This window comes from Bacillus cereus ATCC 14579, assembly GCF_000007825.1.
Taxonomy (GTDB): domain Bacteria; phylum Bacillota; class Bacilli; order Bacillales; family Bacillaceae_G; genus Bacillus_A; species Bacillus_A cereus.
The window spans coordinates 2,047,133-2,104,803 of the sequence record NC_004722.1; the positions used below are offsets into that span (position 1 = coordinate 2,047,133).

The window sequence follows — 57,671 nt, forward strand, 5'->3', positions numbered from 1 at the left end:
TCAGTTTAAATATATTACTGACAGAGGTTTGGGGCTTGGGGCAAAGATCATAACAGCTCATATTGGAAAAGTTCCAGATGATGAAAAAAGTGCCTACTATGATAAAATGCTACGTGTTTGTAATGAAATAGGGGACTTAGCGTTCAGATTTGGAGGATTCTTCGCCATTGAGACGGGATCTGAAAAAGCAATAGTATTAAAACGATTTTTAGAAACTGCAAACTCGAAAGGACTAGCTGTTAACTTTGACCCAGCAAATATAATAAGTGATGTAAATGAAAATCCGGGAGAAGGTTTATTACTATTAAAAGATTATATAGTACAAACTCATATTAAAGATTGTAAAGAAGTGAAAAATGATCGTTCAACTAAGTATATAGAAGTCGCAGCAGGGAATGGTGAAGTAGATTTCGATATATTCTTCAAAGTATTAGATAAAATTGGATTCGACGGATATAACATGATTGAAAGAAATGATTATTTTGATGAACTGGATGGGATGAGTCAGTCGATAAATTTTGCAAAGAAGTACATACCAACTCAAAAGGAATAACGATAGTATTTGTAGAAAGCTACATAGAATATAAAAACCATTAGGGGGAAATGTAATGATCCATAAAGTAGGACAAATTATGTTATATGTAAATAATCAAGATGAGGCAGTAAATTTTTGGACGGAAAAGGTAGGGTTTCATGTAGTAGCAGAGGAAGATAACAAGCAAGGAATGAGATGGATTGAAATTGCTCCGACTAACGGTGCAGAAACGAGCATTATATTACATAATAAAGAAGTTATTTCTAAAATGAGCCCAGAATTGAATCTTGGTACACCGTCCTTAATGTTCTTCTCAGAAAATCTTGATCAATTATATACAGATTTAACAAACAAAAATGTTACTGTTGGAGAAATGGTAACTATGCCTTCTGGTAAAGTGTTTAACTTTGCTGATAGCGAAGGGAATTATTTTGCGGTTATGGAGAAGAACCAATAATAATATTGCTATGTGAAAATCCCCCTCAAATATATTTGAGGGGGATTAAATTTTTGAAGTGGATTTTTCATTAGAGAGTTGTTTAATAAAAAATACTCCTTTTTCAATCGCTGTCTCAATATAGCCAACGATTTGGTCAAACGTAAATACTTGTAAGTCTTCATGCAAATATTGCTTTGGATACAACATATCTTCAAAAAGATACTTTCGAAAAGCTAAAACGTTTTCTTTAGAAACCTCTTCAATATCCACAATGTGAGCCTCTTGATTGAGAAGAGAGAAAAGCTGTTGTTCTTGATCGTAATGATGAAGCAACTTTGCATTTAACAATTTAAAATCGTTATAGTACAGGGGTGCGATAGTTTCGTCATTCTCTATTCTATTTTTTAGCCAAGGTAGAAAAAATCCACTTAGCCAATTATCATCGGCGATGAGATGGGTATAATAGCCTAAAATAAATGGGGAATTTATATGTGATTCATATTTATGAAAAAATGAATCATAATCTATTCTTCTCGTATAGTTCTTCGTTGTACCGGCATAAAAATGTGAGGTTCCTTTTTCTTTTTTTGAATGAACAGCATCAGGGGCTACAGCTCCAAGTAAGAAAGAAGTCTTATCGTGAATAGATAGTTTCTCAGCAATACCGTTAGCGATAATAACATGCATAATTCGTGATCCCATGAATGCCACCTCTGTTTCCAGTATTCATTTCAGGAAGAGGACTGAACAGTTAGTATTACTTTCCCTGTACTTTTTCTACTTTCGACCCATTCATGTGCTTTCCCTGCATCTTGAAGTGGAAAAGATTTCGTAGCCTTAATTTGTAAACGTCCGTCACGCAAATAACGGAAAACTTCATTTGCAGTTTCTTGGAGCAGTTCAGGACGCTTTTTTCGTGTGGTTCCAAAGCTAAAACCGAGTATAGAGCGGCAACTTGCATGTAAATCTTTCGTTTGAAAGTTACCAATTTCACCGCTAGCATTACCGAAATGAACGAGGCGACCGTAATAAGCAAGGCAGTTTAAACTTCTTTCAGAAACCGTTCCAGAAATAGAGTCTAAAATTACATCAACCCCTTCACCATTTGTCAGTTCATTGACTTTCTCTACAAAATCTTCATCTTGATGACAAATAACATAATCAGCTCCAGCATCTAAAGCAATTTCTTTTTTTGCTTCACTTCCGACAGTGCCTATAACTGTTCCAGCCTCTAATAGTTTAGCAAGTTGAATAGCAGTAGTGCCAATTCCGCCAGCAGCCGCATGAATGAGTACAGATTCACCTTGTTGAAGCCTTGCAACATTTGCGAGTAAATTATAGCTTGTAAAAGATACGATTGGACAAGCGGCTGCAGTTTGAAAGTCAACTTCATGGGGTAATACGAAAGTAAGATTTTCATTTGCAACAACGTATTCTGCGTAAGATCCATTTTGAGGAAAAGCAATGACACGTTGTCCAGGGTGAATATTTTTCACATGAGAACCGACACGTTCTACAATACCAGTGGCATCTATACCTAGAATAAAAGGTAGTGCTTTATTTCCTTTTTTACCATAACGTGATTTAATATCAGCGAAATTTACACTAGTAGCAACTACGCGAATTAAAACTTGATCTTCTGAAATAGCCGGTATATCAAAATCTGTATATTTCATCACTTCAGGACCACCGAACGACGTTACAACGATAGCTTTCATTATATGTCCTCCTAAATTTGACTATATAAATTATTTTAAATCTTTATCAGAAATTGGAAAATTATATAATAGTTATGTGTGGTTATAAGTGAAGCTTATGAACTCAGTGGATCATTATATTAATTTATATAAAAAACTTTTTCGGAAAAATCGAACGAAATATGAATTACCTGCCAATATATAGTGTAAGACAAAGGAGGGCTGGAATATGAAGGGTGAAATAGATTACGCACATTTAATTCAATTAACTTTATCAGGCAATAAAGAAGCGTATAGCGAATTGTATGATGTAACGATTCAAGAAGTATATAAAACAGCACATTTTTTAATTGAAGATAAAACGGATGTAGATGATGTCGTTCAAGAAGTATACATACAGCTATATGAATCGCTTCGTAAATATGATAGCGAGAAGCCATTTCGCCCTTGGCTAATTGGGCTTGCGATTAAACAAATTCATTCTTATAGAAGAAAGAGGTGGATGCGACTACGAATTATAAAAAAAGCAGAAGAGCAAAGAAAGCCAGTGCAAATTGATTTTTCTAACGATGTTGTAAGTAAAATATCAAACCAAAAACTAATCGAACTCATTCATAAATTACCGTATAAATTGAAACAAGTTATTATCTTAAGATACTTACACGATTATTCACAAGAAGAAGTAGCACAAATATTACATATTCCAATCGGTACAGTGAAATCTAGAATTCATGCGGCATTAAAGAAACTACGTCAAAAAGAGCAAGTAGAAGAAATTTTTTTAGGAGAGGTAGGGAATGTGAAATGAGTTTAGATTGTAGAGTTAGGGAATCTATACAAGAAGAAGCAAAGGGTATTGTTGCCCCGCCGGATTTAAAAGAAAAAGTAATCGTGCAAATAAAAATGAAGCACGGCGGGAGTAAGAGGAAGAAACGCCTTATCGCAGGAGTACTTGCAGCAGCTCTTTTAATCCCGACGACAGGTTTTGCGTACCAATCTATTATGGCGGATGGTATATATGGATCTTTTGAGAATTTAAAAAAACATGCCGGAGCAATGACATTAGAAACGTATATGCGTTTTAATGCAAAATTATCAGAAGCGAAAGATGAAATGGGTGCGAAGGAATATGAAGAGTTTACAAAAGAACTGAAAAAATTAACTAATGCAAAGCTTGCGTACGGAGATTCGAACGGTAATATAGATTATGATGGATTATCACCAGCAAAAAGAGAAGAAATGAAAAAGGTAAGTATGGGCCTTCAACCATACTTTGATAAATTAAATGGTCATAAATCTAGTAAAGAAGTATTAACGCAAGAAGAGTTTGATCGCTATATGGAAGCTTTAATGACACATGAAATAGTACGAGTGAAGACAAAATCAACTGGTGCAATAAAAATAGAAGAAGTACCTGAGGCGTACAAAGAAAGATTTATTAAAGCGGAGCAGTTTATGGAGTATGTAGATGAAAAGGTGCGATAAGTAGAAAAGCTCAAAGCTTTCTTTCGTTTAACTATTACATATTGATTATGTAAACAATAAAAAATGAGTATACAATCTACGTGATTGTATACTCATTTTATTATTACTTAAATTTTCTTACCGCATGAATAGCGACTCTTACAAGTAATATCGCACTTATAAATAAACCACCGTAACCAACGACACTTAAAAATTGATCATTTGGCTCTGTCGCACTGTTTGCTAAATGCAATACGCCTACCGAAATCCCACCAAATGCAGTTCCAATAAACGCAATGAGGAATTGTGAGATAAATGTAGTAATAAACGATGCATTTGTTTCGTCAGAGAAAAAGCCAACCTTAACGGATAGTTCTCCGTTTTCTAGTTTTGAACTTAAATCATCTAGTTTTCTAGGAATGCGTCGCATGGCAGGTAACATAGCGAGTAATTCGTTTGTTGCAGCTTCTTTTAAACTAGAATAATTGTTAACTGGCATGAAACTAGCTGCATGATCTTTCGCAAAGCGCTTCGCTTCGTCCATTAAATTGAATTCGGGATTTAGTTGCAGCATCGTTCCTTCTAGCGTAATTAGAGAGCGGAAAGCCCCTGCAACCATTGGATAAAACGCTAATTCAAACTCAGCGATTATTTGAAACAACCCTTGAATAAATTCTTCAGAACCGTTTGTAGAGCCGTACGTACTTTGGATTAATAATTGGCTGATAGATTGTTCTAATCCTTCTTTATCAACATTTGGTTTCTTTTCAACTAATTGAAGCAGTCCATCAAGCAAGACATATGAATTTTTGCGCTCAAAGCCAATAAGTAGCCGCTTGAATGCATCTTGTTGTAGGGTTCCTAATCTTCCGACAGAACCGAAATCAAGTAATGCAGGAGTGCCATCACGAAGAATATACACATTACCTGGATGAGGGTCTGCATGGAAAATACCTTTAAAGAAAATTTGCTCTAAAATACAATCAAAGAGTTGCCGTTGTACTTTTTTCGTATCAATTTGTAATTCATTTAATAATGCTGACCCACTTTTAACACTTACTCCATCTAAAAATTCAAGCACAAGTATTTTTGAATTACTGTATTTTTTATATACTTTCGGTATTTTTACTTTCGTTTCACTATTTTTTAGTGAATCAGACACTTGTTCGAAGTTACGAGCCTCAATTTTGAAATCAATTTCTTCTTTCATTGCGATAGAGAAGCCATGTGCTAAATCAAGAAAGCCGATATTTTTAGCCCAAGTTGATTTGTTGGAAATCCATAAAGAAAAGTGAATTAAAATATCTAAGTCACGTTTAATTGTCTCAGAAATATTAGGACGTAGTAGTTTAACGACGACATCCTGGTCGTTTTCTTTCAACTTTGCTTTATGTACTTGGCCAATAGAGGCGGCAGCTAACGGTTCCATTTCAAAGGAGCTGAAGATTTCATCTTTTGGTGTATGTAGTTCCTTTTTCAATATTTCTTCAACTTGTTTTTGTGATAAACGTGTTACATTTTCCTGAAGGTTTGATAACTCGTGAATAAAAACAGGTGGTAATAAATCAGAGCGAGTTGATAAAACTTGTCCGAATTTAATAAATACACCACCGCATTCTTCTAGTGTATTTCGAAGTGAAGTGGCGAGCTTACGATCTGCTTCTGGTGAGCGCTTTAAAGCTAAATATTTTCCCATTCCGTGTTTTATTGCAATAGAAGAGACGCGCATATATCTTTTTTGTCTACCAATCTTAGCGAAGAATTTTGAAATAGGATTTCGGCTTTCCGTTACTACGTCATCCATTTCGCCACGCCTAATAGGATCAAATAATTCAAAAACTAGGTAACAAAGCATCGATACAATTAATGAGCTTCCTAGCCAAAAATATCTATCAACACCGACAACCGATTCATCTTGATAACGTAAATATAAAAACCAATACAGAGCAGACGTAAGTGAAACACCTACAGTGGCTGCACTTGCTTGTTTGAAAAGATTTAGTTTTGTACCAATGAGTCTACCACTAATAAAAGACATAATGACTGCTAGTAGAAAAAATTGAAAAAACATTGTATCATTCCTCCGAAATTTATTCGATAACTGTATTATACAGGAATATAAGTATTCTAAAAACAAGCCAAGGCAGTACAATCCTTGACTTGCACGATTAAATAAAGCATTCAATTATATTTTTTCATCGTTGCATTGTCCTTTTGTATAAAACAATCTAAAAGGGAATAACCAGCTATTAAACTAATAATCGTAACAAAAGTTGTATTTATTAGAATAATATTAACTAAATAAGGTAGGTATTCGGCAAGTGGTGAAAAGAGTAGTGCTGGGGAAAAGGAAATGAATAGTGTAGGCACTGTAATAGCAATAAATTTATCCGGTTGAAAGCTCCAGTTTTGTTTACTCGTTTCGCGATTAATAGATTGAAGGAATCGTAATAAAATGCCAACTATAAGAGGGAAGAGTGTAAAGTAGAATAATCTTGGATAAACGTTAAAGTTCACTTGTGCATCTGTATCTAAATAAAATTGAATTTTTACTCCTACAAATAATAATAAGACGATAAATAATGTGAAGCAGAGGTATAGCATCAATTTTTGCATTATATTCCACCATCCTTTACTCAAAATATATTCAAAAAAAGAAGAGATATACAATAACTACTGTTGTATATCTCTTCTTTTACTGTTAGTTAATAGTGGAGTTTGCTTTTTCTTGCTTCGTGAAATAATCAATAATGCCCATTGCGCTAATTTCTATATCTAAATGTAAAATATTATAAACGGAATGATCTGATGGAACGTTTAACTTTGTAAGATGAGAAGAGATTTTATCCATTAACAAAGTTTGTAAAGCTTTAGTCGCTTCATTCGAAATCATTATACTTGTCAAAGACTTCCTTACCAGTCTGAACGAAAATAGGTAGCCAATGTTCCAATTGATTGTATACTTCTGTAACATGAGAGGATGCGCCGTAATGACCGAAATAAATAGTATCTACATTCATGCTTTGAATGTGATTTTTAGAAGCAATCATCGCATCTGGTTGGAATTGTGAAGGGGGACGTTGATGGTAGATATAACTCTACATCAACGTCTGCGAGTTCTCTATAATAAATTCCAATTGTATCGCCAGTAAAAATCCCGTTTGTTAATGAATCGTGAATGCTAATATGGTGCTTCGCATGTCCTGGTGTATCATAAAATGTAAGGGTGGCGGTCTTTTGCAATTTTTAACATATCACCATGTTGTACAATATGAACACGTTCTTCTTCAATTGGAAGAATTGGGTCAAAGAGTTTATCGAAATCTTCTTTGTAGACAGCTTTTGCACCTAAAATAAGTTTTGTTGGATCAATCATATGACGAGCACCACGAGAATGCACATATAACGTAGCATTTGGGCACTTTTCCATCATTAAACCAGCTGCGCCAGCGTGATCTAAATGCACATGTGTAACGATAATGTTTTTAACATCGTTTAAATCAATATGTAATTGTTGTAAGCCGTCTAAAATATACGGAAGAGAAGGGGCTGCACAAGTTTCAATTAAAGTAATATCGTCACCTAATAAAACGTACGTACCTGTTCGTTCATTATGCTGTAAATCGAAATCATCAATAAGATATAGGTGAGAAGATAATTGCTCTACTTTTTTCATAGTTACCACTCCTTATATACTGCATGTTTTTATTATACGCTAAAATAGAAAAAAGGCAGAAAACGAAGCTCGTCTTCTGCCTTTTTGTAATATTATTATTTCGTTTGTTGTTTATTAACAGACATAATGAACAGTCCAACAATCCCGCCTACTAATGGAAGCATAATCTCTCCTGCTAAATTAAAGTAGGAGCTTAAGAATAAACCATTTACATCGATTACCCAGCCAGTAACATACAATAACATCATATATAGTACGAAATAAAACTCGCGATTTGAAATCGTTTCATGTTGTGCAGTTTTCATAATGAACACCATCCTTTTCTTTTATAATGGAATATAAACTGTCACATTTTGTTCACAATTCAATTGTAAAACTTTCCATCATAAAAGTCTAGTAGTTTGTGTCGAATTTTCGAACAGAAATAAAGCGCTATCATTACAACTTATAAGTACGTAATAAGAGCTGTATATTCACGAATGTAGTATAGTATAAACATAGAATGATAGTGAAGAGAGGGGCAAAGACAATGACAGTTTATGATTTTTCAGCTAAAACAATTACAGGTGAAGAAAAATCGTTAAAAGATTACAAAGGAAAAGCACTTCTTATTGTCAATGTAGCTAGCAAATGTGGTTTCACACCACAATATAAAGGATTACAAGAGGTATATGATAAATATAAAGACCAAGGACTCGAAATACTCGGATTTCCTTGTAACCAATTCGGGGGACAAGAACCAGGTACAGAAGCGGACATTACTAGTTTTTGTGAATTAAACTACGGTGTAAACTTCCCGATGTTTGCAAAGGTTGATGTGAAAGGTGATAAGGCTCACCCTCTATATACATACATGACAGAACAAGCACCAGGTTTACTTGGTATGAAAGCAGTGAAATGGAATTTTACGAAGTTTTTAATCGGAAAAGACGGGAAAGTAGTAGGGCGTTTTGCTCCGCAGACGAAGCCGGTAGATTTAGAGGTTGAGATTGAGAAGGTGCTTGGAGAATAATTAGGAGTTTCACTTTATTAAAAAACGTCTCAAAGAACAATGTAGTTCTTTGAGACGTTTTCTTTAAACTCACATTTTCAAGATTAAATAACTGTATCAAAGCCATCTGATTTAGGTAGAGAAGCTGCTTTTTTCATAAGCACTTCCCATAAGTGTACAGATTTCTTCCATTCTTCTGCAGCCTGCTCCTGTTTATACATAGCGTTCTCATAACTGGCAGTAAGTTGTTGCATATCGGCCGAGTTGTAAAGTGTATCGATATGGAGAGCGTATTCTCGGAATGTTTGACTTTCACTCCGTGGTATGCCAATTCTCGCAAATTGTTTTAAAAGTGCACCGTAAGCTTTTTGATAAACAGCATCATTTTTTCGGTATTTATAGAAATGAATAATAAGAAATGTCATCCAGTTCATTCTAGTGGTGAAGAGAATGTATCCTATAATACTAATTAGTATCGTAGAGAGGAATACGTACCACCAAGAAAAACTAGTTTTAGAATTTGTGACCTTTTTAGTAGAAGCTTCTTCTGTATTTTCTATTAAACTTTTAAGTTTTGCTTCATTATTTCGTTGTTGTATTTGCTCGTTATTAGAATTATTTGCTTCGCTATTTTGTGAAATAGGAGCAGGCGTATTATTTATAAAATTATAGGGATTGGTAAATCCTTTTGTTGGTTCGAATGGAATCCATCCGTATCCTGGGAAATATACTTCGACCCAAGAGTGTGCGTTATCGTTCTTGATTGTATAAACATCCGCACCTTCTGCAGAGGCAAGTGTATTGTCAAGAGTTCCTTCTGTATAGCCTTTTACCCAGCGAGCAGGAATCCCTGCAGAACGAAGTAGTACAATCATAGACGTCGAAAAATTATTACAGTAGCCGCTTTTTGTATCGAAAAGGAATTGATCTACATAATCTTGGCTTTTGGCAGGGAATAAGACATTCGTTGATTCGTATGTAAAAGAGTTGTCTGTGAAGTAATTTTCAATAGCTAATACTTTATCATATCGGTTGTCTTTATCATTTGTAAGATTGACAGCCAAGTCTTTTACGCGCTGTGGTAATGACTCGGGAAGTTGTGTGTACTTTGTCATAAAATAAGGGTTTGTTTCTTGACCTTCATTTGTTTTTACAGCTTTCAAGTTTTCTATGGAAAACTCAGGGATCTCATATGTTACTTTATACGAATGTAAAGTAGTAGAAGAGTCTTCATTCATTGTATAAATTTTTTCTGAAAACGGGTCAACACTGTATGATACATCAGAAGAAGCCTCAACTGATACTAATCCTGCTGGATAGGTAAGGTGAGGGTAACTTTTTTGCATGGTAATTGTTGCCTCAGTCGTTTCCGTTTTTGTATTTTGTTCGTACCAGCTTACGACGTCGTTTTTATTTTTAAAAGAAATCTTTTTCGGATTTTCAGAAATTTCCCAGCCTTTTCCTGTATAGAAATCTTTTGTTTCTACTCTCCAATAGTGTTTGTTTTGCGTTCGTGCTGTGAAAACAATTGTAGGATCCGCCTTAAAAGGACCACCTAATCGCGAGTCATCTAAACCATACCCAATTGTAGAAACTTTTTGTTCTTTACTTGCTTCAGATGTGTTGAATTTTAAAAAATCCATTGGGTTTGGCCATTGAGGGCCAAATTTTGGAGCAAAGTATGCGATGGTTGCTAATAATACAATAAATATTGTAAGTGGTCTAAGTAATTTTGAGATTTCCCTAGCATAATTTTGTAAGTGTTCACGCTCTTTTATTCGTTCTACTTGAAGAAGACTAAGCATAAAAAATCCGATGACAACAGTTCGAATAATAGCGTAGTTTGCATTGTATAAATGTAAGTTATGAAAAGTTGCGATATAAATAATAGTCAATACAAGAAATAGAAACCCACGTTTTTTATGAATAATCCAAAATGAAGTGAAAGAACTCAAAAACCAAAATGAGAGAAAAAATAAAACGGTCGGAAAAACTGGAGAAATATCTAGTAAATTCCCTTGGAAAAATAGGGAGGAATTTCGAGACATATCAGAAAAGAATGTTGTTAGCCAAGATAGATTTATAAAAGCATTTTTATAATATAGGGAATGAATGATAAATAGGACTGTGATAATTTTTATTGGAATCTGCCACCTCGTCTGAAAAAAAGAGAGAGCGAAGCAAATTCCTATAAATGTTACGAAAATATCTAATCTACCTACATTTGTAATGCCTATAAGAGGTCTTAGCCATTCTAGTAAAAGAAGAAATACACATGCATGCATAAAGAATCTGTTCGTATCCCACTTGTATTTTGTTTGTAATGTTATCATTTGCTCACCTCAAAAAACACGTTTGTATACCGGTTTTCATAAACCGTGTTTACAAATATTTGTCGTTTTTTTAGAGTTTCTATTATACTGATTTCTCGGTGTGAAAGTTGATTCGCTTTTTCTTTCACGACAAAAACCATACATTTTCTATTTTTTATAGCAGCACAATCAGCCGCCTTTTGAATATCGGGAGAAAGATTACTGGTCACGAGTATACCCGTGACGGGCTCATAAATTTTTTTTAGTTCCATGTCTACACTCTGGGAGAGCGGGAATACACTGTCTGCTTGCACTTTTGCTAAATGACAAAGGATTTGTTGTAACTGCGTATCTCCATTGTCTAAAGGGAAGATACTTTTTTTCTTCTCCGATAGACACGAATGATGCTGGTGAATTTTGTTTCAAGACAGCCCTTACGATAGAGGCAGTAAATGTGACGACTGATTCGAATAGAGGAGACTCGGTTCTGTCTATGAATATCATGACATTATGGCTGCGCTGCTGTTCAAACTCTTTTGTCATAATATTGTTTGTTCGTGCAGTTGCTTTCCAATCAATCCATGAAAAGCGATCACCAGGTTTATAGTCTCTGACACCGACAGAGATTGTAGAGTCTTTTGCTGAATTTATATTTGCTGAAAGCGCTCCTTGTTCGAAATGATTTTCCAATTGTCGATATGCTATATCTACATACTGGGGATAGACTAAAAATGTATCTGGAACTGAAAAAGTTACTTCTTTCTCTATCATGCCGAATAAATCGCCGGTTTTGACACGAACGCTTGAAAAAGTGTGCTCGCCTCTAGGGATTGTGTCAATAACATATTGAAACGAAATATTTCGTTTCAATCCTGGGAAGAGTACTACCTTATTCATCTTTGTTTGTTTACAACTTATAAATTGTGGTGGCAGTTCATCTTCTATAACTAAATAAAGTAAGGGAAAAGGAAATTTTCTTTTTATTGTAATCGTGCTTACAAATTGTTCTCCTACTACATATCCATTTTGGTTTGTTATTCGCTTTACTTCAGCGTCCCGTAAAGCGTAGAAGGGGAGTAGTAGCGAATAAAGAGCAATGGGAATTATGCTGTAAAACAAAAACCAACTGACAAACCCGCCTTGAAACATAGCGTACATAAATGTTAAGACTAGGCATAAAGGGAGTAGCAATAACTTTATAACGTGATATAGCGCTCGCAGCATTCGTTTCATCAAGGGTTCATCGTCCTTTGAGTAGGCACGGTAGTTCGTGCAACGATTTTTGCGATAACTTGTTCGCCAGTTATTCCTTCAAATTTTGCTTCCATTTTTAGAATGAGTCTATGTGCTAAAACGTAAGGAGCTAAAAATTTAACATCGTCTGGAATAACATAATTCCTGCCATGGATAAATGCATAAGCTTGTGAAGCTTTCATTAAAGCAATCGAGCCACGTGGACTTGCACCTAACTGTATAGAACTGTACGTACGAGTCTGATTAACAAGCTTTACAATGTAATGCTTAATTGCTTTGTCCATACTTACTACCCGTACGCTTTGTTGTAAATAAAGTAATTCTTGTATTGTAGTAATGGTTTGTAATTGAGAGAGTGGATTTGTTTTTTCCATCCGGTTTAAAATTTCAAATTCTTCCTCTGGTGTAGGATATCCCATTTTTAGTTTCAATAAGAAACGATCGAGCTGAGCTTCTGGTAGAGAATATGTTCCTTCATATTCGACCGGATTTTGTGTAGCCATGACAAAGAACGGTTTTGGTAAAGGTCTTGTAATGCCATCTATTGTAATATTGCCTTCTTCCATACATTCAAGTAAAGCAGATTGTGTCTTTGGAGATGTACGATTAATTTCATCAGCAAGTACAAAATTCCCCATAATTGGTCCAGGCTTGAACTCAAATTGGAGCTCTTTCGGATTATAAATAGAAACTCCTGTTACATCTGACGGCAATAAATCAGGTGTAAATTGAATTCGCTTATAATCAGCATCAATGGATTTAGAAAGAGCACGTACTAGCATTGTTTTCCCGACACCAGGAACATCTTCTAATAGCACATGACCTTCAGCTAAGAGAGCTGTCAAAGCTAAGATTGTTTCTTTTCGTTTTCCGACCATTATTTTTTCAATATTATTGATTATTTTTTCTACAGTGGGATGTAATGAATCAAGCTGGGGCATCGTAATCCTCCTAATGTTATTATCGTTTTCTAATCAATTTAGTGGACATATTTCTAATTCTATATGTAGATAGTAAAGGTCTAACTTAAATTATGAGAATATTCAGATTATTTATTTCAATTACATCTAGTATAATTGTTTCCGTAACTAAGGGCAATACAGTAAATAATGATTTGTAGTTTTATGTAAAATAAGACTCGATATAAAATAATAACATTGGGAAAAATATTTTTACATACAATTTATACTCTTTTCCTTATGGCAGTTTTGAAATAATATCAAAACTCTTTTTCTTTTGCAAAATAGTCGATACCTCAAAATACCATTCTCCTAATAATTAAGATTAACCATAATCTTCACAACGGAACACAAGATTTTCTCACAAACTTATTTTCTACTGAATTTTTGACAATCTCTTGAACTGTGCGAAATGTCACATCTGTATTTTACAACCTCTCTTATAGTAAGGGTATGTAAGAGAGACGTATTAAAGGAGTGAACAGTATGAAGAAAAAACCTTCAGCACTAATGAGACGTTTAAAATATTTTTCACCAATAGATCGTTATAACGATAATCATACACAAGAAACATATGAAGATCGCGAATGGGAAAATGTGTACAGAAAGCGTTGGCAGCATGATAAAGTAATTCGTTCTACACATGGCGTAAACTGTACTGGCTCATGTAGTTGGAATATATATGTGAAAGATGGAATTGTGACTTGGGAAGGACAGGAGCTTAACTATCCAACGACAGGTCCTGACATGCCTGATTTTGAACCACGAGGATGTCCACGTGGAGCGAGTTTTTCTTGGTACATTTATAGTCCGCTTCGTGTGAAATATCCGTATGTACGTGGTGTTCTTTGGGATATGTGGCAAGAAGAATTACAAAATAACGAGTCCCCATTAGGCGCTTGGAAAAGCATTGTGGAAAACCCTGAAAAAGCACGTACGTATAAGCAGGCGCGTGGTAAAGGGGGATTCATTCGTGCGAATTGGGATGAAGTGTTACAACTTGTTTCTGCTTCATTACTATACACAGTATTGAAATACGGTCCAGACCGAAATGTTGGTTTCTCGCCAATTCCAGCTATGTCGATGTTAAGTCATGCAGCTGGTAGTCGCTTTATGCAACTTATGGGTGGACCAATGCTTAGTTTCTATGATTGGTACGCAGATTTACCACCAGCTTCTCCGCAAATTTGGGGTGATCAAACAGATGTACCAGAAAGTAGTGACTGGTATAACTCTGGTTACATTATGACATGGGGTTCAAATGTACCGATGACGAGAACACCAGATGCTCACTTTTTAGCAGAGGTTCGATATAAAGGAACGAAAGTCGTTTCTGTCAGTCCTGACTTCGCTGAATCTACAAAGTTTGCGGATGATTGGATTAGTGTGAAACAAGGTACAGATGGTGCACTTGCGATGGCAATGGGGCATGTGATCTTACAAGAATTTTACGTAGATAATCAAGTGGAATATTTCACAAAGTATGCGAAGCAATATACTGATTTTCCTTTCTTTGTCACATTGAAACAAAAAGGAGATCAATTCGTTGCTGATCGTTTCTTAAACGCTGCTGATATTGGACGCGAAACGAAGTTAGGAGAATGGAAACCTGTTCTTTGGAACGAGAACACGAATGATTTTGCAACACCTCATGGCACAATGGGCTCACGTTGGGATAACGAAAAGAAATGGAACTTGCGTTTAGAAGATGAAGAAACAGGTGAAAAGATTGATCCACGTCTTTCTTTACTTGGAATGGAAGAATCGATTGGAACTGTACAAATTCCGTACTTCTCTGATGATGGAAACAAAGTATTAGAACGTACAATTCCAGTGAAAAAGGTTATGACAGAAGAAGGCGAAGTGTTCGTTACAACTGTATACGACTTAACGTTAGCAAATTACGGTGTGAACCGAGGGCTCGGCGGACAAGAACAGAAAGACTTCAATGATGATGTACCATTTACACCTGCATGGCAAGAGAAAATAACAGGAGTGAAACGAGAGCTAATCATTCAAATCGCTCGTGAGTTCGCACAAAATGCTGTTGATACGAACGGTCGCTCAATGATTATTGTCGGAGCTGGTATTAACCATTGGTTTAACTCAGATACGATTTATCGCGCAGTTTTAAATCTTGTACTTCTCGTCGGAGCACAAGGAGTAAACGGCGGTGGTTGGGCGCATTACGTTGGTCAAGAAAAATTTGGACCAGCGAAAGGGTGGCAAACAATCGCGATGGCAAAAGATTGGCAAGGGCCACCGAAATTACAAAATGGTACATCCTTCTTCTATTTCGTAACAGATCAATGGCGTTATGAAGATACACCTGTTGGACATTTAGCATCACCAGTGGAAGGAAACTCTCGTTATCAACATCATGGTGATTACAACGTATTAACTGCACGACTTGGCTGGTTACCTTCTTATCCGACATTTGAGAGAAATGGAATTGAATTATATAAGGAGGCTGTTGCTGCTGGTGCAACAACGCAAGAAGAAATCGGAAAATATGTTGCACAAAAATTAAAAGAAAAAGAACTGAAATTTGCGATTGAAGATCCAGATAACAAAAACAACTTCCCGCGCAACTTATTCGTATGGCGTGCAAATTTAATTTCGAGTTCTGGTAAAGGACATGAATATTTCTTAAAACATTTATTAGGTACAACAAACGGGTTAATGAATGACGACAGTGATTCATTACGACCAGAAGAAATTAAGTGGCATGAAGAAGCGCCAGAAGGGAAGCTTGATTTACTCATTAATTTAGATTTCCGTATGGCTGGAACAGCACTGTATTCTGATATCGTATTACCAGCTTCAACTTGGTACGAAAAACATGATTTAAGTAGTACAGATATGCATCCATTTGTGCATCCTTTTAATCCAGCAATCGGTTCACCGTGGGAAGCACGCTCTGACTGGAATATTTTCACTTCACTTTCTAAAGCTGTGTCAGATTTAGCAAAGAAAATAGATCTTGAACCAATGAAAGAAGTTGTTGCAACACCACTTCTTCATGATACACCGCAAGAATTAGCGCAACCACTTGGCAAGATTAAAGATTGGAGTAAAGGTGAATGTGAACCAATCCCGGGTAAAACGATGCCACAAATTCATGTTGTTGAAAGGGATTATAAAACGATTTATGACAAAATGACAGCACTTGGACCAAATGCCGGAAAACAACCGATTGGTACGAAAGGGATCTCTTGGTCAGCAGAAAAAGAGTATGAGCAATTAAAGAGCAAATTAGGAGTTGTTCGAACGGATACTATTGCGAAAGGTTGCCCAGACATTAAAGAAGCAATAAATGCTGCTGAAGCGGTATTAACACTATCTTCTACAACAAACGGTCATATGGCAGTAAAAGCATGGGAAGCACTTGAAAAACAAACAGATCTAAAATTACGTGATTTAGCAGAAGAACGTGAAGAGGAATGCTTCACATTCGAACAAATTACAGCACAGCCGAAAACAGTAATTACTTCTCCAGCATTTACAGGTTCAGAAAAAGGTGGACGCCGTTACTCACCGTTTACAACAAATGTGGAACGTCTTATCCCTTGGAGAACGATAACTGGTCGACAATCTTTCTACTTAGACCATGACATGATGAAAGAATTTGGTGAAACGATGGCAACATTTAAACCAATTCTGCAACATAAACCGTTCCGTAAATCACGGCCCGAAGTAGAAGGGAAAGAGATTACACTAAACTATTTAACACCGCATAATAAGTGGTCGATTCATAGTATGTACTTCGATTCATTACCGATGTTAACGCTATTTAGAGGTGGTCCAACTGTTTGGATGAATAAAGAGGACGCTGCTGAAGCGGGTGTTGCAGATAATGATTGGATTGAGTGCTTTAATCGTAACGGTGTTGTTGTAGCGCGTGCTGTTGTAACGCATCGTATACCGAGAGGAATGGCATTTATGCACCATGCGCAAGATCGTCACATTAACGTACCTGGTACGAAATTAACAAGTAACCGCGGGGGAACACATAATAGTCCAACTCGAATTCACGTAAAACCGACACATATGATTGGTGGATACGGTCAATTAAGTTATGGATTTAACTATTATGGTCCGACTGGGAACCAGCGCGATTTAAACGTTGTAATTCGCAAACTGAAGGAGGTAGATTGGCTTGAAGATTAAAGCACAAGTCGGAATGGTAATGAACCTAGATAAATGCATCGGCTGCCATACTTGTAGCGTAACGTGCAAAAACACCTGGACAAATCGTCCAGGTGCTGAATATATGTACTTCAATAACGTAGAAACAAAACCTGGCATTGGTTATCCGAAGCAATGGGAAGATCAGGAGAAATATAAAGGCGGCTGGGAATTGAAAAATGGTGAAATTCAGCTGAAATCTGGTTCGAAAATGAAACGTCTTATGAACATTTTCCACAATCCAGATCAACCAACAATTGATGATTACTTTGAACCTTGGAATTATGATTATGAAACATTAACAAATAGCCCACAGCGTAAACATCAACCAGTTGCTCGTCCGAAATCAGCAATTACAGGCGAATTTATCGACAAAATTGAATGGGGTCCAAACTGGGAGGACGATTTAGCAGGCGGACATATAACAGGATTACAAGATCCGAACGTAAAGAAAATGGAAGAAGAAATTAAAACAGATTTTGAAAACGTCTTTATGATGTATTTACCACGCATATGCGAACATTGTATGAATCCATCGTGCGTATCATCTTGTCCATCTGGTGCAATGTATAAACGTGAAGAAGACGGGATTGTACTTGTGGATCAAATTGCTTGTCGTGCTTGGAGATTCTGCGTATCATCTTGTCCATATAAAAAAGTGTATTTTAACTGGCAAACGAATAAAGCTGAAAAATGTACAATGTGTTTCCCACGTATTGAGGCTGGTATGCCAACAATTTGTTCAGAAACATGTGTAGGACGTATCAGATATATTGGGGTAATGCTATATGACGCTGATAAAGTAAAAGAAGCAGCGTCTGTTGAAGACAAAAAAGATTTATATGAATCTCAGCTTACTGTTTTCCTAGATCCAAATGATCCAGAAGTGGCAGCTGAAGCGAAAAAACAAGGCATTCCTGAAGAATGGATTAAAGCGGCACAACAGTCACCAATCTATAAAATGATTATCGATTGGAAAATTGCTCTACCTCTTCACCCAGAGTATCGTACAATGCCAATGGTTTGGTATATCCCGCCGCTTAGCCCAATTATGAATATGGTGGAGGGAAAAGGTAGTAACTGGCAAGCAGAAGAGATTTTCCCTGCTATTGATAATATGCGTATTCCAATTCAATATTTAGCGAATTTACTCACTGCAGGAGATGAATCACATATTCGTCTTACATTGAAAAAAATGGCTGTTATGCGAACGCATATGAGAGCAATGCAAATTAATAAAGAACCAAATGAAGCTGTATTAAAAGAACTTGGCTTAACGAAACAGGATGTAGAAGATATGTATCGTCTTCTTGCTATCGCAAAATATAAAGATCGTTTTGTTATCCCGACATCTCACAGAGAACAAGTTGCAGATTTATATAGTGAACAAGGAAGCTGTGGTTTAGCATTCGCAGGTGGTCCAGGCTCTTGTATGACAATTTCTTAAATAAAGGGGGCAGAAAAATATGAAACAAAGTTTACAAACTGCTTTTTCTTGTTCTTCATTCCTTCTCTCCTATCCTGAACTAGGGTGGAGGGAAGCTTTAACTGAATTACTAGAAGAGATTGAAGCGATTGAACAGGACGATGTTAAAGCTTCACTTGCAACATTTATAAAACAAGCGCTAAATAAAACGAATGATCAACTCATTGATAGTTACGTATATACATTCGATTTTGGTAAGAAAACAAATATGTATCTTACTTATATGAACACTGGTGAACAAAGAGAAAGAGGTATTGAATTACTAGAGTTAAAACAGCATTATAAAAAATCAGGTTTTGAAGTAACAGATAAAGAATTACCTGATTATTTACCGCTATTGCTTGAGTTTTTTGCAAATGCAAATGAGCAAGACAGTGAACCAATTATGAGTAAATACAAGGAGAACATACAAGCATTACACGTTCAGTTAAAAGAAGCAGGTAGTATGTATAAACCAATTCTTGCGGCTGTTCTACTCGCTATCGATACATGGGGTGTACAGACAAATTAGAAAGGAGAGTTGTTAAAATGATGGATCAATTTCTATGGGTATTGTTTCCCTATATCATTTTTGCAATCTTTATCGGTGGACATATTTTTAGATACAACTATGATCAATTTGGATGGACATCAAAATCTAGTGAACTATTAGAAAAGAAAATGCTCCGAATCGGAAGTCTATTATTCCACTTTGGGATTATGTTCGTAATTGGCGGTCATGTTATGGGGATTTTAATTCCAGAAGCTGTATACCGTTCAATAGGTATTTCTGAGCATATGTATCATGTAGTAGCAATTAGTTTTGGTCTTCCGGCAGGTGTTGCTTCTATCATCGGTTTAATTATATTAACGTACCGCCGCGTAACTGTAAAACGTATCATTGCAACGAGTACAAAGGGAGATTATATTGCGCTTATTTTATTACTTATCGTAATGCTAGCAGGACTTTCTTCAACATTTTTAAATATCGATTCAAAAGGATTTGATTATCGTACAACAATTGGCCCTTGGTTCCGAAGTCTCTTTATTTTCCAACCGAAAGTTGAATATATGATGGAAGTACCAGTATGGTTTAAAATTCATATTCTTGCGGGAATGGGGCTTTTCGCAGTATGGCCATTTACTAGACTGGTACACGTATTTAGTGCCCCAATTAAATATATAAGCCGTAGCTATGTAATTTACAGAAGACGTATTCCTAATGAGCTGAAAAAATAATTTAGTTTTATATGTTTCGTAATTTATAAAGAAAGCCGAGATCTAATTGGAGACCTCGGCTTTCTTTGTAGGTATAAGTATCTAAATAAGACGCTAATCAATGCTACAAACAGAAGCAGAGCAATCTTCACAAGCAATTTCACATTTTAAAAATTGTAAATCGTGGATTGTAATCTTTCCTTTATGAATTGAAATTGTACCTTGCTTTTTTAATTCATTTAACATTCGATTTACACTTTCACGTGAAGTTGCACAGAAATTAGCAAGTTCTTGATTTGTTAATGGTAAATCGATGAGAATCCCATTTTCTTTTAATATACCGTAACTATTTGTCATTCGTATAAGGGTAGAATACAGGGCACCTTTTTTGCCGTGTAATACTAAATCTCGGAACTTCGTTTGCATTCTTCTTAAATGTTCACTAATCCATTTCATAAATTCAAATACAAGAGCTGGTTTTTGGAGTAATTCTTTTTCTAACGCTTCACGCTTTATAACGCCTACTTCAACATCTTCAAGGCATTTTGAATTTAATAAATACTTCGCATTATCCGTGAACAATGTTAATTCTCCAATAATGTCGTATGCCGAACAAATTCGAAGTGTTAGTTCTTGTCCGTCAGCACTAAGTTTACTAATTTGTACTTTTCCTGAGTGGATGATATAGAGTTCGGTTGCCTCCATACCTTCCTGAAAAATAAAACTACCTTTTTTAATTTGCATTTTATATTCAACAGATGCAAGTAATTCTTTTAAATCTTGAGATAATGTCATACTGTTTGCCACAGCAATCACCTTTCTTCTTATAAGCAATACATTTCCTATTTTGAGTGTAAATATGATGAAAATGCAAGAGCTATTTTAAAAATAATGTAAAATTTCAATGACCGTAAAGAGTATGGCCTGAAGATGTGAACAAAATACGAACGGATTTGTGAAAAGTTTTTGAATGGGGAAAGTGATGTGAGAAAAGTCACATTGAATATGTAGCTTCTTTTTTATAATAAAGGCAAATAAAAAAATGAAAGCTTACTAAGGATTGCAGCAGAAAAGAAGGGATAGAGATGCACAAGAACATAAAAGATTCTTTAAAGCGGCCACTTCAAGATTTACGTATTTCAGTTATTGATCGTTGTAATTTTAGGTGTACATACTGTATGCCTGCTGAAGTGTTCGGACCTGATTACGCTTTTTTAAAGGAAGAGCTTTTATTAACGTTCGATGAAATAGAAAGGTTAGCGAGATTATTTATAAGTATGGGAGTTAATAAAATTAGGCTTACTGGCGGTGAACCTTTATTGCGTAAAGACTTATCGACGTTAATTGCAAGACTTACAAATCTAGAAGGCTTACAAGATATTGGACTCACAACAAACGGAATTCATTTAGCAAAACAAGCTAAGGCGCTAAAAGAAGCAGGATTAAAGCGTGTGAATATTAGTTTAGATGCAATAGAGGATCATGTCTTCCAAAAAATTAATGGAAGAAATGTAAGTACGAAACCTGTACTGAAAGGAATTGAAGCAGCGAAGGAAGCTGGATTAGAAGTAAAGGTAAATATGGTCGTAAAAAAAGGGATGAATGATAGTCAAATTCTTCCTATGGTTCGTTATTTTAAAGAACAAGAAATACAGTTACGTTTCATTGAGTTTATGGATGTAGGCAGTACGAACGGATGGAACTTTGAGCAAGTCGTTACGAAGGAACAATTAATAGAGAAAATTAATCGTGTATATCCAATTGAGCCCGCTCAGCCTCGTTACTTTGGAGAGGTTGCGAAATTGTATCGATATGTAGGGAGTAATGCAGAAGTGGGATTTATTACTTCTGTTTCTGAGTCATTTTGTTCTTCTTGTACGAGAGCACGTATTTCGGCAGATGGTAAGTTTTTTACGTGCCTATTTGGAGAAAAAGGAACGGATTTGCGAACGCTTCTTCGAGAAAATATTTCTGATGCCTCACTATTAAAAATTTTACAACATACATGGCGATATAGAACAGATCGATATTCAGATGAAAGAACGGTTGAGAGTGCAAGTAAACGTCCAAAAGTTGAAATGTCTTACATTGGTGGATAGTGAAAGGAGGATTTCTTATGCAAGAGCGTTATTCAAGACAAGTGTTGTTTTCTGGAATTGGTGAAATGGGACAAAGAAAAATAAGAGAAAAGCATGTGCTCTTAATCGGTGCGGGTGCAATAGGGGCTGCGAATGCAGAAGCACTCGCTAGGATGGGAATTGGGAAATTGACAATTGCCGATCGTGACTATGTCGAATGGAGTAATTTACAACGGCAACAGTTATATACAGAAGAAGATGCAAAACAATGCAAACCAAAAGCAATTGCAGCGGCAGAACATGTAAGAAAGATTAATTCTGAAGTGGAAATTGTACCAGTTGTAATGGATGTCACAATGCAAGAAATAGAAGAGTTAACAAAAGAAGTGGATCTCATTATAGATGCCACTGACAACTTCGATACGCGCCTACTTATAAATGATATTTCACAAAAAGAAAATATACCTTGGATATACGGTGGATGCGTTGGAGGTTACGGTGTAACGTATACAAGTCTTCCAGGAAAAACACCATGTTTTCGCTGCTTAATGGATCATCCGATGGGCGGTGCAACATGTGATACAGCGGGAATTATTCAGCCAGCTGTACAGATGGTTGTTGCTCACCAAGTGACAGAAGCAATGAAAATATTGGTGGATGATTTCGAGACGCTACGAGGAACAATGTTATCATTTGATATTTGGAACAATCAATTTCTCTCATTAAAAGTAAATAAACAGAAAAAAAGTACATGTCCATCTTGCGGAAATACACGTACGTACCCAAGTTTAACATTTGAATCACAGGTGAAAACGGAGGTGCTATGCGGACGGAATACAGTTCAAATCCGTTCAGGAATAAAGAGAGTTCTAAATTTAAACGAAATCCAAAAAAGATTACAAAAAATTGTACATGTCCAAAAAACGCCGTACTTACTATCATTTCTAATTGATGAATATCGTTTCGTTTTATTTACAGACGGTAGGGCATTTATTCATGGGACAAGTGATGTGAAAATAGCAAAACGATTGTACGCAAAATATATAGGATGAACAGAGAGAGTTTCCCCCTTATTAAAACGAGGTGAAAAAGAATGTTAGCAAAACGTATACCGATTCCAGTGGCAGAAGCAGTTGCACGAGTAATGAAATATGCTCATCAAGGTGAAACAGAAGAGGTTTCTCTTATAGAAAGTTACGGAAGAACGCTTGGAGAAGATGTTATTGCAGATCATGATGTCCCGCATTTTGATCGCTCTCCGTACGACGGGTTTGCGATTCGATCAGAAGATACGAAAGAAGCAAGTAGTAGTAACCCTATTCAGTTTGAAGTAATTGGTGAAATTGGAGCAGGGGTTGTTTTTACAGAAGAAGTGAAAGCATTTCAAGCTGTCCGTATTATGACAGGAGCCGCAATTCCGAGAGGGTGTAATGCGGTTGTTATGTTAGAACTAACGGAAGGATTTGAAAAAAACGAAAAGACTTATATGACATTAAAACGCTGTTTCACAGCCGGTGATAACATTTCTTTTAAAGGTGAAGATGTAAAACAAAATACTATCCTTGTGAAAGAAGGGACTGTTATTAATCCTGGAGTAGCAGCACTTCTTGCTACGTTTGGTTATAGTACGGTATATGTTATAAAACAACCAGTGATTGGAATTGTAACGACGGGTAGCGAACTGCTTGAAGTACATGAAAAATTAAAGCCAGGGAAGATTCGAAATAGTAACTCCTATATGATAGCTGCTCAAATTGAACGAGCAGGGGGGATTGTACAGTATTATGGGCAATTCGCTGACGATTTTGAGACGTGTTATAACACTGTAAAAAAGGCGATAAAAGAAGTTGATATATTAATTACAACTGGTGGTGTTTCAGTAGGAGACTATGACTATTTACCTGCCATCTATGAGAGATTACGAGCTAATGTACTTTTTGACAAAATAGCGATGCGACCAGGAAGTGTGACAACTGTAGCTGAGGTAGAAGGAAAATTACTATTTGGTCTATCTGGTAATCCTTCTGCTTGTTATGTCGGTTGTGAATTATATGTTAGACCAGTGATTGGAAAATACTTGCATAGGGAAGATTCGCACATATATCGTGCAGAGGCAATTTTACAAAAAGACTTTCCGAAAGCAAACCCATTTACTCGTTTTGTAAGAGGGAGAGTGGAAATTGTAGATGGGCAATTACAAGTTACACCAGTTGGTTTAGATAAATCTAGCGCAATTTCTTCACTTGCAGAAGCGAATGCATTTATCGTTTTGCCAGGGGGAACGAGAGGATTTAAAGCTGGAATTACTGTTTCGGTACTGTTATTAGAATCAAACAACGGAAGTGAGTGGCCGTGGGAAGAGCCGCTTCGATCATACAAGTAATAGAAAAATAGGTTGCTAACTTATATAAAGATAAGAGGTGCAAAATGACACATACGTATTATGAAGTAATTGATACACCTATTTCAATTGAAGAAGTTACAAACAAAGTAATTCGTCGTGAGTGTGGTGCGGTTACTACTTTTATTGGTACTGTTAGAGAATTTACGAAAGGTCGACGTACACTTTGTTTAGAGTATGTAGCTTATAAGACAATGGCGGAGAAACAGCTTGAGAGAATTGGCACTGAAGTAGGAGAGAATTGGCCGGGGATATATGTCGCTATTACACATCGCATTGGTACATTACAAATTTCTGATCTTGCTGTTGTCGTTGCTGTTTCTACACCACACCGGAAAGCTGCCTATGAGGCGAACGAATATATTATGGAGCGTATTAAACAAATTGTTCCAATTTGGAAGAAAGAGTTTTGGGAAGATGGTGAGTCATGGATAGGTGATCAGTTAGAGAGGGTAACATATGCAAATGGTGAGCCTAGAAAGGAGATGAGAATATGATTGAAGTGCTATTATTTGCACATTTACAGGAAGAAGTAAGTAAGTCGTCATTGCACATAGATTGTGAAAATATTACAGTTGCGAAGCTGAAGGAAGTACTCATTAAGAAATACAACATAGCAATTTCAAACGAGATTATGGTCGCGATAAATGAAGAGTATGCAAATGAGAATGACATCATTCAAACTGGCGATATCGTAGCAATGATTCCGCCAGTAAGTGGTGGTTGATTCTTTTCAGCCTAATCATGTTAGGACGTGATTAGGCTGGAGAGAATGAATATAACTATGCATACATAGGAGGGAACAGAATGAAAAGTCCTAATTTTCAATTAAGTTTACAAACTTCTAATCTAATTATCGGTTTTATGGTATGGGTCATTTTATCATCATTAATGCCTTATATTAAAGCGGATATTCCATTAACTGCGGGACAAATTTCTATGGTCACAGCAGTACCTGTTATTTTAGGCTCTATTCTTCGTATTCCAATTGGTTATTGGACGAATCGTTTCGGAGCAAGAAAATTATTCTTTATTAGTTTTATTCTATTATTATTTCCTGTTTTTTATATTAGTGTTGCCAATTCTATGATGGATTTAATTATTGGTGGATTATTTGTAGGAATCGGTGGTGCTGTATTCTCTGTAGGAGTAACTTCTTTACCAAAATACTTTCCGAAAGAGAGTCACGGTTTTGTAAATGGTATTTACGGTGTCGGTAACGCCGGAACAGCAATTACTTCGTTTTTAGCACCTGTCATTGCAACTTCAGTTGGCTGGAGAACGACAGTACAATGTTATTTAGTTTTACTTGCAGCGTTTGCACTTATGAACTTTTTATTAGGTGATCGTAAGGAGAAAAAAGTGAATACACCACTAATGGAACAAATAAAAGGTGTATATAAAAATGAGAAACTTTGGTTTTTATGTATCTTTTACTTTTTAACATTCGGATCATTTGTCGCATTTACAGTATACTTACCAAACTTTCTAGTATCTCACTTCGGATTAGAGAAAGTAGATGCAGGTATGCGGACAGCCGGATTCATCGTACTCGCAACAATTATGCGCCCGATTGGTGGTTGGCTCGGTGATAAGTTTAATCCATTTAAAATATTAATCTTCGTATTTATCGGTTTAACACTTTCAGGTATTATTTTATCGTTTATGCCAAGTATGAACGTGTATACATTTGGTTGCTTACTAGTAGCATTTTGTGCAGGGATTGGTAATGGTACAATCTTCAAACTCGTTCCAATGTATTTCTCAGAACAAGCTGGTATTGTAAATGGTCTCGTATCAGCTTTAGGTGGACTAGGAGGATTCTTCCCACCGCTAATTTTAACATTACTATTCCAATTAACAGGTCATTATGCAATTGGATTTATGGCGCTATCAGAAGTCGCACTTGCTTGTTTAATCATTACAGTATGGATGTATAGCCAAGAGAAATTGTTAGTGATGTTAAAGAATCATTAATAAGGAAAAAGAACCATCCCAAAGTATATTGGGATGGTTCTTTTAGTAATAGGCTTCAACATGTTTTTATTGATATCTCAATAAACGCTTGTTTTCTATAAGAATGTGTTTTTAAAATGAAAAACAGAAGGCTTATGGAATTTTATTTTAAAATATAGAAGTCAAAAGTTATTCATTTAAAGGGTAGATTAGTGAAGGAAATCTTAAATCTATTCTAAAGATCGAACTCATTTTTAGAATGCAAATATTTAATTGAATCGGGATGTTTAGATGAAAAAAATATAAGTCCACTCAAGATAAACAAGTATCAGGTGTGTTAGGTGGTTTAAGCGACAAGTATGGGATTGATGTAAGTATTCTTCGCATAGTAACTGCAGTATCAGATTTTTTTAGGGCCAAATTTTTTGGTAAGGCTAACGGATATTGTGAAAAAAGTACTACACTAAAGAATACAGTTTAGTTCAATAAGATAAAATTATGAATTTGTATAAATAATCCATAATTTTCTTTATGAGTTATATTTGATATGTTAAAGAAAAGAGAGGGGAGGGAAATGAAATAAGAATTTTTGATGAGCATTTTCATATTATCGATTTCAGTTTTCTGATTATTGAGAACTAAGGGTGTTTTCCGATGAATGAAATGTGTCCACATTTAGTAAAGCGTTTAATCCAACTAAAATATATTTAGAATGAGGTTTTAAATGTTTGTATTTATTATATTAGACGTAATATTACCGATATTAATATTGATGCTAATTGGTGCAATCTTACAAAGAAAGTTCCAATTTAACTTAAAGCAGCTATCTACACTTATTACTTATTGCTTAATGCCAGCGGCTGTATTTGTGAATATATATGATATTCGTATAGAAACAGGTTTGTTGCTCCAGATAATATACTATTTAATGCTTTATAGTCTGAGTCTGATTATAGTAAGTCATTTCATTTCAAAAATATTAAAGTTAGAAAAAGGAGAAAGTGCAGCTCTAAAAAATAGCATTTCGTTAATGAATTCCGGTAATTATGGGTTACCAGTAAGTCAATTGATTTTCAGTCACAATCCAGTGGGGGTTTCCATTCAAATTTTTATTGTTATTTTCCAGAATCTTTTAACTTATTCATATGGGATATATAACTTACTATCAGCAACAAAAACAATCGGAGGTATTATTCAATCATTTCTAAGACTGCCTGTATTTCATGCACTCGTATTAGGGGTTTTCTTTCAATCTTTTACAATTCAAATACCTAATTCTATCTTTATTCCTCTTAATCAGCTTGCGAATGGTTTTGTTGCAATAGCACTCATATTGCTAGGGGCACAATTATCCAACATTAAGCTTAATTTTTTCCATCGAGTCATAACATGGGCTTTAATTGGAAGGTTACTGATGGGACCATTATTAGCACTTGCCGTAATATACATAATAAACATCGATGGTATTGTTGCACAATCATTATTTATTGCAAGTTCTTTTCCTACTTCAAGAAATACATCAACCATTGCTATGGAATATCAAATAGAGCCTGAATTACATGCACAAATCGTTTTATTTTCAACACTTTTCAGCATTATTACAGTAACTGTCGTTATTTATTTGTCATATATTTTGTTTTGAATATACGTGTTAAAACGAATAGATTTGAGGCGGTAAATGATGGCGGAAATCCCATAGATATGAGAAGAAAACAGTCTATGATATATTGGGTATCGTTTACAATTGTACCATGTCTGATAATCAAGTAGCTTAGACACAATTTCGCTTATAATTGACGTTACATGAGCTTAGTTTGATAGCGGTGGGGTGGGGAGTGTCAAGTAAGAAATTTTTCTTTATTGATTTTATGCGGTTTTTCCGCAAAATTGTAACTAAGGGGGATTCCAAGTTGAGTAAACAGAATATCAGCACAACAGTTTCAGGAGATATAATTGTTACCCATCTAGTTGGCAATATAAAAACAGATGATGTGTATGAATGGTTTAATGGTTTTGAGCAGGTTTGTCAGCAATTCATTTCTGAAGGGCGGAAATACAAATTGTTGGTGGATAGAAAAGGATACACGCCAAATCATTTTTCTGTTCAAAAAGTATGGAAAGAGAAGTTCTTCAATGAAATCATTTTGAATAACAGTAAGGCAATTGCATTTCTCCTTGAAGAGGGGGAGATAATGGATTATTTACAACAATCTAATACGAAAGAATCTGTGAGATTTTTTGATGATTATGAACAAGCGCTAATTTGGTTGAATGAATATCCAATATAAAACCTGTATTGAAGCAGTTGCTCTCAAGCAACTGCTTTTTTGTCCGTAATTGTTGCCGTTATTTTTCTTCACAGATTCTTGTCCAATTGTTTGTCTGATCCTAAAAAACGAAACTAAAGCAAAAAGAACAAACGCCTCTAAAAAACGTTTGTTCACAGTTAATTCCTATTTTAGCTAAGTGATAGATTACATTTTATGAGTACGAGAAAGTCTTTTTATAAGTTTAGGAAGGACAGAAGTTAATTCCTGTTTCATACGCTTCGTAAACGATGGGTCCTTACCTGAAGTCGAAATAGTGACAACATATTCATCATTTCGTATAACGCCAGGTGTGTGAAACGATGATGCTGTACCATCACTTACAACGTTAACCCACTGGAAATCATGAGCGGCCTGTTTGACCATCATATTTACAGCATGTTGATTTGTAGCTGCATAAATTAGATGAGCATCTTTAATATCATCATTACTAAAAGTTTTTTGCTTCCAAGTAATATAAGGAAGTTCTTTCATTTCCTCGCAAATCTCGGGGCTAATAACGGTGACGAAAGCGCCTGTATCTTTTAATCCAGACGCTTTTCGATATGCAATTTTACCTCCACCAATGATAACGACCACTTTATTTTGCAGATTAAACATAAGGGGGTACATGTTATACATATATGCATTCCTCCATTCGTTCTAACAATGTTAATTTCATATATGTATCAAACTGTAGGCAATTACAAGTCGTCACGTGATCGTATTTTTTTGTATACAACTTAATTTTTTGAAGCAATAATCCGGTAAAGAGAAGGTAGGGCATGACATATACATGGGATGCAGTTGATGTTATAGTCTTTAGCTCAGCAGTAAAAGAGGGCGTTCCTTTCGTTAAAAAGGAGCATGATACTGGTAGACTGAGTTTTTGTTCGACAGCTGCTCCGATTTGTTGTAACTCATGTATCGGCTGAAAATCACTACTACCTCTCCCTACGAGTAAAACACTACTACCTTGCATTGGCATAGTTTCACGTATTCTTTTCACTACAAGTTCAACCATATGCGGATGCGTACTAAAAGGTTGTACAACTGAAAATGAGATATGTGGATATTGATTTTTCATTTTCGCTATCTCCAAAGGAATATCACGTTTATAGTGAGCTGCTGCAAATAATAAAACAGGTACAATCATTATTTCAGTTACTCCCTCTATTATCGTTTCTGTAACTGCATCCGAAATAGTAGGTGTCGTTAGTTCTAGAAAAGCTATTTTTTGAATTCTTTCGTTTCGCTCTTTCATAACAGATTGAATAAATTGAATGAATTGTTCATTACCTTCTTGTAGCCGGCTTCCATGTCCAACATATACAATTCCTTTCATTGTCTCACCATGTCTTTCTTCATAAGAGTTTCTTGTAATTGATGATCTACGTTATGAAACCCAACTTTATTTGCATAGTGTAAAGTTGGAACGTCGGTATACGAGAATGGGAGAGTAAGAATATTGATAAAGCCAAGGCGTTTTATTTCTGCTAGAAACGTATCAATAGAAGCACGACCTTCAAATACAATGCTATCCCATGAGAATTCAGAAAGAATACGTGAATGAATTTCATCGAAGCGATGATCAATTGTGTACTCATGAGTCATCATATAGGAACCAGCACCAATTTTTTCTTGAATAACAGCAATTCGGTTAATGTTTCGTCCTAAATAAATCGTTGAATTCGAAGAAAATTGCGCAGGTTTACTGAACAATCCATATTGCATGAGCTTTTCTTGAATAGAAAGGTTCATATACTGAAGTTCTGCCTGTAAGGAACGAATATCTTTATGATATTTACTGCATGATTGCATTAAGATGTCTACACTGTCAGCGGAACAAAATACAAGACGATCAACGTTAAAAATCTTATTGATTTGTTCAGAGGTTACTGTGTATTCTTTCTTTTTGAAAGTTGGAATTTGATATATTTCTGCACCGGACTCTTGTAACTTTTGCTTTATTGCGCTTTTTTTATTTGTTGCAGCTGCAAATAAAACTTTCTTGCCGTGCAATGGTTTACGTTCTTTCCAAGAGATTTGATTCCGCAAAGTAACAACATCACCAACAATTGTCATAGAAGGATTAGAAATATTTTCGTTTTTGACAATAGAAACAATGGTAGACAGTGTCCCTGTGACAACGCGCTGTTTACCAGTTGTACCCCATTCAATGACTGCTACTGGCGTATCTTCTTTTTTTCCTGCTTGTAGTAAGTTTTCACAAATTGTAGGTAAGTTTTTTATACCCATGTAGTAGGCAATCGTGTCGCTATTGTGAGATGAATTATATTTTCCATGATCGGTTAAGGGACCTTTTGCATGTCCGGTTAATAAAGTGACACTATTACTGTAGTCACGGTGGGTGAGGGGAATACCTGCATAGCTACTAGCGGCGATGCTAGATGTAATGCCTGGTACAATTTCATATGGAATATTTGCTGCTGCTAAAGTTTCTGCTTCTTCACCAACACGGCCAAAAATAGATGGATCTCCGCCTTTTAATCGGACAACAATTTTGCCCTCTTTCGCAAATTGAAGAAGGTGTGCGTTAATTATTTCTTGCCGCATAATATGATTCTTTGGCATTTTTCCGCAATACATAAGTTCACATGTTTGTTTTGTATAGCTAAGAAAGAAAGGGTTTAGTAAACGGTCATATAAAACAATATCTGCACGTTTTAAACACTCTATCGCTTTTTTTGTAATAAGCCCTTCATCACCTGGTCCTGCACCAACTAAATATACATATCCGTTCATAATTGCACCTCATCAATTTTTATTTAAAAGGAAGCCAGAGGAGGCTTCCTTTCGAAAATTACATGTATAAATAAATGTCACCGTCAATAACTTCTACTTCGTATGTTTGAATACAGCCGTCATCAGGTTTTTGAACTTCACCTGTTAGTAGTGAGATTTTCCAATCATGCAGTGGACAAAAGACGAATTCTCCAGACACAATCCCTTCTGCTAACGGTCCGTTTTTATGAGGACAACGATTTTCTACAGCTCGAATATCGCCATTTGAAAGGCGGAATAGGGCGATAGACATACCTTTCATTTGCACTTCTTTACCGATTTGAATAGCAAGATCTTCCGCACGCATAACTTTTATTTTTTCTTTCGTGTGTATCATTTAGATCACAGCTCCTTATTTCACAGTTTCTACTTCATACATCGCTTTTAATGATTTCGTTTCTAGTGCTTGTCCCCATGCTTCCGTATATGTTCTACGAGCTGTTTGGAAACGTTCATTTAACGTAGTAACCATACTTGCATCTTGTAGTATTTCTTTTATGTGATCGAAGCCTAAACGTTCTGTCCAGTAGGCGGTACGCTCTCCGTAAATACCAGTTTCACGATAATATTGCATGTAAGCTGCAGCGATGCGAAGGACATCATCTTCAGTAGGGACAATCATTACAAAATCAGCTTCACGTACTTCTGTACCACCATTTCCGCCAATATAAAGTTGGTATCCATTTTCGACACAAACAACGCCAAAATCTTTCGTCAGTACTTCCGCACAGTTACGCGGACAGCCCGTTACACCCATCTTCATTTTATGAGGTGTATCTACCATTTCTAATGATTGTTCAAGGAGCATACCAAGTCCTAATGAATCTTTCGTACCGAAACGGCAGAAGCGAGAACCAACACATGATTTTACATTACGAAGCGATTTTGAATATGCATACCCCGAAGTCATATGTAAGTCAGCCCATACGTTAGGTAAATCTTGTTTCTTGACACCGTATAAGCCAATTCGGCTTGCACCGGTAATTTTCACAAGTGGAACATCATACTTCTTCGCAACTTCAGCAATTTTCATTAAATCATCAGCTGTTGTAACGCCTCCGTACATACGTGGAATAACAGAGAATGTACCATCGTGCTGGATGTTACCATTCATTCTTTCATTAACGAAACGGGACGATTTATCATCTTCATATTCTTCTGGAATCGCCATACGTAAATAGTAGTTTAAAGCAGGGCGGCATTTCGAACAGCCGTCTTCATGTGCAAAACCAAGAACATTTCGTACTTCTTTTGGAGATTTTAAGCCTTTCTCGTGAATGGCTGCTACGACTTCATCACGGGATAAAGGTGTACATCCACACATACCGGCAGATTGCGCTGAGGCATCAAAAGCATCTCCAAGTGTATGAGATAAAACTTGTTCCACAAGTGGACGACATTTACCACAAGAACCTGCGGCTTTCGTACAGCCTTTAACTTCTTCAAAAGTCGTTAACTCTTGTTCTAAAATGGCGTGAACGATTGAACCTTTCGTAACACCATTACATCCACAAATCGTGTCATCCGCACTCATTGTAGCAACGTCAAATTCACTTTCTTCACCAGCTTTGTGAAGAAGGGAAGCTGGTGTATATTCTTGTATATCTTCTTCCTTCTTTAACATGCTAAAGAGACGTGTACCGTCAGCTGTGTCACCATATAAAACGATACCGACGACTTTATTATCACGAATTAATACTTTTTTATAGGAACGTTTACATTCATCAAAGATTGATATTGCTTTCGTTTGATCATCTTCATAAATTTGACCAGCAGAGAATAAATCACAACCTGCAACTTTTAATTGCGTACCGACGATACTGCCCGAATATCCATCAGTTTGTAAATTTGTTATATGTTTTGCTAGTATCGCACCTTGTTCATAAAGAGGAGCAACAAGTCCATATGCGATACCGTCATGCTCTGCACATTCTCCAACTGCATAAATGGACTCATCATTTGTTAGCATATAGTCATTGACTACAATACCGCGATTTACAATTAAACCGGCATCTTTTGCTATTTGCGTATTTGGGCGTATTCCGACAGCCATTACGATTAAATCACAATCTACAACTTCACCATCTTCAAATTGAATGCCCTCAACATGGTCTGTACCAAGAATTTTTACAGTTTTCTTTTCCATTAGAAATTTCATGCCTTGCGCTTCTAAATCTTCGCGCAGAAGAGAAGCTGCTTTCGTATCTAGTTGTTGCTCCATTAAGTTTGGCATTAAATGAACAACATGTACGTCCATCCCTAAGTCAATAAGACCTCTTGCGGCTTCTAAACCAAGTAACCCACCACCAATGACAACAGCCTTTTTCTTTTCATTAGCGGTATCAATCATAAATTGTGTATCTTCAATTGTTCGAAATCCTGTTACACCAGGGAGAGTGGAACCTTCTACAGGCAAAATAAAAGCACTAGAACCTGTTGCGATAATGAGTTTGTCATATGTAAGAGTACGATTCTTTTCTGTAATAATAATTTTTTCTTCTCGGTTAATACTTTGAACTTTTTCATTTGTATACAAAGTTATTTCGTTTTCTTCATACCAACTGTATTCATTCATAATGATATCTTGCATATTTGTTTTGCCTTGTAAAACATGAGAGAGCATAATACGGTTGTAGTTTGGATGAGGTTCATCTCCAAAAATAGTAATCTCATATGAATCACTATCATGTTTTAATATTTCTTCCATACAGCGTATGCCAGCCATACCATTTCCGATCATAACTAAACGTTTTTTCATTTTCGTTTCCCCTTTTTCTGTGAAATGTTGAACAAAGGATTATGTTTTTATTATAGAAAATCAAAAAAGGAAGAGATGTGATGTTTATCACATTTTTATAATGATTCACAAATTGTTAAAATTCGGATTTATTCGAGAGGGATGTGTATAGTCTTTACCAAATGAAAGAGCAGGACATAAGTATGTATACTCATGTCCTGCTCTTTATTTATGCTCTCGTAATGGCACGTGGAAATAAAATATTATTTTCTAAATGAATGTGCTCAAATAAATCAGACTCTAGCGCTTCAAGACGTTGGTAAACAAGTCGATAAGTACCGCAAGCTCCTTCTGGAGGAGTAAAGTCATTTGTAACTTTACGAAGTTCTTTAATAATGTTGCCTGCGTGGTTATGTTCATTTTCCAACTCATCTACTATTTTACGTAATTTCACATAGTTTTCGTCAATTGGATTTTGTTCAAATTCTAAAATTAATGGGAAATCTTCTGTTTCTTCTTTAATTAAATGCTGTTCTAATTCCATCTTTAATTCGTGAAATAGCTTATGAATTTGAGCTAAGTGAGGCTGACTTGCTCCGTGGACGCGTAATACTTTCGTCACATACGGACTTAACTGTGGTAATTCTTCATTTAAATAGCGATGATGCTTATTTATAACATAATCAATCAATTCACGATAAGAAGCATTTTTCCAATCAATTTCAGATTCATTTAATCGTTTCGTATTATGATAAAGCGTATTTAATTCTGTAAGTACTTCTGTTGCTGATAAATTTCTTTCATGAATTGCATCAATAAGTGGTTTATTACCACCACAACAAAAGTCTATTCTATATGATTTAAAAAGATTACTAGCTTTTGGAAATTGTGTAACAATCTCACCGACAATAGAAGTTTCAGTAAATGTATGTTCCATATGAATGCCTCCATAAAGTTTGAATGTAATATCTAAATTAAGAATAGCAATAAATGAAAAACAATGTGGTGATTGAAATCACTTATAATGTGTCAATTTTAAGGATAATCAAATGAGTTTTATAAAAGGAAGAGGGAGAGGGAATTCGTCATAATAGTTTCTGATAATAAAAAAGAAGCTTACTAGAAGCTTCTTTTTTACTACTATTTTTCACATGCAACTCCATCGCCATCACGATCAAGATGTGAGTCATAACCTGGTTGTCCTTTATATAGAGGAGCTTTCCCGGCAGCTCTAACTGCGGCACAATTTTTGTAATATGCACTACTAGTATTTCCTGAAGCAGGTTGTGTTTGAGCTTGCTGTGCTTTTTGCTCTTCTTGTTGCTTACGAGCTTGTTCATCAGCCTGACGTTTTTGCTCTTCTTGTTGCTTACGAGCTTGCTCATCAGCTAGGCGTTTTTGCTCTTCTTGTTGCTTACGAGCTTGCTCATCAGCTAGGCGTTTTTGCTCTTCTTGTTGTTTACGAGCTTGTTCATCGGCTAGACGTTTTTGCTCTTCTTGTTGTTTACGGGCTTGTTCATCAGCCTGACGTTTTTCATCCTCTTGCTTACGAGCTTGTTCATCGGCTAGACGCTTCTCATCTTCTTGCTTTTGAGTTTTTTCGTCCGCCTCTTTTTTCTTTTCGCTATCTTTCTGTTCTTCATTGTTAGAAGCAACTTTTGTACTAGTTGCTGTCGTTTTTTCAGAAGAAGGATCTGAAATACCTGATAGCGCAACAAAAATGACAAATAATACGGCTGTAATAATAAATTGTTTTTTCGCTACACCTGTTTTCTTAATAACAGATAAGATTGCTAGAACAAGGAAGAATATAAATAGAATGAAACTTAAAGTAGAAAAAAACTGCGACGACGGGGTGTTCCGATTTTGTTGTACCGGCCGTTATTAATATAATAGAAATCATAAAAAGAATAACGGTAGGACGTCCATATTGTTTTGCTTTTCCATTTTTCTTAAAGAATGAAATAATACATAAGATTAAAAGAATAAAAGCAATAAAAAATAAAGCTGCACCAATATTACTTAAAATCGTCATTTTCATACCTCCATTTGTAAGATTCTTCTTATTGATTATATAGGAACTTATTGGATATTACACGTTTTATATAAATTTAGAAAGTTAATATTTTTACTAGACTTATAAACATTTATTTTGTATATAAGGAAAAATAGATATATTTCCTATTACGTTTTGAAAGAGATTTCATAAATTATAGTATATCGATTGAAAGGAGGAGATTTGAATGGAATTTCAATTGTTGGTAACTTGTATATTACAAGAAGGTAATGCTTACTTTTTAGTAACGAAGGTAGACGATGTTATTACGTTAAAAGTACCGATTACTGCGGGAGTAGCAGGTTTATTTTTAGCTTTAGGTGTACCAAGATGTTCTTAATTTAAATCTCTATAGTAGAAGGGGAAGGGACATGCCTTCCTTTTCTACTATTACATAATATAATTATGTAAACTTAAATATCATATTTGTGATAGCACGTTTGAAATGGACATGCATATACTATAATGTTTCATTGGATGTTAGCGGTGAAAGGTAGTTTTAATAAGTGCATCCAGTGATGTTTTTAAGTTATGAAAATAAAAGAGGTGCTATTATATATGAAAAGAAAAACATTTGATATTCCAGTTACATTGCGAAGAGAGTGGTTTTTACTAGAGTTAGCTTATTTAACGAAAAAATATGGAATTGAAATTGCAACTAGCAAAATGGATGCTGCACCGTTTTTAAGAGATCAAGTTACAGAATCAAAGATAGGGAAAGGGTTACAATACGATAAATATGATGATGAATATATAATTGAAAATTAAAGGGTAACAACAAAATTAAATTAATTTATAACAAAGTATATAATAAAGCAGATTCTAAATATAGAATCTGCTTTATTATGAAGTACTTGTAGTCAACTAACCTCTTTCTAGTGTTTTTCCTACATATTTCTCTTGCGTTATTCCAAAAGATTCACGAAGAATGCGAGCATAATCTTTAGATTCTATTGGTCGTTTATTTTTAGTGCCTTTAAAGGTTTCTGTATAATTTTTATTTGTTAATGATATGTGACCATAAGTAGTTAATTTACAAGTGATAGCCCCTTTATTAAAAGGAGATTCTTTATGCTCTACAATCACTTTTTGAATGTTATTCACTTTTTTCTCATCTATTGGATCTACAGTGAAAGCATAGCCTATTTTCCATTCGTTTGAAGGTTCAGATTGTAAGAAACTTGTAGATTCCCCGTTAGCCCCTTTTCTCATTTCTAAAATATGCGTACCTTTTCGAGTATTTCGCTTACGAATTCGATATTCTCCTGTTTGAGAGGAGATGACTTCTCCGTTAAAAGGGACTGGATGTAAAGGGAGATGAGATGCAAAACCTGCATCCACAACATAATCTTTATCCTCATGACTTAATATGATAATGACATGACCATCATCGGGTTTCCATTTATTATCGTACAGATCATAAACAGTACCGGCTACTTTGTATACTTGAAACCCACAATCAATTAAAAAATAATACAATAAGGAGTTTAATTCATAACAAAGTCCACCTCGTTTTTGAATAAGTAACTTTTCTATTAAGTTATCTTTTGAGATATTTTTAATAGTACCAGCCATAATATCAAGATTTTCATAGGGGAGAATCATTCCCATTTTTAAGAGAATTTCATCTAAATCATCAAATGTTATTTCTTTTGCAGGAATTTTTAAGCGTTTAAAAAACTCCTTTTGTAAATTGGTCATCATAAAGTATTCTCCTTTCTTTTTACAGAATTTTCTTCTGCTCACCGATAGGTTAGTACTTCTAAAAAGTTAATTCAAGTGCGCGGAAATTATCATAATATATGTTTCTGGAAATGTGATTGTTTTTTCTGAAATTTCAGTTTAATTTTTAATTGTAGGAAAGTCTTATAATATAAGCTCCTTTAAAATTAGTTTGTATTTAATGAAAAGAAAGTACAGATCTTTATTATATTTTTAAATAACTAACTAGTAATAAAATGTTTTTTCACTAAAATTTTTTCAAGATTTGTATGCTTTATATAAACAATATTGATTTAAAAAATATCTGGATGTAGCTAAGTAAACAATTATTGAGAAACTTTTTTGTCGTATTCTATCAAAAGGAAGAGGTAGAAACAAAGAGAATAACGAGAGTTAAGAAAGAGGGTATACAACTAGTAACCTTCTAAAAATAGGGCTAACATCTTTTTAAAATAAAAGATTAGCTATTATTAAGGAAGGGAAAATATAAAATATTATAAAGAACACCTTCTTTCAAAAAAATAGGGGGAGTAATATGCGACTGATGAGAAGATGTGTGGCCTTACTAATTGTATTTTTTATCATGGCTCCAACGATTAGCACAAATGTACAGGCAGAAGTTGTAAAAGAGCTTGGAAAGGGGTTTCCTGATACAGAAGTATTCACACCTGGAGAATGGTTTTTAGGCCAAAAACCTGCTAATTATGATGAGAATAAACCGCCAATTCTCTTTGTACAAGGAAGAAATGGTAATGCTGATAGTTGGTATGGAAAGACAGTATATCATGATATAAATGATATGTATGATTATGCTTTAAAAGCAGGCTATCAAACAGTGTTTATACAATTGTATGATGCTGCGGGGAAAGGTTCGGCTAGTCAGTGGGATAACGGAAAATTGTTAGCACAAAAACTGGAAGAAATATATAATCATTTCGGTAAAAAAGTTAATATTGTAGCGCATAGTAAAGGTGGTATTGATACACAAGCCGCATTAGTTGAATATGGTGCGAATCGATTTGTTGGAAATGTTATTACACTTGCTACACCGCATCACGGCTCAAATTTAGCAGATTTGTCATATAGTTGGTGGGCAGGGTGGCTTGCTTCTATATTAGGTCAAAAAGATGATGGTACGTACTCGTTACAAATAGGTGAAATGGCAAAGTTTCGTTCAATAATAGATAACAACCCAGCAGCTAAATTAAACCGTTACTATACGGCTACTGGAACTAGCTGGGGGCCAACATTTTCTGCATTATCTATGGGTGGGTTATATTTATCATCGTACGGTTCAAATGATGGACTAGTAAATGAATGGAGTGCCAAGCTATCGTACGGTACACATTTATTTACAGATTCCAGATTTGATCATGACAATATAAGAAAAGGATCAGCTGTTTTTGCACGAATTGAACCATATTTACGTACGACAAATGTGGGATTACCAGCTTTAGTAGCATCCAGCACTAGTTCAAATGAAAATCTAGAACAATTAAATACAACTTCAAATCAAAATATTTTAGGAGGCGAATTACCACAAAATCAGTGGATAGAGCAAAGTATTTCTGTTGATAAAAAGGCTGAAGGAATAGTTTCTGTACTAACTGCTTCTTCTGATGTTGAAGTACAAATGGTATCTCCAAAAGGAAAAATCTATGCAAATAAAGATAGCGCTATAACTACTAGTGAAGGCGAATCTTTCTTTAATGGGGCGACAATTAGAACATTTAAGTTTGATAAATTGGAAGTAGGCGAATGGAAAATCAAAATGATGGCGAAGCAGTCGAAAGATGCATATTTAGTTGTAAGCGATTACAAGGGTGGCGCGCCATTTGTTCTTCAAATGCCTACAAAAGTTAAAGTAAATAAACCTGAGTATAAACTGAAAAAATCACCTGTAGCACCTGAAATGAAAGGGGATCTTTCCATAACAGTAAGAGTCGTTAATAAAGAAGGTAAGTTAGTCTCTGAATTTAATGAATTACAAAATGTTAATACGAATACATTTACAGGTGCTTTGAAAGATATAAAACAACCGGGAGTATATAACGTTACGATGGATATAAAAGGGATGAATAAAGAAGGAAAATCATATAATCGTACGATTGTTAAGTCGGTTTATGTAGAGAAATAAGGAAGAATAAATAAGTATAATAAAAAAGTGCAGAAATCTTGTGTTAGAAAGAATTCTGCACTTTTTTTGCGTGATGAAAGATAATAAAAGTCGAAGAAAACTGTTATTCAATAAAAAAAGATGCTGAAATAGCATCTGAATGTAAAGAAATAATATTAACTTAGTTTTGTAACTGTTAATTCAACTGAATTTATACCATTGTCACAAGTTACAATACTTTGACGATTAAAACCACTATTATTTCTAAGTTGAAGAGTTGAATTAGCAGGCACTGTAACAATCGTTTCGCCAACGAGTTGAAGACATTCGTTATTTGATGAAGTATTCATTTGAATAGCGAAGTCACCTTGACTATTAGCAAGTGGATTGTTATTTAAAAATATAGTTATGACTGGGATATGTGGAAATACAGGATTTAAAGTAGTATTAATACTGGAAATGAACGAAACTCTATAATCACCAAATTGTCTAAAGTGTATAGTAGTAGGATTTAGTAAGGAAACGCCTCCTGCTAAAGGTCCAACGTGATTAAATGGAAAAGGATCGCCAAAAGGAACAGTTATAAATTCAGTTTGCCAAAAAGTTCCGTATGCAGGACAGCTGCGTTTATGTGAATGGTCACATGAACATTTTTTATACGAGTTTGAAGAATGATAGTATGAACCCAATATATTACCTCCTATTCTTAATAAATTAAAACCACATAGTAGTTTATGAAGGTGAATCACAATTGGCGTGTATGCTTGTACTATAAAAGGAGATAGATGTGGAATATAAAGTGGTCAAATGATGAAATGTAGTATTTGGGTATTACCTGTAACACCTTTTGAAGATGATAAGGTTCATAATTTGATAGAAAAATAAATGGAATTTCTAAATAGATTGAAGTAACGAGGAAACGTTTATCTCACTATTTTCCGAGCAGTAAGACTCCCATCTCAAAATTCAGCGAAAGCAAAGAAGTTAGGTGGGGATGAACAAAACCCCCACTCATTAAAGTTTCACTTTACTATATTAATTTCATCTGACAAACAGCAATATTATCTTTCGCTGTATGGATGTTATCATTTGGTGAAGTTATGGCATTTAACTGTATGTATATTAGGTTATTCAGTTTATTTTTTTATTTGCGTAGCTGAGCAGGAAGGAGTCAGAAAATATAGAATAATGTACATATGAAGCATCGTTTGTTTTTGGTGTGAATAGTAATTAAAGATACGCTAAAATATTTAAAATTGTAACGAAAGAGAGATTAAATAATAGAGGGAGCAACTTACATGGAAAATATATTAAAGGTATCTTCAAAATCAAGCCCAAATTCAGTCGCGGGTGCAATAGCGGGTGTACTAAGAACAAGTGGTAATGTGGAAATTCAAGCGATTGGGGCTGGAGCTATAAATCAAGCGATTAAAGCAATTGCGATTGCAAGAGGGTTCGTCGCTCCAAGTGGTATTGACTTAGCCTTCGTACCAGCATTTCAAGAGATTTCTATCAATAATGAAGATAGAACAGCGATTAAATTAATTGTAGGTCCTAGAAAGAAAAGGTCTTAGTAGAAGAGAGTGTTACTATAAGGGGAAAAGACCAATAGACTTCCCATGTTAGATACGTTATTTTATGTAACCGATCCTTGGGTGTGGACATGGCATTATGCCGGACGCATGTCTGTTAAGTTTTCCTTAAACTTAGCGAGTGTTCTAGATACTTAAAAATGCCAAATCCTTTGTGACATAAGGGATTTGGCATTTTTGATGTTTTTAAAAATAAACAACCCTAAAACTGCTCATTTAGAAGATTTAGTTTTAGTAGCGGCCATTGAACGTTTTTATGATAGTTTACCTGATAAATAGAAGAGTTTACCAATGAAAAGTAACTGGGGGATTCAAAAAATGAATCAAACTATTTTAGAGAAAGTCCTAAAATTTCGGGATGATAGGAACTGGAAGCAGTTCCACAATCCTAAAGATTTAGCTATTTCTCTTTCTTTAGAGGCGAGTGAGTTGTTGGAGAATTTTCAGTGGAAAAGCAGTGAGGAAGCTGTAGAAACAAAAAAAGAAGACATGAAAGATGAGTTGGCAGATCAATTGGATATTGACTTAGAAGAGATTATTATAAACAAAATAGAAAAAATAATAAAAAATATCCAGTAGAGAAATCTCGAGACTCTAAAAAGAAATATAATGAAATTTAAAAAAGGTGGAATTAAATATGTTATATCTTTTTACTGCAAGTAATGATAGTGCTATAAAAAATTTGGAAGCTACTATTGAAAAAATATATCCTATTTCTACATGTTTAGCAGATTTAGATGCCGATACAGTAACTAAACTTAAAGATAATGAATTACATGAGAATGTATGTATGTGGGGAGCAACTCCTGGTTCTTCAAATGTTGATAGATGGGAAAAGTTAAAAGAGGGTGACAGGATTTTAGCATATTCTAAAGGGGAATTTAAGTTTTTCGGGACAATTTTTGCTAAGACTCATAACCCAGATGTGGCTAGAAAAATTTAGAAAACAAACGATAAGGATGAAACTTGGGAATACATCTATTTTATTAAGGACCTAAAACCTGTAAACATTAAAGCAATCGAATTCGCAGCTTTCTTTGGCTACAAATTGAACCATACACCACAAGGATTTACTAATATTGATTCGGATTTTAGTAAAGTAAAGATTGCAGAAGAAGAGAAATCGGAAAATCGAAAAAAAACTAAAATGGAATCTGGTAGGGAAGTATGGCCTCGTGATCCGAAAAAAGCTAAACAAGCTATTAAACAGGCAGAATTTAAATGTGAAATAGATGACACACATGAAACATTTGTATCGGAAGCCAGCCGAAAAAATTATATGGAGGCCCATCATCTAATACCGTTAAGAATGCAACATGATTTTGAAAATAGTTTAGATGTTGTTGGAAATATAGTTAGTATATGTCCGAACTGTCATAGGTTGATTCATTATGGAAGAGACAAAGATAAGAAAAAAGTTTTAGAACTTCTCTTTGAATAAAGAAAAGATTCTTTGAAGAAGTTCGGTATTGAGGTATTTCTCAAAGAGCTATTTGGATACTATGGAATTCTAAAATAAGAATATTCATAGCTATACGGAAGGTAGAATGTTTCATACTTAAACATAGGTATTATTGTGATGGAAATTTAAATTTCGTCTTTTGAAAGTATCAATAATTTGTATTATTTTTATAGGGTTATATATTTTTCTTTTGCTCTGCTGTATAGCAGAGCTCTTTTTTTGTCGTACAAAAGCCACCTATATATGTGAAGTGCACCCCAATTGTTAGGCTGTGTCTAACAATTGGGGTGCACTTCAGTCCTGTCGGGCGGCTTCTTTTAATTTATATTCACCAATTCATCAAACTTAAACTTAGTATTCAAACCAAAAGCATCTGTACAATATATAGTTTTCGTCATCGGTTCAATATGTAATACATTTATGTACATGTCTTGCACCATTCCATCACGATAGTATGAGATATGTATTTCTTCTTCCTCGTGAAAAGATTGCATTAACGCTCTTTCTATTCGTTCCATAGTATCTTGTGTTAAAAAAGGTTTAGGTACTTTATATTGTTCCTCAAACATTCTATGTATTTCCTCGTATTGCTCCGGTATTGAAGCAAACGGATTCCATTTCACCATACCTCTTCCACATACTACAGGAAAGCCGTTATATTCCATGATGTAATACCTCACTTTTGTTTTTTTAACTCCACTACAAACAAGCGTGTGTTCTTTTTTGGGGTTTGAAAAGGGACCATTTTGTTAACATGAATATTCAAAAATAATTTTTTCAAGTTAGAATATTCAAAAACTTATTTATGCAAACAAGCATGTCATGATAACATTTAACAAAAGGGGGTAGAAGTAGATGAGTGTTGACATTATTTCTAAAGAAGAAATCACAAAATTATTAAACGACTGGTATCAAGCTATGATTTCACAACGTGTATTACAGTCTCAGAAAATAAAAGAAGATATTGCAAATAAAATCAATAATATTAAGGAAGACCAAACAATATTAGTCTACTACGCTTTATTGAATGCACGGTATAAACTGCTAATTCGGGATATGGATAGTACAAAAGATATTCTGGACAAAATCGAGCCTTTACCAGAGTCTACAGAAACATTTTTAGAGTACTATCATCATTTATTTAAAGCAATTTACGCTATTAATAAAGCAAACCATAGTGAAGCAAGAATGCAATTTGAAAAAGCTGAAACGTTTTTAGAGTACATGCATGATGAAATTGAAAAAGCTGAATTTAATTATTGGCTTGCAGTCCATTACTATCACGTATTAAAACCGATCCTAGCAGTTCAATTTGCTACAAAGGCGAATGAAGTATTTTCAATTAGTCCAGGGTATGAATTAAAAACTGCAGCATGCTTAAATACTTTAGGAATGGCACACATTCGACTAAATGAATTCGAAAGTGCAGAGGAATATTTACTTTCAGCACTAGGTACCTTCCAAAAATCTAATGATGAACTTCTTATTAAACGAGTTAAGCATAATTTAGGACTTTTATACGCAAGTCAAAACATGCCAGAGTTAGCAATTAAACACTTAGAGGATTCATTAGAAAATAACGCTAAAACTATGTTTCTTTTAGCAAGAGAACATTTTAAGTTAGGTTATAGTCATATCGCTAATGAATATATTGAGAATGGCTATAAGATTAGCGACTTATGTTATCGTCATCATTTCCGAATTTTAAAAGCAGTACATAACTATGTACCGCAAGAAGAATTAGAAAATGTGGTTATAGAAGGTATTTCGTATTTTGAAAAAGAAGAATTATATGATTGGGTAAAAGAATATGCTTCTCTTTTAGGTGAAATATTCTATGGTTCAGAAAATCACAGAAAAGCAAGCAAGTATTTGCACATCGCTTTAGATGCAGACAAAAAGAGCATAGAAAGAAGGGCGCTAAAATGAAAAAAGCAATCTTATTAATGATGATGTTATCCGCTGTTTTTACTTTTGGTCTTACTAATGCAAAAGACATACCACAAAACGAAGCAATTGAAGTGTTTATGGATCATGGAGAACATATTTAAAACCTTAAGGAAGAGGGCGCTTATAGTGTCCTCTTTTTAATATCTATTATTTATATAATGAGGTTGCAGGTACGTCTTTTGGTTATTGTTTGATAAACGTAAGATGTTTCTAAAAATGTGTATACAAAGGTGTATTTTTGTACTGTATATGTTCACGTACTATATAAAAAAGTATGAAAATCTATAAAAATAATTATTTCAATAAAATTTGTTTTAGATATTAAAAAGTGCCAAAACCCTTGTGGTATAAGGGGTTTGGCACTTTTGTGTTTTTTATATTTTATCAAATAAACAACCCTAAAACTGCTCATTCTTCTCCCAAGATTCAACGATATAATGAGCAATCGTCGGATTGAAGCCTTTACCAACTAAAAACATAATTGCAGCAACTTCTGTTAATGCGTGTTCGTGTGATGTATGTTTTGCTTCATTTAAACCGTAATCTACCCATGGTTTTACGAAATCTAGTACAGGTTTCTTGAAAGGTAAAAATTGTGTACCGACAACTTGTTGAATTTGTTGTTGTGTTGGTTCAGTAATTGGTCCAGGTGGTAAGATTTGTGGTTGTGTAATGTCTAGTGTTGGTCCGGGCGGTAAAATTTGTGGCTGAGTTGGATCTATTGTTGGTGGTTTAGGTGGTGAGACACGTGCGTCGTAGTTTGGTTGATACATTTGTTGTTGATATTGCGGTTGTTGTGGTTGAGTTGTGTATGGGTTTTGTGGTGCTGCATATGGATTTTGTTGATATTGTTGTTCTTGGTTTTGTGGTGCTACATATGGATTTTGTTGATATTGTTGTTCTTGGTTTTGTGGTGCTGCATATGGATTTTGTTGATATTGTTGTTCTTGGTTTTGTGGTATTACATATGGATTTTGAGGATATCGCTGTTCTTGATTTTGTGGTGCTGCATATGGATTTTGAGGATATTCATAATTTGGACGTGTGTCATATGGATTTTGTTGAAATTCAGTTTCTTGGTTTTGCGTTGTTGCATATGGGTTTTCGTCATATTGTTGCTCTTGCTGTTGTAACTCTTGTTCTTCGTATTGTTCTGTGTATCTCTGTTCTTGTTGTTGAGGATACAATGGTTGCCTTGGATAAGGCGGTTGATTATTATAGAACATGTTTATTCCTCCTTCATGATGATGCCTACCACCTAGTGTATGGGCGGACAAGAAAATATGTGATGAAAAAATGCGGGCGTGTTACAATAAGTAACTGGGTGAAGATAAAATGACAAAACAAGAAAAAATTCAAAAAACAATTACTTTTGTAAAACATATTTTAGAAAAAGATGCGAGTGGGCATGATTGGTATCATATTGAACGTGTACATAAAATGGCGATTTCTTTATCTGAGCAAGAAGGTGGAAATCGTTTTATAATTGAAATGGCAGCATTACTTCACGATGTGGCAGATGAAAAGCTAAATGAAAGTGAAGAAGCAGGAATGAAAAAAGTTTCTGATTGGTTAGAAGAGCTACGTGTTGAAGAAGAGGAAAGTAAACATATTCTTCATATCATCGCCAATATGTCTTATAAAGGTGGCCATGGCGGCACAGTAGAGTCACTTGAAGGGAAAATTGTTCAAGATGCGGATCGTTTAGATGCTCTTGGTGCAATAGGAATTGCTCGTACATTTGCATATGGCGGGGCGAAAGGGAGATTAATGTATGACCCAACTATTCCACCGCGTGAAGAAATGACGAAAGAAGAGTATAGAAAAAATAATGATCCATCTTTAAATCATTTTTATGAAAAACTTTTGAAATTAAAAGATTTAATGAATACGAATGCAGCAAAACAAGAGGCTGAAATTCGTCATCTTTATATGGAACAGTTTATTGAACAATTTATGAAAGAGTGGAATGCACAAATATGAAAATGTTAACTGTGGAGAACTTATCAAAATCATATGGAGAAAAGCCGTTATTTGATGGATTATCATGTAGTATTACAGAAGGACAACGTGTCGGAATTATTGGTGTAAACGGAACAGGTAAATCGACATTATTAAAAATTATTGCGGGATTAGAAACTCCTGATACAGGTGATATGACGCATTCACGAGGGTATACAATTAGTTATTTATCACAGCAACCAGAGTTTGATGAAAAACTGACAGTATTAGAGCAAGTGTTCCATGGTGATACACCTTTAATTCGTCTTCTTCGTGATTATGAAAAAGCACTATTAAATATTGAAAAAGATCCAAGTAATGAAAAAGTGCAGGAACAATTATTTGCAGTGCAGCAACGTATGGATGCAATGAGTGCATGGGAAGCAAATGCAAATGCGAAATCTCTTTTAACGAAATTAGGAATTACGGACTTCACTGCAATTGTTGGGAATTTATCTGGTGGACAGAAAAAACGTATCGCAATGGCACAATGTTTTATTGAAACACCGGATTTATTAATTTTAGACGAGCCTACGAACCATCTTGACCACGAGACAGTTGAATGGTTAGAAGAATATTTAGCGAGATATACAGGTTCGGTATTACTTGTAACCCATGATCGTTATTTCTTAGATCGTGTGACGAATCGTATTTTTGAATTAGATAATGGTAAACTATATAGCTACGAAGGAAACTATAGTACATTTTTAGAAGCGAAAGCACTTCGTGAAGAGCAAGAATTGGCACAAGAATCGAAACGCCAAAATTTATATCGTCGTGAACTTGCTTGGATTCGTCGTGGTGCAAAAGCCCGTTCTACGAAACAAAAGGCGCGTATTCAGCGTTTTGATGAGCTAAAGGCACAAGAAGGACCAGCTGCAAAACAGTCAGTTGATATTGCACTAAGCGGAAGTCGTCTAGGAAAGAAAGTACTTGAGTTAAAAGATGTAACGAAAAAATTTGGCGATAAGACGGTATTACATAATTTTAATCATATTGTGAAACCGGGTGATCGTATCGGAATTATTGGGGCGAATGGAAGTGGGAAATCTTCCCTATTAAATATGCTTGCAGGTAAGTTATCTCCTGATAGTGGTGAAGTGGAAGTAGGACAAACCGTAAAAGTTGCTTATTATACGCAAGAAAATGAAGAGATGAATTTAAATCAGCGTATGATTGAATACATTAAAGAGATTGCAGAAGTTATTCATACGACAGATGGAAAAGTAATTGGTGCATCTCAAATGTTAGAACGTTTCTTATTCCCGACGCATTCACATGGTACACCACTTGGTAAACTATCTGGTGGTGAAAGAAGACGTTTATATTTATTACGTATTTTAATGGGAGAACCAAACGTACTTTTACTTGATGAACCTACGAACGATCTAGATACACAAACATTAACAGTACTAGAAGATTATTTAGAAGATTTCCCAGGTGTCGTTTTAACTGTATCGCATGACCGTTACTTCTTAGATAAAGTAGTAGATGAACTGTTCATCTTTACTGGCGGAGGCGAAGTGCGTGAGTTTCTAGGTAGTTATACAGATTATTTAGAAATGGAAAAAACGAGAGAACTTATGGAGAAAGCGGAAGTTCAAAAAGAGAAAAAAGTTGTAGAAGAAGCTCCAAAACAACAACGTAAACGTAAACTTTCATACAATGAACAGCGTGAATGGGAAACGATTGAAGATACAATTGCCGAACTTGAAGAGAAAATTGAGTCAATTGGAGAAGAACTTGCGAAAGTTGGATCTGACTTCACAAAGGCACAAGAATTATCTGAAGCACAGCAGAAAACAGAAGAAGAGCTAGAAAAAAAGATGGAAAGATGGAGTGAACTATCAGACATCGTTGAAGGATTAAAATAAAAACAAGCTGCATATATTGAAAAGTAAAGAGAAAAACTTTACACTATTGGTAGAACCTATTTTAGGAGGGAAAAAATGAGAACATCTAATCCAATGTTGAAAAAAGAGGCATTCCGTAAAGAGGGAGCAAGTGCTTCTGCGATGACGATTGGCGGAACAGTAGGCAAAACGTTCATTATGCTTATCTTGCTACTTGCAACGTCTGTCTATTCATACATACAGATGATGCAGGGGACGATGAAGATGCCAGTATTAATTGGTGCTTTAATCGTTGCGGCAATCATCGCATTTGCGTCTATGTTCTTCCCGCGTATTTCACCTTTTGGTGCACCAATCTATGCAGCGGTAGAAGGGGTTGTGTTAGGAAGTATTTCAGCAGTTTATACAATGAAATTTGGCGATTCTATCGTTTTAAATGCTGTATTACTAACAATCTCAATTCTATTTGCAATGTTAGTGTTATATGCAACACGCGTAGTAAAAGTAACGGATAAATTCCGTACAGGCGTGATGGCAGCAACACTTGGAATTATGGTTATGTATTTAGTCGTATTTCTACTAAATATGTTTGGTGTAACTGTTCCATACATTCACCAAGGTGGTACAATCGGTATTATTATTAGTGCAGTTGTTATTGTAGTTGCTGCATTAAACTTATTACTAGATTTCGATTTAATCGAAAATGGTGTACGTAGTCAAGCTCCGAAATATATGGAGTGGTATACTGCGATGGGATTAATGCTTACATTAGTATGGTTATACTTAGAAATTCTTCGTTTCGTTTCGTACTTTACGAAAAATGACTAATAAAAAAATCCTGCATGAAAAATGCAGGATTTTTTTATTTTCAAAGATATATTGAATGTATGGTATAATATGGATGATAGCAACTTGAAGTGAAGGAGATGGAATATGATGAAAGAGAAGAAGGGGATTATGAAAAAACTATTTTCTAAAAGTTTTTTCATAGAACTAGATGAAGCTTTAACGTATCCATCATCAAAAGTTATTACTTCAGCGATTGAAGGATATGCAACTGAATGCAATGAAAGACTAAAATTTGAGAGTAAAGTTAAACCGATTACTTTCTACTTAGAAAATGCAATGTACCGTGCTGAAATAAAGATGGCTCGCGGAGGATATTACATATCTTGTACTGAAGTGTAATAAATTTTGAAACCATACATGTTTGAACTATGTATGGTTTCTTTTTTTGTTTTGTAAGGTCTAAAATAATACTTTTTACTTACGGATATATCATTTTGTGCTTTTTACCATTCAAACATTTCTCCTTACAATGAAGAAAAACATGTGAGGTGGTATAACTTATGATGAATCGAGTTGTATTAATCGGTAGATTGACAAAGGAGCCAGAATTATACTACACAAAACAAGGCGTCGCTTATGCACGAATATGTGTTGCGGTGAATAGAGGATTTCGAAATAGTTTAGGTGAACAACAAGTCGATTTTATTAATTGTGTCGTTTGGCGCAAATCGGCTGAGAATGTAACTGAATATTGTAAGAAGGGGTCGCTCGTTGGGATTACAGGGCGTATTCAGACTAGTAATTACGATGATGAACAAGGCAAGAGAATATATAGAACTGAAGTTGTGATTGAGAGTATTACCTTTTTGGAGAGAAGGCGGGAGGGGGCATTGTAATAAAAGGTGATTTTAAGTAATAGCTTCGGAAAAAATTGTGGAAAGTATTTTAATAAACTTAATGGATAAAAAATAAAAATCATCGGAAACGAAAGCTTTTAAAATCCCGTTCCTAATTTAAAATATAAAAAGAATGAAATAGTATGGTAGCGGGAAGAAAGTAGTAAAATTAAGCATCCGAGTAGGAGTATAGAGTGATAACATGTTACAATACAGCTAAGAACATGCAATAAAGGAGAGTTTTTTACGTGAAGATTAAAGCAATTGAACCGACGCCAAGTCCAAATACAATGAAAGTTATTTTGAATGAAGTATTACCATCAGGAGCACGTAATAATTATACAAATGAAAATAAAGAACAAGCACCAATGCAAGTGCAAGAAATTTTGAAAATTGAAGGTATTAAAGGTGTATATCATGTAGCCGACTTTTTAGCAGTGGAGCGAAATGCGAAGTATGACTGGAAAGTTTTATTACAACAAGTTCGTGCTGTTTTCGGCGAAGAAGTATTGGAAGAAAGTGAAGAACAACAACTTGCTCATTTTGGAGAAGTGAAAGTGTTTGTTCAAATGTTCTTTACAATTCCAATGCAAGTAAAGTTAACAGATGGAACGACGGAAGAACGTGTTGGTTTACCAGATCGTTTTAAAGAATCAATTATGAAAGTGCAAATGTCTGCACCAAACGTTGTAAAAGAGCGTAAATGGGTAGAACAAAGTACACGTTACGGTAATTTTGAAGAAATTGGGAAAGAAGTAGTGGAAGAGATTGTTGCTGCTTATTCAGAAGAACGTGTAAATGAAACGGTTAAAGAATTATTAAATCAAGCGGGTGCTGTTGAAGTAACGATTCAAAAGCGTGAGCCATATAAAGTAACAGAAGAGATGATGAAAGATTCTGACTGGAAAAACCGTTTTGCAGCATTAGAACAAATGGATCCTACTGAAGAAGATATTCCAGTGTTGAAGATGGCGTTAGATGATGAAAAAGTTTCAATACGCCGCTTAGCAACAGCGTATTTAGGTATGGTAAAAGGTGATGAAGTATTACCGTTATTATATAAAGCGTTGTTAGATCGCTCTGTAAGTGTTCGCCGTACTGCAGGAGATTGTTTATCAGATGTAGGTGATCCGGCAGCGATGTTCGTTATGATTAAATCTCTGAAAGATCCAAGTAAATTAGTACGCTGGCGTGCAGCGATGTTCTTATTTGAACTTGGAGATGAAAGTGCGATTCCAGCATTAAAAGCAGCGCAAGATGATCCAGAGTTTGAAGTAGCGATGCAAGCACGTCTAGCATTAGAGCGTATTGAAGGCGGAGAAGAAGCAAAAGGTTCTGTATGGAAACAAATGACGGAGTCACGTAAAGGGGAATAATGTATGATTGTTTTCTATGATAGTTGGTGTCCGATGTGTACGGCCGTTGCAGAACATACGAAAAAATTAGATAAAAAGGGTAAGATGAAATTTGTTTCATTTCGAAATGAAGATGTAGTTGAGAAGTATGAGCTTTCTCAAGAACTACAAAGTAAGATGGAACAAAGACTGTATATTTTTAAAAATAATAAGTGGTATGACGGTATTCAGAGCATAGATGTATTAGCAAAGGCCGTTCCATCTTATTGGTTTGCAGTTCCTTTTATAAAGCTATCTATCGTACTTGGTTTTGGAAGTAAAGTATACGATTATATCGCTAATAATAGAAAACTTGTTCCAGTGGGACATTGCCGTGGTGGGGTTTGTGAAATCCCTACAAAAAAATGAAATCATCGTTATCTTTCTTTTGCACCTATTAATAGAGCGTGATATGATGAATTTGGAATGAAAGTTGAAGGAGAGATTACAAGATGTCAAATGCTTATGAAGAATACATGCGCCAAATGGTAATCCCAATGCGCCAAGAGTTAGTGCGTTCTGGGTTTGAAGAGTTAACTACAGAAGAAGCTGTAACAGAATTTATGGAAAATACATCAGGTACAACTTTAGTAGTTGTAAACTCTGTTTGTGGTTGTGCAGCTGGTTTAGCACGTCCATCAGCAGGTCAAGCGGTTGTTCGTGCTGAAAAACAACCTGATCATCTTGTAACTGTATTCGCAGGTCAAGATAAAGATGCTACTGCAAAAATGCGTGAATACTTCGGAGAAATTCCTCCATCTTCACCATCTATGGCATTATTAAAAGGAAAAGAAGTTGTTCACTTCATTCACCGTCATGAAATTGAAGGTGCAACTATGGACGAAATTATTACGAACTTAGAACAAGCTTTCGAAAAGAATTGCTAAAGAAGGGGGAGAGTAAATCTCCCTCTTTTCTTTATATAGAGGTGAAACAATGATCGTAACAACAGCAGGAAGAACGAACAAAGAAATGACAGATTATGCAAACGAGGTAGCAGCAGAATTAAATGCTTCTTTCGTTAAACGTAATGACATACCAGTACATAAGCTACATGAGCAGTATGAACAAGATGTGCTTGTCGTAGGGAAGAACCGATTAGCTATTTATCCAAAAGGTACGGAAGAATCGTTTTTCTTTCATCCGAACTCAGCGATGTTTCGTGTGAAAAGGTTAATGCGTGGAGAACACGATCCGTTTGTACAAGCCACGCAATTAGAGAGAGGAATGACAGTGTTAGATTGTACGCTCGGGATGGCATCAGATAGTATTGTAGCTAGTTATGTTGTTGGGGAAAGCGGAAAAGTAACAGGACTTGAAGGCAATGAGTATATGGCTTATATTATGGAAAATGGTTTGAAAACATGGTCTTCATCCGTTTCTGAAATTGATGAAGCAATGCAAAGAATCCAAGTAAAGCAAACGGAGCATTTTTCATTTTTAGCGCAATGTGAAGACAATAGTTACGATGTCGTTTACCTTGATCCGATGTTTGAAGAAACTGTCATAGAATCCGATGGAATTAAAGGATTAAAACACTTCGCTTTGTATCATGATATTACTGACGAAACAATTGCGGAGGCAAAACGAGTGGCGAGAAAACGTGTCGTTTTAAAAGATCATTTTCGTAGTTCTAGATTTGAAAAACACAATTTTTATGTATACAAAAGAAAAAGTGCTAAGTTTCACTTTGGTGTAATTGACCCTTGCTAATTGTTTGAAAAGATGTATAATAAGCAATAATTAATTAAATATACTGTCTGTGATGAAGAGAGTAGTCTTTTTTAGAAGGAAAGCGAGCTAGGGATGGTGTGAGCCTAGTACGGAAGAAAAAGATGAAGCGCACTTCGGAGATGCTTCTTGAACGAATAGTAGAGAAAGCCGAGGCCCCCTGTCCTCGTTATAAACGGGAAAGTGGTTCGTAACGAACAACAAGGGTGGTACCACGGGTTAAAACTCGTCTCTTTTTTAGAGACGAGTTTTTTGTGTTTTAAAAAATAAGGAGGTTGTATCATGGATTATAAAATGCAGTTTGCGGAAAGTTTATCTAATATTTTCACGAATGAATTAACGCAAAAACAAATTTTAGATTTAATTGAAACACCGAAACAAGATGAATTTGGAGATGCAGCGTTCCCATGCTTTTCATTAGCGAAGCAATATAAAAAAGCACCAGCTCTTATCGCAAAGGAAGTTGCTGAGAAATTCAATGATCCGTTTTTTACGAAAGTAGAAGCCGTTGGTCCTTATGTAAATGTATTTTTCAATCGTGAAACTGTAAGTGATGCAGTATTAAAAACAGTTTTAGCGGAGAAAGAAGAGTTCGGTCAAAACCACTTTGGCTGTGAAAAAACAGTAGTAATTGATTATTCCTCTCCTAATATCGCGAAACCTTTTTCGATGGGGCATTTACGTTCTACAATGATAGGAAATTCGCTGAAACATATCGCTGAAAAATGTGGCTATGAAGTTGTAGGGATTAATTATATAGGAGATTGGGGAACACAGTTTGGAAAGTTAATTACGGCTTATAAAAAATGGGGAAATGAAGCAGTTGTTAAAGAAGATCCAATACGTGAGCTATTTAAGTTATATGTCCAATTCCATGAAGAGGTAAAAGACGACGAAGAACTATAAGAAGAAGGACGTGCTTGGTTTAAGAAACTACAAGAAGGTGATGAAGAAGCGGCACAACTTTGGAATTGGTTCCGTCATGAGTCCCTTAAAGAATTTTCTCGCATTTATGAACTTCTCGGCGTAGAATTTACTAATTTTCAGGGAGAAGCATTTTATAATAATTTAATGGAAGATTTTATTGGGATTTTAGAAGAACATGAGTTGCTTGAAGAATCAGAAGGTGCATTAGTCGTTAATTTAGAAGAAGAAGGAATGCCGCCTTGCTTAATTAGAAAATCAGATGGTGCGACGATTTATGCAACGCGTGACTTAACGGCAGCTTTATATCGTCAAAACACTTATGGGTTTGATAAAGCGCTATATGTTGTTGGTCCAGAACAAAGCTTACATTTCAATCAATTTTTCACCGTATTAAAAAAACTTGGCTATACTTGGGTTGATGGTATGGAACACGTACCGTTTGGCTTCATTTTAAAAGATGGTAAGAAAATGTCGACACGTAAAGGAAGAGTTATTTTACTTGAAGAAGTACTCGAAGAAGCAATCGAACTTGCAAAACAAAATATTGAAGAGAAAAATCCAAACTTAAAACAAAAAGAAGTAGTGGCAAAGCAAGTCGGTGTTGGTGCAGTCATCTTCCACGATTTAAAAAATGAGCGTATGCACAATATTGAATTCTCATTAGAAAACATGCTGAAATTTGAAGGAGAAACAGGCCCGTACGTACAGTACACACATGCACGTGCTTGTTCTATTTTAAGAAAAGAAAGTGTAGAATTTGAAACATGTACATTTGCTTTAAAAGACGATCATAGCTGGAGTGTCGTAAAATTACTAAATAAATTCCCGCAAATAATTGAAGCAGCTTTCAATAAAAATGAGCCATCGTTTTTTTCAAAATATATATTAGATGTAGCACAATCATTCAATAAATATTCCGGTAATGTTCGTATATTAGAAGAGAGCAAAGAAAAAGCCAGCAGAATCGCATTGGTTTATGCTGTGACGGTTGTATTAAAAGAAGGATTACGTTTACTTGGGGGTGGAGGCACCTGAGGAGATGTAACATAGTAGTAACCTGACAAACTGGGTCTAGTATAAACCTGGTTTGTTTTTTTATTGGATATATATTTTTTTTGCAAAATCAATTAAAATCTTTTTAGAGAGGGTGATTCATATTGATTCGAACTTTTATTTTACAAATTCCTTGTCATAGAAGATTAGATAGGAGTTTTTTTAAACTACAAAAGTACATACCTTTATGTGCACGTTGTACAGGCATGCTTATTGGTATTTTAATGTTTCCAATTTATTTTTATATGACACCTTCATTTCTTTTGGCAATCATACTATCATTTTTCGCTCAAATTCCGTTACTTATCGATGGGTTCACCCAAAAGTGGAAATGGAGAAATAGCTCAAATTTGCTAAGAATAACTACTGGTGTATTAAGCGGTAATGGTATGGGATTATTCATTTCCTCTAGTGTTATATGGATATTATCTTAAGATATATAGTAATGGAGGTATTTACATAGATGTTCTGGATTTACTTAATTCTAATTTTTATTTCAGGCGGAAGTGGAATTGGTTTTATGACTCAAAATAACTATACAGAAGCAATAATAGCTTTTGTTATTTGTATACTATTGTTTGGGCTACTGTATTATTATCTTAAAAGAAACAAAAGAAAGAGAAAAGCAGATTGTGACGATTTAGACTGTACGGATTGTTTTGATTGTGATTGTACTTGTTAAATTTTTCTTCCAAATAAAAAGCTAGTGTATTATTAAAAATACACTAGCTTTTTGCTTTGAAATTTTAAGAAAAGTGTAGGAATACGACTATTCTATAGAGAACTTTAGTTTTGTATATAAAAGGAGGCGTTAGATGTTGGAAACATATGATTGGAACAATAAACTAACATATTTAAAAAACACGAGAGATTTATATTACAACGACGATTATGTAAGCTTTTTAGTAAATACAGTTTGGAAGATTACTAAGCCTGTACATATCGTTGATTACGGTTGTGGATATGGTTATTTAGGGTTAGTATTAATGCCATTACTCCCAGAAGGTTCAAAGTATACAGGTATTGATAGTGGAGAAACATTATTAGCTGAAGCCAGAGAGTTGTTTCGTTTACTTCCGTATGATTCAGAATTTCTTGAAGGAGATGCTACAGAAATTGAACTGAACGATAAATACGATATAGCAATCTGTCATGCTTTCTTATTACATATGACTACTCCAGAAACAATGCTACAAAAAATGATACATTCAGTTAAAAAGGGTGGAAAAATAATCTGTTTTGAACCACATTGGATTTCTAATATGGCTTCTTATTTACTAGATGGGGAGAAACAATCGGAATTTATTCAGCTAGGTGTTTTGCAGAAATTATTTGAAAGTGATACGCAAAGAAATGGTAAAGATGGCAATATAGGCATGAAAATACCGATATATTTAAGTGAATTAGGTGTGAAAAATATTGAATGTAGAGTAAGCGATAAAGTGAACTTTTTAGATTCAAATATGCATCACAATGATAAAAACGATTTGTATCAATCATTAAAAGAAGAGGGGATTGCAGGTGATCCGGGTGATAAGCAACAATTTGTAGAACGTTTAATAGCCAGAGGATTAACATATGATAATGCGCTAGCTCAATATGAAGCTGAACTACGATTTTTCAAGGCACTTCATCTTCATTCTTCTTT

56 protein-coding genes, 5 pseudogenes and 1 other annotated feature (2 of these 62 running past the window's edge) are annotated in these 57,671 nt (G+C 35.1%); of the genes and pseudogenes, 40 read left to right on the forward strand and 21 right to left on the reverse strand.

The features are described from left to right. Positions 1–553, forward strand: partial view of a sugar phosphate isomerase/epimerase family protein gene (locus BC_RS10545; protein ID WP_000375206.1) — the 3' portion only. Its footprint begins 257 nt before the window's first position; 553 of the gene's 810 nt are visible here — the last part of the coding sequence; its start codon lies off the left edge, out of view; the stop codon is at positions 551–553. Between the two features lie 55 nt (positions 554–608). After that, positions 609–992 carry a VOC family protein gene (locus BC_RS10550; RefSeq protein WP_000581478.1) on the forward strand — a complete coding sequence of 128 codons (384 nt, stop codon included), beginning with the start codon at positions 609–611 and terminating at the stop codon, positions 990–992. Positions 993–1,037: 45 nt separating this feature from the next. Here the strand turns inward: BC_RS10550 and BC_RS10555 are convergent, their stop codons facing one another. Both BC_RS10555 and BC_RS10560 read right to left on the reverse strand, forming a co-directional pair. Continuing rightward, a complete protein-coding gene (locus BC_RS10555; RefSeq protein WP_000535623.1) occupies positions 1,038–1,676 on the reverse strand; it encodes a zinc dependent phospholipase C family protein in 639 nt (212 codons plus the stop codon). Positions 1,677–1,705: 29 nt separating this feature from the next. Then, positions 1,706–2,692 (reverse strand): quinone oxidoreductase family protein, encoded by a 987-nt coding sequence (locus tag BC_RS10560; RefSeq protein ID WP_000644620.1) that lies wholly within the window; start codon positions 2,690–2,692, stop codon positions 1,706–1,708. 208 nt (positions 2,693–2,900) lie between these two features. Here BC_RS10560 and BC_RS10565 point away from each other — a divergent pair, with 208 nt between their 5' ends. Together BC_RS10565 and BC_RS10570 are read left to right on the forward strand one after the other, a co-directional pair. After that, a complete protein-coding gene (locus tag BC_RS10565; protein WP_000675556.1) occupies positions 2,901–3,479 on the forward strand; it encodes a sigma-70 family RNA polymerase sigma factor in 579 nt (192 codons plus the stop codon). Then, positions 3,476–4,156, forward strand: coding sequence for a DUF3600 domain-containing protein (locus tag BC_RS10570; protein WP_000050673.1), 681 nt, complete (start codon positions 3,476–3,478; stop codon positions 4,154–4,156). Before BC_RS10565 ends, BC_RS10570 begins: the two co-directional genes overlap by 4 nt. Positions 4,157–4,259: 103 nt before the next feature. Here BC_RS10570 and BC_RS10575 read toward each other — a convergent pair whose 3' ends face one another. The 4 genes and pseudogenes from BC_RS10575 to BC_RS10590 all read right to left on the reverse strand — a co-directional run bounded on the left by BC_RS10575 (position 4,260) and on the right by BC_RS10590 (position 8,116). Then, positions 4,260–6,206: an ABC1 kinase family protein gene (locus BC_RS10575; protein WP_000466006.1), complete on the reverse strand. Its 1,947-nt coding sequence runs from the start codon at positions 6,204–6,206 to the stop codon at positions 4,260–4,262. A 110-nt stretch (positions 6,207–6,316) separates the two neighbouring features. Next, on the reverse strand, positions 6,317–6,751 hold the full coding sequence (locus tag BC_RS10580) for a hypothetical protein (RefSeq protein WP_001170914.1): 435 nt from the start codon (positions 6,749–6,751) through the stop codon (positions 6,317–6,319). An 85-nt stretch (positions 6,752–6,836) separates the two neighbouring features. Next, positions 6,837–7,811, reverse strand: a pseudogene (locus tag BC_RS10585) (MBL fold metallo-hydrolase). A gap of 95 nt (positions 7,812–7,906) precedes the next feature. Continuing rightward, positions 7,907–8,116, reverse strand: a complete 210-nt coding sequence (locus tag BC_RS10590) for a DUF3925 domain-containing protein (protein ID WP_000844985.1) — start codon at positions 8,114–8,116, stop codon at positions 7,907–7,909. 224 nt (positions 8,117–8,340) lie between these two features. Here BC_RS10590 and bsaA point away from each other — a divergent pair, with 224 nt between their 5' ends. Beyond that, a complete protein-coding gene (bsaA, locus tag BC_RS10595) occupies positions 8,341–8,823 on the forward strand; it encodes a glutathione peroxidase (RefSeq protein ID WP_000219440.1) in 483 nt (160 codons plus the stop codon). Positions 8,824–8,906: 83 nt separating this feature from the next. On the opposite strand, the gene BC_RS10600 is transcribed toward bsaA, so the two are convergent. The 3 genes and pseudogenes from BC_RS10600 to BC_RS10610 form a co-directional block, all read right to left on the reverse strand. Further along, on the reverse strand, positions 8,907–11,135 hold the full coding sequence (locus BC_RS10600; RefSeq protein ID WP_000631786.1) for a transglutaminase TgpA family protein: 2,229 nt from the start codon (positions 11,133–11,135) through the stop codon (positions 8,907–8,909). Continuing rightward, positions 11,132–12,347, reverse strand: a pseudogene (locus tag BC_RS10605) (DUF58 domain-containing protein). Before BC_RS10605 ends, BC_RS10600 begins: the two are co-directional and overlap by 4 nt. Further along, positions 12,347–13,309, reverse strand: coding sequence for an AAA family ATPase (locus tag BC_RS10610; RefSeq protein ID WP_001135810.1), 963 nt, complete (start codon positions 13,307–13,309; stop codon positions 12,347–12,349). Before BC_RS10610 ends, BC_RS10605 begins: the two are co-directional and overlap by 1 nt. Positions 13,310–13,813: 504 nt before the next feature. On the opposite strand from BC_RS10610, the gene BC_RS10615 reads away from it, so the two are divergent. Genes BC_RS10615 through narI form a run of 4 tightly spaced genes read left to right on the forward strand, consistent with a single transcriptional unit; the run spans position 13,814 to position 20,219 of the window. Further along, positions 13,814–17,497, forward strand: a complete 3,684-nt coding sequence (locus tag BC_RS10615) for a nitrate reductase subunit alpha (RefSeq protein ID WP_000729051.1) — start codon at positions 13,814–13,816, stop codon at positions 17,495–17,497. Next, the gene (narH, locus tag BC_RS10620) at positions 17,487–18,962 is read left to right on the forward strand and encodes a nitrate reductase subunit beta (protein ID WP_000692661.1); all 1,476 of its coding nucleotides are present in this window, start codon (positions 17,487–17,489) and stop codon (positions 18,960–18,962) included. Before BC_RS10615 ends, narH begins: the two co-directional genes overlap by 11 nt. A 19-nt stretch (positions 18,963–18,981) precedes the next feature. Then, positions 18,982–19,512, forward strand: coding sequence for a nitrate reductase molybdenum cofactor assembly chaperone (narJ, locus tag BC_RS10625; protein WP_000814217.1), 531 nt, complete (start codon positions 18,982–18,984; stop codon positions 19,510–19,512). 17 nt (positions 19,513–19,529) lie between these two features. Next, complete coding sequence (narI, locus tag BC_RS10630; RefSeq protein WP_000969212.1) at positions 19,530–20,219, forward strand: respiratory nitrate reductase subunit gamma; 690 nt, start codon at positions 19,530–19,532, stop codon at positions 20,217–20,219. Positions 20,220–20,312: 93 nt separating this feature from the next. On the opposite strand, the gene BC_RS10635 is transcribed toward narI, so the two are convergent. Then, positions 20,313–21,005 (reverse strand): Crp/Fnr family transcriptional regulator, encoded by a 693-nt coding sequence (locus BC_RS10635; RefSeq protein WP_000013857.1) that lies wholly within the window; start codon positions 21,003–21,005, stop codon positions 20,313–20,315. A gap of 278 nt (positions 21,006–21,283) precedes the next feature. On the opposite strand from BC_RS10635, the gene moaA reads away from it, so the two are divergent. The 9 genes and pseudogenes from moaA (at position 21,284) to BC_RS10680 (ending at position 28,921) form a co-directional block, all read left to right on the forward strand. After that, positions 21,284–22,297 (forward strand): GTP 3',8-cyclase MoaA, encoded by a 1,014-nt coding sequence (gene moaA / locus BC_RS10640; protein WP_002197699.1) that lies wholly within the window; start codon positions 21,284–21,286, stop codon positions 22,295–22,297. Between the two features lie 17 nt (positions 22,298–22,314). After that, positions 22,315–23,328 carry a molybdopterin-synthase adenylyltransferase MoeB gene (locus tag BC_RS10645; protein WP_001158122.1) on the forward strand — a complete coding sequence of 338 codons (1,014 nt, stop codon included), beginning with the start codon at positions 22,315–22,317 and terminating at the stop codon, positions 23,326–23,328. Between the two features lie 41 nt (positions 23,329–23,369). Continuing rightward, a complete protein-coding gene (locus BC_RS10650) occupies positions 23,370–24,659 on the forward strand; it encodes a molybdopterin molybdotransferase MoeA (RefSeq protein WP_000880215.1) in 1,290 nt (429 codons plus the stop codon). Positions 24,660–24,703: 44 nt separating this feature from the next. Continuing rightward, complete coding sequence (moaE, locus tag BC_RS10655; RefSeq protein ID WP_000149962.1) at positions 24,704–25,174, forward strand: molybdopterin synthase catalytic subunit MoaE; 471 nt, start codon at positions 24,704–24,706, stop codon at positions 25,172–25,174. After that, positions 25,171–25,404: a molybdopterin converting factor subunit 1 gene (gene moaD, locus BC_RS10660; protein WP_000573688.1), complete on the forward strand. Its 234-nt coding sequence runs from the start codon at positions 25,171–25,173 to the stop codon at positions 25,402–25,404. The genes moaE and moaD overlap by 4 nt, the downstream gene beginning before the upstream one ends. 80 nt (positions 25,405–25,484) lie before the next feature. Further along, positions 25,485–26,654: a nitrate transporter NarK gene (narK, locus tag BC_RS10665; RefSeq protein WP_000841841.1), complete on the forward strand. Its 1,170-nt coding sequence runs from the start codon at positions 25,485–25,487 to the stop codon at positions 26,652–26,654. A gap of 274 nt (positions 26,655–26,928) precedes the next feature. Then, positions 26,929–27,057 (forward strand): annotated as a pseudogene (locus BC_RS28000) (PspC domain-containing protein); the annotation flags it as partial. A 300-nt stretch (positions 27,058–27,357) separates the two neighbouring features. Further along, positions 27,358–28,275 carry an AEC family transporter gene (locus tag BC_RS10675; protein WP_000497497.1) on the forward strand — a complete coding sequence of 306 codons (918 nt, stop codon included), beginning with the start codon at positions 27,358–27,360 and terminating at the stop codon, positions 28,273–28,275. Positions 28,276–28,501: 226 nt separating this feature from the next. Then, positions 28,502–28,921, forward strand: coding sequence for an STAS/SEC14 domain-containing protein (locus BC_RS10680; RefSeq protein WP_073339619.1), 420 nt, complete (start codon positions 28,502–28,504; stop codon positions 28,919–28,921). A gap of 186 nt (positions 28,922–29,107) precedes the next feature. On the opposite strand, the gene BC_RS10685 is transcribed toward BC_RS10680, so the two are convergent. From BC_RS10685 to BC_RS10715, 7 genes and pseudogenes are all read right to left on the reverse strand, one after another. Then, positions 29,108–29,581 (reverse strand): precorrin-2 dehydrogenase, encoded by a 474-nt coding sequence (locus BC_RS10685; RefSeq protein ID WP_000282590.1) that lies wholly within the window; start codon positions 29,579–29,581, stop codon positions 29,108–29,110. Continuing rightward, entirely contained in the window at positions 29,574–30,284 is a 711-nt protein-coding gene (locus BC_RS10690; RefSeq protein ID WP_000676478.1) for a sirohydrochlorin chelatase, read from the reverse strand. Before BC_RS10690 ends, BC_RS10685 begins: the two co-directional genes overlap by 8 nt. Continuing rightward, the gene (locus BC_RS10695) at positions 30,281–31,705 is read right to left on the reverse strand and encodes a uroporphyrin-III C-methyltransferase (protein WP_001014945.1); all 1,425 of its coding nucleotides are present in this window, start codon (positions 31,703–31,705) and stop codon (positions 30,281–30,283) included. Before BC_RS10695 ends, BC_RS10690 begins: the two co-directional genes overlap by 4 nt. Before the next feature lie 58 nt (positions 31,706–31,763). Continuing rightward, positions 31,764–32,081, reverse strand: coding sequence for a nitrite reductase small subunit NirD (gene nirD, locus BC_RS10700; protein ID WP_000581982.1), 318 nt, complete (start codon positions 32,079–32,081; stop codon positions 31,764–31,766). A gap of 15 nt (positions 32,082–32,096) precedes the next feature. Next, positions 32,097–34,502 carry an NADPH-nitrite reductase large subunit gene (gene nirB, locus BC_RS10705; RefSeq protein WP_000746941.1) on the reverse strand — a complete coding sequence of 802 codons (2,406 nt, stop codon included), beginning with the start codon at positions 34,500–34,502 and terminating at the stop codon, positions 32,097–32,099. Positions 34,503–34,710: 208 nt separating this feature from the next. Next, entirely contained in the window at positions 34,711–35,418 is a 708-nt protein-coding gene (gene ric / locus BC_RS10710; RefSeq protein ID WP_000401371.1) for an iron-sulfur cluster repair di-iron protein, read from the reverse strand. Between the two features lie 203 nt (positions 35,419–35,621). Continuing rightward, positions 35,622–36,516 (reverse strand): annotated as a pseudogene (locus BC_RS10715) (excalibur calcium-binding domain-containing protein). Between the two features lie 208 nt (positions 36,517–36,724). Between BC_RS10715 and exsG the strand changes: the two are divergent. Then, positions 36,725–36,877 (forward strand): exosporium protein ExsG, encoded by a 153-nt coding sequence (exsG, locus tag BC_RS10720; RefSeq protein WP_000395679.1) that lies wholly within the window; start codon positions 36,725–36,727, stop codon positions 36,875–36,877. A 218-nt stretch (positions 36,878–37,095) separates the two neighbouring features. Then, positions 37,096–37,305, forward strand: a complete 210-nt coding sequence (locus tag BC_RS10725; RefSeq protein WP_000824197.1) for a hypothetical protein — start codon at positions 37,096–37,098, stop codon at positions 37,303–37,305. Between the two features lie 96 nt (positions 37,306–37,401). Here the strand turns inward: BC_RS10725 and BC_RS10730 are convergent, their stop codons facing one another. Then, positions 37,402–38,241, reverse strand: coding sequence for an arylamine N-acetyltransferase family protein (locus BC_RS10730; protein WP_000988903.1), 840 nt, complete (start codon positions 38,239–38,241; stop codon positions 37,402–37,404). A 553-nt stretch (positions 38,242–38,794) separates the two neighbouring features. Between BC_RS10730 and BC_RS10735 the strand changes: the two genes are divergently transcribed. Then, entirely contained in the window at positions 38,795–40,396 is a 1,602-nt protein-coding gene (locus tag BC_RS10735) for an esterase/lipase family protein (protein ID WP_001238705.1), read from the forward strand. A 155-nt stretch (positions 40,397–40,551) separates the two neighbouring features. On the opposite strand, the gene BC_RS10740 is transcribed toward BC_RS10735, so the two are convergent. Then, positions 40,552–41,064, reverse strand: coding sequence for a hypothetical protein (locus BC_RS10740; RefSeq protein WP_000536148.1), 513 nt, complete (start codon positions 41,062–41,064; stop codon positions 40,552–40,554). A gap of 609 nt (positions 41,065–41,673) precedes the next feature. On the opposite strand from BC_RS10740, the gene BC_RS10745 reads away from it, so the two are divergent. From BC_RS10745 to BC_RS10760, 4 genes are all read left to right on the forward strand, one after another. Beyond that, a complete protein-coding gene (locus BC_RS10745) occupies positions 41,674–41,949 on the forward strand; it encodes a stage V sporulation protein S (RefSeq protein WP_000427799.1) in 276 nt (91 codons plus the stop codon). Between the two features lie 309 nt (positions 41,950–42,258). Further along, positions 42,259–42,546: a hypothetical protein gene (locus BC_RS10750; RefSeq protein ID WP_002025705.1), complete on the forward strand. Its 288-nt coding sequence runs from the start codon at positions 42,259–42,261 to the stop codon at positions 42,544–42,546. A gap of 58 nt (positions 42,547–42,604) precedes the next feature. After that, positions 42,605–42,910, forward strand: coding sequence for a hypothetical protein (locus BC_RS10755; RefSeq protein WP_000966111.1), 306 nt, complete (start codon positions 42,605–42,607; stop codon positions 42,908–42,910). A gap of 105 nt (positions 42,911–43,015) precedes the next feature. After that, a complete protein-coding gene (locus tag BC_RS10760) occupies positions 43,016–43,408 on the forward strand; it encodes an HNH endonuclease (RefSeq protein ID WP_001016941.1) in 393 nt (130 codons plus the stop codon). Between the two features lie 338 nt (positions 43,409–43,746). On the opposite strand, the gene BC_RS10765 is transcribed toward BC_RS10760, so the two are convergent. Then, positions 43,747–44,094: a YolD-like family protein gene (locus tag BC_RS10765; protein ID WP_000456178.1), complete on the reverse strand. Its 348-nt coding sequence runs from the start codon at positions 44,092–44,094 to the stop codon at positions 43,747–43,749. 190 nt (positions 44,095–44,284) lie between these two features. Here BC_RS10765 and BC_RS10770 point away from each other — a divergent pair, with 190 nt between their 5' ends. Both BC_RS10770 and BC_RS10775 read left to right on the forward strand, forming a co-directional pair. Further along, positions 44,285–45,358 (forward strand): tetratricopeptide repeat protein, encoded by a 1,074-nt coding sequence (locus BC_RS10770; RefSeq protein WP_000109855.1) that lies wholly within the window; start codon positions 44,285–44,287, stop codon positions 45,356–45,358. Then, positions 45,355–45,480, forward strand: coding sequence for an aspartate phosphatase (locus tag BC_RS10775; protein ID WP_000709201.1), 126 nt, complete (start codon positions 45,355–45,357; stop codon positions 45,478–45,480). Before BC_RS10770 ends, BC_RS10775 begins: the two co-directional genes overlap by 4 nt. A 297-nt stretch (positions 45,481–45,777) precedes the next feature. On the opposite strand, the gene BC_RS10780 is transcribed toward BC_RS10775, so the two are convergent. Continuing rightward, a complete protein-coding gene (locus tag BC_RS10780) occupies positions 45,778–46,605 on the reverse strand; it encodes a hypothetical protein (RefSeq protein ID WP_000499733.1) in 828 nt (275 codons plus the stop codon). A 109-nt stretch (positions 46,606–46,714) separates the two neighbouring features. Here BC_RS10780 and BC_RS10785 point away from each other — a divergent pair, with 109 nt between their 5' ends. The 13 genes and pseudogenes from BC_RS10785 to BC_RS10845 all read left to right on the forward strand — a co-directional run. Beyond that, the gene (locus BC_RS10785) at positions 46,715–47,362 is read left to right on the forward strand and encodes an HD domain-containing protein (RefSeq protein WP_000165965.1); all 648 of its coding nucleotides are present in this window, start codon (positions 46,715–46,717) and stop codon (positions 47,360–47,362) included. Next, the gene (locus BC_RS10790) at positions 47,359–49,254 is read left to right on the forward strand and encodes an ABC-F family ATP-binding cassette domain-containing protein (RefSeq protein ID WP_000783169.1); all 1,896 of its coding nucleotides are present in this window, start codon (positions 47,359–47,361) and stop codon (positions 49,252–49,254) included. Before BC_RS10785 ends, BC_RS10790 begins: the two co-directional genes overlap by 4 nt. 75 nt (positions 49,255–49,329) lie before the next feature. Next, positions 49,330–50,061, forward strand: coding sequence for a Bax inhibitor-1/YccA family protein (locus BC_RS10795; RefSeq protein WP_001260655.1), 732 nt, complete (start codon positions 49,330–49,332; stop codon positions 50,059–50,061). Between the two features lie 105 nt (positions 50,062–50,166). Further along, the gene (locus BC_RS10800; protein ID WP_000975138.1) at positions 50,167–50,421 is read left to right on the forward strand and encodes a DUF4318 domain-containing protein; all 255 of its coding nucleotides are present in this window, start codon (positions 50,167–50,169) and stop codon (positions 50,419–50,421) included. 161 nt (positions 50,422–50,582) lie between these two features. Then, on the forward strand, positions 50,583–50,918 hold the full coding sequence (locus BC_RS10805) for a single-stranded DNA-binding protein (protein ID WP_000982017.1): 336 nt from the start codon (positions 50,583–50,585) through the stop codon (positions 50,916–50,918). Between the two features lie 248 nt (positions 50,919–51,166). Next, positions 51,167–52,294: a conserved virulence factor C family protein gene (locus BC_RS10810; RefSeq protein WP_000692564.1), complete on the forward strand. Its 1,128-nt coding sequence runs from the start codon at positions 51,167–51,169 to the stop codon at positions 52,292–52,294. Positions 52,295–52,297: 3 nt separating this feature from the next. Then, positions 52,298–52,681: a thiol-disulfide oxidoreductase DCC family protein gene (locus BC_RS10815; protein WP_000634870.1), complete on the forward strand. Its 384-nt coding sequence runs from the start codon at positions 52,298–52,300 to the stop codon at positions 52,679–52,681. 83 nt (positions 52,682–52,764) lie between these two features. Then, positions 52,765–53,199, forward strand: coding sequence for a BrxA/BrxB family bacilliredoxin (locus tag BC_RS10820; RefSeq protein ID WP_000063706.1), 435 nt, complete (start codon positions 52,765–52,767; stop codon positions 53,197–53,199). 49 nt (positions 53,200–53,248) lie between these two features. Beyond that, positions 53,249–54,025: a class I SAM-dependent methyltransferase gene (locus BC_RS10825; protein WP_000637459.1), complete on the forward strand. Its 777-nt coding sequence runs from the start codon at positions 53,249–53,251 to the stop codon at positions 54,023–54,025. 40 nt (positions 54,026–54,065) lie between these two features. Next, positions 54,066–54,280 (forward strand) — a binding site (T-box leader). A 45-nt stretch (positions 54,281–54,325) separates the two neighbouring features. Next, positions 54,326–56,015 (forward strand): annotated as a pseudogene (argS, locus tag BC_RS10830) (arginine--tRNA ligase). Between the two features lie 112 nt (positions 56,016–56,127). Continuing rightward, positions 56,128–56,457: a DUF2085 domain-containing protein gene (locus tag BC_RS10835; RefSeq protein ID WP_000621474.1), complete on the forward strand. Its 330-nt coding sequence runs from the start codon at positions 56,128–56,130 to the stop codon at positions 56,455–56,457. A gap of 29 nt (positions 56,458–56,486) precedes the next feature. Beyond that, the gene (locus BC_RS10840) at positions 56,487–56,705 is read left to right on the forward strand and encodes a hypothetical protein (RefSeq protein ID WP_000498606.1); all 219 of its coding nucleotides are present in this window, start codon (positions 56,487–56,489) and stop codon (positions 56,703–56,705) included. 136 nt (positions 56,706–56,841) lie between these two features. Next, positions 56,842–57,671: the 5' portion of a class I SAM-dependent methyltransferase gene (locus tag BC_RS10845; RefSeq protein ID WP_033685475.1), read on the forward strand. It continues 49 nt past the right edge of the window; the window shows 830 of its 879 coding nt (coding positions 1–830); its start codon is at positions 56,842–56,844; the stop codon falls past the right edge of the window.

Bases quoted from the DNA above. Each gene is read 5' to 3' on its own strand.
- BC_RS10820 (WP_000063706.1), top strand. From the start codon at position 52,765: ATGTCAAATGCTTATGAAGAATACATGCGCCAAATGGTAATCCCAATG.
- BC_RS10555 (WP_000535623.1), bottom strand. From the start codon at position 1,676: ATGGGATCACGAATTATGCATGTTATTATCGCTAACGGTATTGCTGAG.
- BC_RS10790 (WP_000783169.1), top strand. From the start codon at position 47,359: ATGAAAATGTTAACTGTGGAGAACTTATCAAAATCATATGGAGAAAAG.
- nirD (WP_000581982.1), bottom strand. From the start codon at position 32,081: ATGATACACACGAAAGAAAAAATAAAAGTTATGCGTGCGGAAGATCTT.
- BC_RS10680 (WP_073339619.1), top strand. From the start codon at position 28,502: ATGCGGTTTTTCCGCAAAATTGTAACTAAGGGGGATTCCAAGTTGAGT.
- BC_RS10840 (WP_000498606.1), top strand. From the start codon at position 56,487: ATGTTCTGGATTTACTTAATTCTAATTTTTATTTCAGGCGGAAGTGGA.
- BC_RS10550 (WP_000581478.1), top strand. From the start codon at position 609: ATGATCCATAAAGTAGGACAAATTATGTTATATGTAAATAATCAAGAT.
- BC_RS10795 (WP_001260655.1), top strand. From the start codon at position 49,330: ATGAGAACATCTAATCCAATGTTGAAAAAAGAGGCATTCCGTAAAGAG.
- BC_RS10735 (WP_001238705.1), top strand. From the start codon at position 38,795: ATGCGACTGATGAGAAGATGTGTGGCCTTACTAATTGTATTTTTTATC.
- BC_RS10745 (WP_000427799.1), top strand. From the start codon at position 41,674: ATGGAAAATATATTAAAGGTATCTTCAAAATCAAGCCCAAATTCAGTC.
- narJ (WP_000814217.1), top strand. From the start codon at position 18,982: ATGAAACAAAGTTTACAAACTGCTTTTTCTTGTTCTTCATTCCTTCTC.
- BC_RS10805 (WP_000982017.1), top strand. From the start codon at position 50,583: ATGATGAATCGAGTTGTATTAATCGGTAGATTGACAAAGGAGCCAGAA.
- BC_RS10785 (WP_000165965.1), top strand. From the start codon at position 46,715: ATGACAAAACAAGAAAAAATTCAAAAAACAATTACTTTTGTAAAACAT.
- exsG (WP_000395679.1), top strand. From the start codon at position 36,725: ATGGAATTTCAATTGTTGGTAACTTGTATATTACAAGAAGGTAATGCT.
- BC_RS10565 (WP_000675556.1), top strand. From the start codon at position 2,901: ATGAAGGGTGAAATAGATTACGCACATTTAATTCAATTAACTTTATCA.
- BC_RS10755 (WP_000966111.1), top strand. From the start codon at position 42,605: ATGTTATATCTTTTTACTGCAAGTAATGATAGTGCTATAAAAAATTTG.
- BC_RS10775 (WP_000709201.1), top strand. From the start codon at position 45,355: ATGAAAAAAGCAATCTTATTAATGATGATGTTATCCGCTGTTTTTACT.
- moaA (WP_002197699.1), top strand. From the start codon at position 21,284: ATGCACAAGAACATAAAAGATTCTTTAAAGCGGCCACTTCAAGATTTA.
- BC_RS10765 (WP_000456178.1), bottom strand. From the start codon at position 44,094: ATGGAATATAACGGCTTTCCTGTAGTATGTGGAAGAGGTATGGTGAAA.
- BC_RS10780 (WP_000499733.1), bottom strand. From the start codon at position 46,605: ATGTTCTATAATAATCAACCGCCTTATCCAAGGCAACCATTGTATCCT.
- nirB (WP_000746941.1), bottom strand. From the start codon at position 34,502: ATGAAAAAACGTTTAGTTATGATCGGAAATGGTATGGCTGGCATACGC.
- BC_RS10560 (WP_000644620.1), bottom strand. From the start codon at position 2,692: ATGAAAGCTATCGTTGTAACGTCGTTCGGTGGTCCTGAAGTGATGAAA.
- BC_RS10825 (WP_000637459.1), top strand. From the start codon at position 53,249: ATGATCGTAACAACAGCAGGAAGAACGAACAAAGAAATGACAGATTAT.
- BC_RS10685 (WP_000282590.1), bottom strand. From the start codon at position 29,581: ATGTATAACATGTACCCCCTTATGTTTAATCTGCAAAATAAAGTGGTC.
- BC_RS10750 (WP_002025705.1), top strand. From the start codon at position 42,259: ATGAAAAGTAACTGGGGGATTCAAAAAATGAATCAAACTATTTTAGAG.
- BC_RS10690 (WP_000676478.1), bottom strand. From the start codon at position 30,284: ATGAAAGGAATTGTATATGTTGGACATGGAAGCCGGCTACAAGAAGGT.
- BC_RS10650 (WP_000880215.1), top strand. From the start codon at position 23,370: ATGTTAGCAAAACGTATACCGATTCCAGTGGCAGAAGCAGTTGCACGA.
- BC_RS10570 (WP_000050673.1), top strand. From the start codon at position 3,476: ATGAGTTTAGATTGTAGAGTTAGGGAATCTATACAAGAAGAAGCAAAG.
- moaE (WP_000149962.1), top strand. From the start codon at position 24,704: ATGACACATACGTATTATGAAGTAATTGATACACCTATTTCAATTGAA.
- BC_RS10800 (WP_000975138.1), top strand. From the start codon at position 50,167: ATGATGAAAGAGAAGAAGGGGATTATGAAAAAACTATTTTCTAAAAGT.
- narI (WP_000969212.1), top strand. From the start codon at position 19,530: ATGATGGATCAATTTCTATGGGTATTGTTTCCCTATATCATTTTTGCA.
- bsaA (WP_000219440.1), top strand. From the start codon at position 8,341: ATGACAGTTTATGATTTTTCAGCTAAAACAATTACAGGTGAAGAAAAA.
- BC_RS10645 (WP_001158122.1), top strand. From the start codon at position 22,315: ATGCAAGAGCGTTATTCAAGACAAGTGTTGTTTTCTGGAATTGGTGAA.
- narK (WP_000841841.1), top strand. From the start codon at position 25,485: ATGAAAAGTCCTAATTTTCAATTAAGTTTACAAACTTCTAATCTAATT.
- BC_RS10580 (WP_001170914.1), bottom strand. From the start codon at position 6,751: ATGCAAAAATTGATGCTATACCTCTGCTTCACATTATTTATCGTCTTA.
- BC_RS10610 (WP_001135810.1), bottom strand. From the start codon at position 13,309: ATGCCCCAGCTTGATTCATTACATCCCACTGTAGAAAAAATAATCAAT.
- BC_RS10600 (WP_000631786.1), bottom strand. From the start codon at position 11,135: ATGATAACATTACAAACAAAATACAAGTGGGATACGAACAGATTCTTT.
- BC_RS10730 (WP_000988903.1), bottom strand. From the start codon at position 38,241: ATGATGACCAATTTACAAAAGGAGTTTTTTAAACGCTTAAAAATTCCT.
- BC_RS10575 (WP_000466006.1), bottom strand. From the start codon at position 6,206: ATGTTTTTTCAATTTTTTCTACTAGCAGTCATTATGTCTTTTATTAGT.
- moaD (WP_000573688.1), top strand. From the start codon at position 25,171: ATGATTGAAGTGCTATTATTTGCACATTTACAGGAAGAAGTAAGTAAG.
- BC_RS10590 (WP_000844985.1), bottom strand. From the start codon at position 8,116: ATGAAAACTGCACAACATGAAACGATTTCAAATCGCGAGTTTTATTTC.
- BC_RS10695 (WP_001014945.1), bottom strand. From the start codon at position 31,705: ATGAACGGATATGTATATTTAGTTGGTGCAGGACCAGGTGATGAAGGG.
- BC_RS10615 (WP_000729051.1), top strand. From the start codon at position 13,814: ATGAAGAAAAAACCTTCAGCACTAATGAGACGTTTAAAATATTTTTCA.
- BC_RS10770 (WP_000109855.1), top strand. From the start codon at position 44,285: ATGAGTGTTGACATTATTTCTAAAGAAGAAATCACAAAATTATTAAAC.
- BC_RS10725 (WP_000824197.1), top strand. From the start codon at position 37,096: ATGAAAAGAAAAACATTTGATATTCCAGTTACATTGCGAAGAGAGTGG.
- BC_RS10675 (WP_000497497.1), top strand. From the start codon at position 27,358: ATGTTTGTATTTATTATATTAGACGTAATATTACCGATATTAATATTG.
- ric (WP_000401371.1), bottom strand. From the start codon at position 35,418: ATGGAACATACATTTACTGAAACTTCTATTGTCGGTGAGATTGTTACA.
- BC_RS10815 (WP_000634870.1), top strand. From the start codon at position 52,298: ATGATTGTTTTCTATGATAGTTGGTGTCCGATGTGTACGGCCGTTGCA.